This window comes from Mesorhizobium salmacidum (SeqCode) (assembly GCF_037179605.1).
In the GTDB taxonomy this organism is placed as follows: domain Bacteria; phylum Pseudomonadota; class Alphaproteobacteria; order Rhizobiales; family Rhizobiaceae; genus Mesorhizobium; species Mesorhizobium salmacidum.
Map to the genome: position 1 here is coordinate 171,075 of NZ_JAPYKS010000007.1, position 56,389 is coordinate 227,463.

The 56,389-nt window shown below is 63.1% G+C and carries 52 protein-coding genes, 1 pseudogene and 1 riboswitch; of the genes and pseudogenes, 24 read left to right on the forward strand and 29 right to left on the reverse strand.

What is annotated here, in order from left to right; all coding sequences use genetic code 11:
- Positions 1-43: 43 nt before the first annotated feature.
- Complete coding sequence (locus O7A60_RS11960; protein WP_337106553.1) at positions 44-457, reverse strand: hypothetical protein; 414 nt, start codon at positions 455-457, stop codon at positions 44-46.
- A 255-nt stretch (positions 458-712) separates the two neighbouring features.
- Between O7A60_RS11960 and O7A60_RS11965 the strand changes: the two genes are divergently transcribed.
- Entirely contained in the window at positions 713-1,726 is a 1,014-nt protein-coding gene (locus O7A60_RS11965; RefSeq protein WP_348625742.1) for a GlxA family transcriptional regulator, read from the forward strand.
- Between the two features lie 39 nt (positions 1,727-1,765).
- On the opposite strand, the gene O7A60_RS11970 is transcribed toward O7A60_RS11965, so the two are convergent.
- The 7 genes from O7A60_RS11970 to O7A60_RS12000 all read right to left on the reverse strand — a co-directional run bounded on the left by O7A60_RS11970 (position 1,766) and on the right by O7A60_RS12000 (position 11,136).
- The gene (locus tag O7A60_RS11970) at positions 1,766-2,551 is read right to left on the reverse strand and encodes an ABC transporter ATP-binding protein (RefSeq protein WP_140502631.1); all 786 of its coding nucleotides are present in this window, start codon (positions 2,549-2,551) and stop codon (positions 1,766-1,768) included.
- Positions 2,548-3,321, reverse strand: a complete 774-nt coding sequence (locus tag O7A60_RS11975; protein WP_337106434.1) for an ABC transporter permease — start codon at positions 3,319-3,321, stop codon at positions 2,548-2,550. Before O7A60_RS11975 ends, O7A60_RS11970 begins: the two co-directional genes overlap by 4 nt.
- Before the next feature lie 68 nt (positions 3,322-3,389).
- Complete coding sequence (locus tag O7A60_RS11980; protein WP_027145880.1) at positions 3,390-4,340, reverse strand: ABC transporter substrate-binding protein; 951 nt, start codon at positions 4,338-4,340, stop codon at positions 3,390-3,392.
- 112 nt (positions 4,341-4,452) lie between these two features.
- Entirely contained in the window at positions 4,453-5,301 is an 849-nt protein-coding gene (locus tag O7A60_RS11985; RefSeq protein WP_337106435.1) for a DUF1194 domain-containing protein, read from the reverse strand.
- Positions 5,302-5,391: 90 nt separating this feature from the next.
- Positions 5,392-7,953, reverse strand: coding sequence for a GcvT family protein (locus O7A60_RS11990; protein WP_337106436.1), 2,562 nt, complete (start codon positions 7,951-7,953; stop codon positions 5,392-5,394).
- Positions 7,954-8,235: 282 nt separating this feature from the next.
- Positions 8,236-8,499 carry a hypothetical protein gene (locus O7A60_RS11995; protein ID WP_027145877.1) on the reverse strand — a complete coding sequence of 88 codons (264 nt, stop codon included), beginning with the start codon at positions 8,497-8,499 and terminating at the stop codon, positions 8,236-8,238.
- A 147-nt stretch (positions 8,500-8,646) separates the two neighbouring features.
- On the reverse strand, positions 8,647-11,136 hold the full coding sequence (locus O7A60_RS12000) for a mechanosensitive ion channel family protein (RefSeq protein WP_337106438.1): 2,490 nt from the start codon (positions 11,134-11,136) through the stop codon (positions 8,647-8,649).
- A gap of 197 nt (positions 11,137-11,333) precedes the next feature.
- Between O7A60_RS12000 and O7A60_RS12005 the strand changes: the two genes are divergently transcribed.
- The 5 genes from O7A60_RS12005 (at position 11,334) to O7A60_RS12025 (ending at position 18,075) form a co-directional block, all read left to right on the forward strand.
- Positions 11,334-12,593, forward strand: coding sequence for a sarcosine oxidase subunit beta (locus tag O7A60_RS12005; protein ID WP_140718090.1), 1,260 nt, complete (start codon positions 11,334-11,336; stop codon positions 12,591-12,593).
- A gap of 9 nt (positions 12,594-12,602) precedes the next feature.
- Positions 12,603-12,899 (forward strand): sarcosine oxidase subunit delta, encoded by a 297-nt coding sequence (locus O7A60_RS12010; RefSeq protein WP_027145874.1) that lies wholly within the window; start codon positions 12,603-12,605, stop codon positions 12,897-12,899.
- Positions 12,896-15,889 (forward strand): sarcosine oxidase subunit alpha, encoded by a 2,994-nt coding sequence (locus O7A60_RS12015; RefSeq protein WP_337106439.1) that lies wholly within the window; start codon positions 12,896-12,898, stop codon positions 15,887-15,889. The genes O7A60_RS12010 and O7A60_RS12015 overlap by 4 nt, the downstream gene beginning before the upstream one ends.
- On the forward strand, positions 15,882-16,469 hold the full coding sequence (locus O7A60_RS12020; RefSeq protein WP_337106440.1) for a sarcosine oxidase subunit gamma: 588 nt from the start codon (positions 15,882-15,884) through the stop codon (positions 16,467-16,469). Before O7A60_RS12015 ends, O7A60_RS12020 begins: the two co-directional genes overlap by 8 nt.
- Before the next feature lie 163 nt (positions 16,470-16,632).
- The gene (locus O7A60_RS12025) at positions 16,633-18,075 is read left to right on the forward strand and encodes an MFS transporter (RefSeq protein WP_027145871.1); all 1,443 of its coding nucleotides are present in this window, start codon (positions 16,633-16,635) and stop codon (positions 18,073-18,075) included.
- 21 nt (positions 18,076-18,096) lie between these two features.
- Here the strand turns inward: O7A60_RS12025 and O7A60_RS12030 are convergent, their stop codons facing one another.
- Positions 18,097-18,801 (reverse strand): nitroreductase, encoded by a 705-nt coding sequence (locus O7A60_RS12030; RefSeq protein WP_337106441.1) that lies wholly within the window; start codon positions 18,799-18,801, stop codon positions 18,097-18,099.
- Positions 18,802-18,972: 171 nt separating this feature from the next.
- Here O7A60_RS12030 and O7A60_RS12035 point away from each other — a divergent pair, with 171 nt between their 5' ends.
- The 5 genes from O7A60_RS12035 to O7A60_RS12055 all read left to right on the forward strand — a co-directional run bounded on the left by O7A60_RS12035 (position 18,973) and on the right by O7A60_RS12055 (position 26,634).
- Positions 18,973-19,569 (forward strand): helix-turn-helix domain-containing protein, encoded by a 597-nt coding sequence (locus tag O7A60_RS12035; RefSeq protein WP_415926818.1) that lies wholly within the window; start codon positions 18,973-18,975, stop codon positions 19,567-19,569.
- 88 nt (positions 19,570-19,657) lie between these two features.
- A complete protein-coding gene (locus O7A60_RS12040; protein WP_337106444.1) occupies positions 19,658-22,111 on the forward strand; it encodes a GcvT family protein in 2,454 nt (817 codons plus the stop codon).
- Complete coding sequence (locus O7A60_RS12045; protein WP_337106445.1) at positions 22,108-23,013, forward strand: homocysteine S-methyltransferase family protein; 906 nt, start codon at positions 22,108-22,110, stop codon at positions 23,011-23,013. The genes O7A60_RS12040 and O7A60_RS12045 overlap by 4 nt, the downstream gene beginning before the upstream one ends.
- Positions 23,006-24,187 (forward strand): pyridoxal phosphate-dependent aminotransferase, encoded by a 1,182-nt coding sequence (locus O7A60_RS12050; protein ID WP_337106446.1) that lies wholly within the window; start codon positions 23,006-23,008, stop codon positions 24,185-24,187. The genes O7A60_RS12045 and O7A60_RS12050 overlap by 8 nt, the downstream gene beginning before the upstream one ends.
- A complete protein-coding gene (locus O7A60_RS12055) occupies positions 24,184-26,634 on the forward strand; it encodes a GcvT family protein (protein WP_337106447.1) in 2,451 nt (816 codons plus the stop codon). The genes O7A60_RS12050 and O7A60_RS12055 overlap by 4 nt, the downstream gene beginning before the upstream one ends.
- A gap of 87 nt (positions 26,635-26,721) precedes the next feature.
- On the opposite strand, the gene O7A60_RS12060 is transcribed toward O7A60_RS12055, so the two are convergent.
- From O7A60_RS12060 to O7A60_RS12090, 7 genes are all read right to left on the reverse strand, one after another.
- Positions 26,722-27,309 carry an NAD(P)H-dependent oxidoreductase gene (locus O7A60_RS12060; protein ID WP_027146490.1) on the reverse strand — a complete coding sequence of 196 codons (588 nt, stop codon included), beginning with the start codon at positions 27,307-27,309 and terminating at the stop codon, positions 26,722-26,724.
- The gene (locus tag O7A60_RS12065) at positions 27,309-27,890 is read right to left on the reverse strand and encodes an NAD(P)H-dependent oxidoreductase (RefSeq protein ID WP_337106448.1); all 582 of its coding nucleotides are present in this window, start codon (positions 27,888-27,890) and stop codon (positions 27,309-27,311) included. The genes O7A60_RS12060 and O7A60_RS12065 overlap by 1 nt, the downstream gene beginning before the upstream one ends.
- Positions 27,891-28,098: 208 nt before the next feature.
- On the reverse strand, positions 28,099-29,502 hold the full coding sequence (locus O7A60_RS12070) for an FAD-binding oxidoreductase (RefSeq protein WP_337106548.1): 1,404 nt from the start codon (positions 29,500-29,502) through the stop codon (positions 28,099-28,101).
- On the reverse strand, positions 29,502-30,806 hold the full coding sequence (locus tag O7A60_RS12075) for a cytosine deaminase (protein WP_337106449.1): 1,305 nt from the start codon (positions 30,804-30,806) through the stop codon (positions 29,502-29,504). The genes O7A60_RS12070 and O7A60_RS12075 overlap by 1 nt, the downstream gene beginning before the upstream one ends.
- A 4-nt stretch (positions 30,807-30,810) precedes the next feature.
- The gene (locus O7A60_RS12080) at positions 30,811-31,659 is read right to left on the reverse strand and encodes an ABC transporter permease (RefSeq protein WP_337106450.1); all 849 of its coding nucleotides are present in this window, start codon (positions 31,657-31,659) and stop codon (positions 30,811-30,813) included.
- Positions 31,646-32,470, reverse strand: coding sequence for an ABC transporter ATP-binding protein (locus O7A60_RS12085; RefSeq protein ID WP_337106451.1), 825 nt, complete (start codon positions 32,468-32,470; stop codon positions 31,646-31,648). Before O7A60_RS12085 ends, O7A60_RS12080 begins: the two co-directional genes overlap by 14 nt.
- Positions 32,471-32,481: 11 nt before the next feature.
- Entirely contained in the window at positions 32,482-33,486 is a 1,005-nt protein-coding gene (locus O7A60_RS12090) for an ABC transporter substrate-binding protein (protein ID WP_140718065.1), read from the reverse strand.
- Positions 33,487-33,753: 267 nt separating this feature from the next.
- On the opposite strand from O7A60_RS12090, the gene O7A60_RS12095 reads away from it, so the two are divergent.
- Together O7A60_RS12095 and O7A60_RS12100 are read left to right on the forward strand one after the other, a co-directional pair.
- Complete coding sequence (locus O7A60_RS12095; RefSeq protein ID WP_337106453.1) at positions 33,754-34,137, forward strand: RidA family protein; 384 nt, start codon at positions 33,754-33,756, stop codon at positions 34,135-34,137.
- 55 nt (positions 34,138-34,192) lie between these two features.
- Positions 34,193-34,996: a creatininase family protein gene (locus O7A60_RS12100; RefSeq protein ID WP_337106454.1), complete on the forward strand. Its 804-nt coding sequence runs from the start codon at positions 34,193-34,195 to the stop codon at positions 34,994-34,996.
- A gap of 4 nt (positions 34,997-35,000) precedes the next feature.
- On the opposite strand, the gene O7A60_RS12105 is transcribed toward O7A60_RS12100, so the two are convergent.
- Together O7A60_RS12105 and cobD are read right to left on the reverse strand one after the other, a co-directional pair.
- Complete coding sequence (locus tag O7A60_RS12105; protein WP_140718059.1) at positions 35,001-35,510, reverse strand: tyrosine phosphatase family protein; 510 nt, start codon at positions 35,508-35,510, stop codon at positions 35,001-35,003.
- Complete coding sequence (cobD, locus tag O7A60_RS12110) at positions 35,507-36,553, reverse strand: threonine-phosphate decarboxylase CobD (RefSeq protein WP_337106455.1); 1,047 nt, start codon at positions 36,551-36,553, stop codon at positions 35,507-35,509. Before cobD ends, O7A60_RS12105 begins: the two co-directional genes overlap by 4 nt.
- On the opposite strand from cobD, the gene cbiB reads away from it, so the two are divergent.
- Positions 36,552-37,526 carry an adenosylcobinamide-phosphate synthase CbiB gene (gene cbiB / locus O7A60_RS12115; protein ID WP_337106456.1) on the forward strand — a complete coding sequence of 325 codons (975 nt, stop codon included), beginning with the start codon at positions 36,552-36,554 and terminating at the stop codon, positions 37,524-37,526. The genes cobD and cbiB overlap by 2 nt on opposite strands.
- Here cbiB and cobO read toward each other — a convergent pair.
- Genes cobO through O7A60_RS12135 form a run of 4 tightly spaced genes read right to left on the reverse strand, consistent with a single transcriptional unit; the run spans position 37,523 to position 39,645 of the window.
- A complete protein-coding gene (gene cobO, locus O7A60_RS12120) occupies positions 37,523-38,137 on the reverse strand; it encodes a cob(I)yrinic acid a,c-diamide adenosyltransferase (protein ID WP_337106457.1) in 615 nt (204 codons plus the stop codon). The two genes, cbiB and cobO, sit on opposite strands and share 4 nt — an antisense overlap.
- Position 38,138: 1 nt before the next feature.
- Positions 38,139-38,654, reverse strand: coding sequence for a bifunctional adenosylcobinamide kinase/adenosylcobinamide-phosphate guanylyltransferase (gene cobU / locus O7A60_RS12125; protein WP_337106458.1), 516 nt, complete (start codon positions 38,652-38,654; stop codon positions 38,139-38,141).
- Positions 38,647-39,450, reverse strand: a complete 804-nt coding sequence (locus tag O7A60_RS12130) for a CbtA family protein (RefSeq protein WP_337106459.1) — start codon at positions 39,448-39,450, stop codon at positions 38,647-38,649. Before O7A60_RS12130 ends, cobU begins: the two co-directional genes overlap by 8 nt.
- A 15-nt stretch (positions 39,451-39,465) precedes the next feature.
- Positions 39,466-39,645, reverse strand: coding sequence for a CbtB domain-containing protein (locus O7A60_RS12135; RefSeq protein WP_140502595.1), 180 nt, complete (start codon positions 39,643-39,645; stop codon positions 39,466-39,468).
- A gap of 36 nt (positions 39,646-39,681) precedes the next feature.
- Positions 39,682-39,880, reverse strand: a riboswitch (cobalamin riboswitch).
- 137 nt (positions 39,881-40,017) lie between these two features.
- Here O7A60_RS12135 and O7A60_RS12140 point away from each other — a divergent pair.
- Entirely contained in the window at positions 40,018-41,205 is a 1,188-nt protein-coding gene (locus O7A60_RS12140; RefSeq protein ID WP_337106461.1) for an aromatic ring-hydroxylating oxygenase subunit alpha, read from the forward strand.
- On the opposite strand, the gene O7A60_RS12145 is transcribed toward O7A60_RS12140, so the two are convergent.
- Positions 41,192-42,391, reverse strand: a complete 1,200-nt coding sequence (locus tag O7A60_RS12145) for an MFS transporter (protein WP_140751889.1) — start codon at positions 42,389-42,391, stop codon at positions 41,192-41,194. The genes O7A60_RS12140 and O7A60_RS12145 overlap by 14 nt on opposite strands.
- Before the next feature lie 236 nt (positions 42,392-42,627).
- Between O7A60_RS12145 and O7A60_RS12150 the strand changes: the two genes are divergently transcribed.
- On the forward strand, positions 42,628-43,626 hold the full coding sequence (locus tag O7A60_RS12150) for a heparan-alpha-glucosaminide N-acetyltransferase (protein ID WP_337106462.1): 999 nt from the start codon (positions 42,628-42,630) through the stop codon (positions 43,624-43,626).
- A complete protein-coding gene (locus tag O7A60_RS12155; RefSeq protein ID WP_337106463.1) occupies positions 43,623-44,093 on the forward strand; it encodes a methyltransferase family protein in 471 nt (156 codons plus the stop codon). Before O7A60_RS12150 ends, O7A60_RS12155 begins: the two co-directional genes overlap by 4 nt.
- 93 nt (positions 44,094-44,186) lie before the next feature.
- On the opposite strand, the gene O7A60_RS12160 is transcribed toward O7A60_RS12155, so the two are convergent.
- Both O7A60_RS12160 and mgtE read right to left on the reverse strand, forming a co-directional pair.
- The gene (locus tag O7A60_RS12160; RefSeq protein WP_337106464.1) at positions 44,187-44,573 is read right to left on the reverse strand and encodes a MerR family transcriptional regulator; all 387 of its coding nucleotides are present in this window, start codon (positions 44,571-44,573) and stop codon (positions 44,187-44,189) included.
- A gap of 139 nt (positions 44,574-44,712) precedes the next feature.
- A complete protein-coding gene (gene mgtE, locus O7A60_RS12165; protein ID WP_337106466.1) occupies positions 44,713-46,131 on the reverse strand; it encodes a magnesium transporter in 1,419 nt (472 codons plus the stop codon).
- Positions 46,132-46,505: 374 nt separating this feature from the next.
- On the opposite strand from mgtE, the gene O7A60_RS12170 reads away from it, so the two are divergent.
- The 5 genes from O7A60_RS12170 to sucD all read left to right on the forward strand — a co-directional run bounded on the left by O7A60_RS12170 (position 46,506) and on the right by sucD (position 51,600).
- Positions 46,506-47,174, forward strand: a complete 669-nt coding sequence (locus O7A60_RS12170; protein ID WP_337106467.1) for a response regulator transcription factor — start codon at positions 46,506-46,508, stop codon at positions 47,172-47,174.
- A gap of 123 nt (positions 47,175-47,297) precedes the next feature.
- Positions 47,298-48,488 carry an aminotransferase class V-fold PLP-dependent enzyme gene (locus O7A60_RS12175; RefSeq protein ID WP_337106468.1) on the forward strand — a complete coding sequence of 397 codons (1,191 nt, stop codon included), beginning with the start codon at positions 47,298-47,300 and terminating at the stop codon, positions 48,486-48,488.
- A gap of 11 nt (positions 48,489-48,499) precedes the next feature.
- Entirely contained in the window at positions 48,500-49,450 is a 951-nt protein-coding gene (locus tag O7A60_RS12180; RefSeq protein ID WP_337106469.1) for an HpcH/HpaI aldolase/citrate lyase family protein, read from the forward strand.
- A gap of 51 nt (positions 49,451-49,501) precedes the next feature.
- Complete coding sequence (locus O7A60_RS12185) at positions 49,502-50,686, forward strand: malate--CoA ligase subunit beta (protein ID WP_337106470.1); 1,185 nt, start codon at positions 49,502-49,504, stop codon at positions 50,684-50,686.
- Positions 50,687-50,700: 14 nt separating this feature from the next.
- Entirely contained in the window at positions 50,701-51,600 is a 900-nt protein-coding gene (gene sucD / locus O7A60_RS12190) for a succinate--CoA ligase subunit alpha (RefSeq protein WP_337106472.1), read from the forward strand.
- 49 nt (positions 51,601-51,649) lie between these two features.
- Here the strand turns inward: sucD and O7A60_RS12195 are convergent.
- Positions 51,650-51,888 (reverse strand): annotated as a pseudogene (locus O7A60_RS12195) (glutathione S-transferase N-terminal domain-containing protein); the annotation flags it as partial.
- Positions 51,889-52,512: a TetR/AcrR family transcriptional regulator gene (locus O7A60_RS12200; protein ID WP_337106473.1), complete on the reverse strand. Its 624-nt coding sequence runs from the start codon at positions 52,510-52,512 to the stop codon at positions 51,889-51,891.
- Between the two features lie 223 nt (positions 52,513-52,735).
- Between O7A60_RS12200 and O7A60_RS12205 the strand changes: the two genes are divergently transcribed.
- Positions 52,736-53,488: an SDR family oxidoreductase gene (locus O7A60_RS12205; protein WP_337106474.1), complete on the forward strand. Its 753-nt coding sequence runs from the start codon at positions 52,736-52,738 to the stop codon at positions 53,486-53,488.
- 238 nt (positions 53,489-53,726) lie between these two features.
- Here O7A60_RS12205 and O7A60_RS12210 read toward each other — a convergent pair whose 3' ends face one another.
- Positions 53,727-54,113: a limonene-1,2-epoxide hydrolase family protein gene (locus tag O7A60_RS12210; protein WP_337106475.1), complete on the reverse strand. Its 387-nt coding sequence runs from the start codon at positions 54,111-54,113 to the stop codon at positions 53,727-53,729.
- 62 nt (positions 54,114-54,175) lie between these two features.
- Positions 54,176-55,138, reverse strand: coding sequence for an aldo/keto reductase (locus O7A60_RS12215; protein ID WP_337106476.1), 963 nt, complete (start codon positions 55,136-55,138; stop codon positions 54,176-54,178).
- Positions 55,139-55,271: 133 nt separating this feature from the next.
- Between O7A60_RS12215 and O7A60_RS12220 the strand changes: the two genes are divergently transcribed.
- A complete protein-coding gene (locus O7A60_RS12220) occupies positions 55,272-56,153 on the forward strand; it encodes an AraC family transcriptional regulator (protein WP_337106477.1) in 882 nt (293 codons plus the stop codon).
- Positions 56,154-56,389: the final 236 nt, after the last annotated feature.

The window sequence follows — 56,389 nt, forward strand, 5'->3', positions numbered from 1 at the left end:
CCGCCCGGCAGGCCTTCTCTATTTTATTTGTATTCAAACGAATTCAGCAGCCATGCTGCCGCTGCATGGCGCATATGAGCAAGCCGCATAGCAGCTCGTTTTTGAAGCCAACCAACTGTAAATATTGGTAAATATTGGGCACAACACCTGCAACCTGCCCAAATCTGTCGCAATCGGTGTCGCTTTTCATATCAAGCGCTTCGCTTTTGCGATTCAGTTTCTGCTTACACAAGCCTATATCCCCGTCAGCAAACGAGCTGCCCCACTCCATCAAGCGAAGGCGACCCGTCTGAGCAACCGATTGGAGATGATCATGAAGCTTTTTGCCCGCCTCTTCGCCCGCCGCGAAATGAACCTGACCACCGCTCTCGAGCGTCAGCGCCTCGCCAACACCATGCCTGGCCAGACCGGGGCCATGGCTGCGGCGCGTCTCGGCTTCGTCGCCTGATACCTCCACAGCCGCGCTCCCTGCCACGGCTTCAGAGTTGACAGCCGCCGCTTCGGTTCCGCCGAGGCGGCGTTTATCTGTTGCGCTTCCATCACCTTTTCACAACCTGACGGTGGCCTGGTTTGAGCAGCACCGCGCTGTGATTGCCCATTTGCGACCCATGTCGCAAATTTAATCTTGCCAAAGCCGCCTAGCCGATTGACAGGAATGGTTTTTCCTGATGACGCTATGCTATTCGCGACATCCTGTTCGCGTCATGGCCAGATGAGGTTCCCCGTGAACGCCGTCAAGCATCCGATCAAGCGGTCGTTTGTGTTCTTCCTTGTTCCCGATTTCACCATGATCGCTTTTGCGACCGCGCTGGACCCGTTGCGCTCCGCCAATCGGATGCTCGGCTACGAGGCCTATCGCTGGCGCCTTGCCAGCATTGACGGCAAGCCGGTGCGCGCCTCCAACGGCGTGGAGTGTGCGGTCAACACCTCGCTGGAGGAGGAACGCAAGAAGATGGCCGGGCCGGACCGCCCGAACATGGCCATCGTCTGCAGCGGCACCAATGTCGAGCGCTATCAGAACAAGTCGGCTTTTGCTTGGCTGCGCGAGGAATATAACCGCGGCGTCGCCGTCGGCGGTCTGTGCACCGGTGCGCATATTCTGGCCGCCGCCGGGCTGTTGTCGAACAAGCGCTGCGCCATCCATTGGGAAAACCTGCCGGGCTTTTCCGAGGCCTTCCCGAAGGCCAATGTCTTTGCCGACCTGTTCGAGATCGACCAGAACATCTACACCTGCGCCGGCGGCACCGCCGCGCTCGACATGATGCTGAAGCTGATCGGTGACGATTTCGACGAGAACCTCGTCAACCGCGTGTGCGAGCAGGTGCTGACCGACCGTGTGCGCAGCCCGACCGACCGCCAGCGCCTGCCGCTGCGCGCCCGCCTTGGCGTGCAGAACTCGAAAGTGCTGACCATCATCGAACTGATGGAGGCCAATTTGTCCGAGCCGCTGTCGCTGATCGAGATCGCCGACCATGTCGACCTGTCGCGCCGCCAGATCGAGCGCCTGTTCCGCACCGAGATGGGCCGCTCCCCAGCCCGCTACTATCTCGAAATCCGCCTCGACCGCGCCCGGCATCTCTTGATTCAGTCGTCGCTCCCGGTGGTCGAGGTGGCGGTCGCCTGCGGCTTCGTCTCGGCCTCGCATTTCTCGAAATGCTACCGCGAGCTCTACGCCCGCTCGCCGCAGCAGGAGCGCGTAGACCGCAAGCAGTTGCTGGCGGCCTGACCCCAAAACCATACGCGCAGACGACCGAGCCGTGAGCGGTTAGTGCACCTCTGCGGTCCGCATCGCCTCGACGCGGATGTCCTCGGTCAGCCGTGCCTTCAACGCCGAGAATTCCGGACTGGTCTTCAGCGTGTAGTGGCGCGGATGCGGCAGGTCGATGGCGACATCCGACTTGATACGGCCGGGCCGCGCCGTCATCACGATAACCCGCGAGGCCATGAAGATCGCCTCCTCGATGTCGTGGGTGACGAACAGCACCGTTTTCTTGCGCCGTTCCCATATGCCGAGCAGCAATTCCTGCATCAGCCCGCGTGTCTGGTTGTCGAGGGCTCCGAACGGCTCGTCCAGCAGCAGGATTTCCGGATCGTTGGCCAGCGCCCGCGCTATCGCCGTGCGCTGCTGCATACCGCCGGAAAGCTGCTTCGGCCAATGATTCTCGAACCCCTTCAGCCCGACGAGATCGACATAGGAGGCAACGATCCCGTCCCTCTCCTCCTCGGCCATGCCGCGTTCGCGCAGGCCGAAAGCGATGTTTTCGGCGACCGTCAGCCAGGGGAAAAGCGTGTAGGACTGGAAGACCATGCCGCGGTCCGGCCCGGGTCTCGTCACCGCCTTGCCGTCGAGCAGAACGCGACCTTCGCTTGGCGCTTCCAGGCCGGCGACGATCCTCAACAGCGTCGACTTTCCGCAACCGGACGGCCCCAGGATGGTGATGAAATCATTTGCCGCGACCGCGAGATCCACCGGCATCAGCGCCCTGACCGGCTCTCCGCCGCGCACGCCGGCAAAGGTGCGCGCAACGCCCTCGATGAGAAGCTTGCTCACGCCAGGCTCCATGGAAAGAGCCAGCGGTTGAACGCCTTGAAAGCAAAATCGGACAACAGCCCAATCAGGCCGATGACGATGATGCCGAAGATGATCTGCCCTGTCGCCAGCCGCGACTGGCTGTTGATGATCATATAGCCGATGCCCGAGGACGAGCCGATCAGTTCGGCAACGATGACATAGGTCCAGGCCCAGCCGAGCACCAGCCGCAGCGTCTCGGCAATCTCGGGCGCGTTGGCCGGCATGATGACCCGCCTGACGATGCCATTGTTGGTCGAGCCCAGCGTATAGGCGGCCTCGACCAGGTCGCGCCGTGTGGAACCGACCTTGACCGCAATGATCAGGATGACCTGGAACACCGAGCCGACGAAGATGACGAGCAGCTTTTCCAGCTCGCCAATGCCGGCCCACAGGATGAGCAGCGGAATGAAAGCCGAGGCCGGCAGGTAGCGGGCGAAGGAGACGAAGGGTTCCAGACACGCTTCCACCGGCTTCCAGGCGCCCATGGCGATGCCGAGCGGCACGGCGACGACCGAGGCCAGCACAAAGCCGCCGAAGACCCGCCAGATGGTGATCAGTATGTCGAGCCAGAAACGGTCCTCGACCAGCAGCCGCCAGCCGTCCCGCAGCATCGACAGCGGGTCGGCGAGGAAGATGCGGTTGACGTGGCCGCCAAGTGTGATCCAGGCCCAGAAGGCCACGAACAGCACGAAGAAGGAAATACCGAGCACTGTTCGCAGGCTCGGTGAGACAGGATGCAAGGGGCGCATCTTCATCCTTTGTCAGCGGGAAAGTGGCGGCGCACTGCGCCGCCGCACGGTATCCAAGGGTTGAACCGTCAATTCGCCACGGCGCTGGTGTCGGCCAGCGTGGCGACGTCGGGCGCCTCCTTGATCAGCCCCATCTGCAGCAGCAGGTCGCCGGCGGTCTTGGAAAAGTCCTGGAATTCCTTGGTGAAGAACTGCTTGTTCGCGGCCTTGTCGGCCCATTTCAGGTACTTCGCCGAATCCTCGAATTCCTTGGCAGACTGTTTCACGTCGGCGCCCATGATCTCGTAGGATTTCTGCGGATCCTTCTTGATCATGTCGAGAGCGTCGAAATAGCTGTCGGCAAGCGCCTTGGCGGCGTCGGGATTAGCCTTGAGGAATTCGGGCGTGCAGCCGACCGTGTCGAGAACCATCGGATAGTCGAGCGTGGTCGCCAGGATATGACCCTGGTCGGCCTTATCGCGCACGGCCGAGATGAAGGGCTCGTAGGTGACGGCCGCGTCATTCTGGCCGGCGAGGAAGGCTTGCGCCGCCGCGTCAGGCTCGAGATTGACGACGGTCACGTCCTTGGTCGACATGCCGTTCTTGTTCAGCACCCAGGCCAGCATGAAATAGGGCGACGTTCCCGGCGCGGAGGACGCTACATTCTTGCCCTTGAGATCGGCGACGGTCTTGATGTCGTTGCGCACGACGATGCCGTCGGCGCCATAGGATTTGTCGAGCTGGAAGATTTGCTTGGTGGTCACCCCGCTGGCGTTCCAGACCAGCCAGGTCTCGACCGTGGTGGCGGCGCATTGCAGGTCGCCGCTGGCGATGGCGAGCGGCCGGCTGGCCTGCGGCACCTTCTTCAAGGTCACGTCGAGGCCATGCTTCTCGAACAGCCCTGCCTGCTTGGCGAGTGTCAGCGGCGCGAATCCGGTCCAGCCGCTGATGCCGATGGTGAGTGACGTGGCGGCCAGCGCCGGCGCGGTCAACCCCGCGGCAAGCGTCAAAGTCGCGGCAAAGACGGTTATCCTGTTCATGTCAGTTCCCCTTTTGTTTTTCTGGGGAAATTGTTCACAGAGGCCGATGGCTTGTCAATCAACAGGAACGTGTTTGCGCACAAAGCAGCCGGCAACCCGGTTTGGAATTGCTCTACCTGCTGTCGGGCATCCAGTTGCGGTTGCGCCACATTTTCTCGCCGACCTGGCAGTCGGCGGCGGGCTTGTCCTGCGCCAGCTCCACTGGCGGATGGTCCGCCTCCTCCGCCACCCAATAGGGTGACGCCGGACCGGCAAGCTCAAGCACAAGCTTGCGGCGGATGGCTTCGGGAAATTGTGTCCAGTCATTGACCGGGATCATGAAGGCACCGGCGCCGCCGATGACGCAGTCGCTGTAGTAGCGGTCGAGATCGTTCACGTCGTAGACGCCGGAAAAGCCGCCCCGGGTCATCAGCGGCAGGCCGTTGATGACGATGCCTTGGCTGACCACCCCGTCGCGGACGAGATTGACCGGCGCGCCCTGGTTGTTTGGCCCGTCGCCCGAAATGTCGATGACGCGCTTGGTTCCCTGGTAGCCGCTTTCGGCGAAAAGGTCGCTGCCGAACTCCAATGCACCGGAGATCGAGGTGCGCCGTGCGCTGTTGGGCGGCTGGGCCGACAATTGCGCCACCACCCGCTCGGCGTCGGCGCGGCTTGCGATCACCGTCCACGGTACGATGACGTGTTGCCAGCCGGTGCCGGCCCATTCGACATAGGTGACGGCGATCTTGCCATAGACGCCATCGGCGATCGCCTGCAGCACATTGTCATGCGTCAGCGCCGCCGCGTAGCCATGGCGCTGGATCTCAAGTTCCTCCGCCGACATCGACAGCGAAACGTCCACCGCCAGCACCAGCTCGACATCGACCGGCTCGTCGGCGTGGGATCTCGGCGCCAGCCAGAGCGTCAGCGCCAGTGCGGCAGTGGCCGAAAGCAGATGTCTCGCGCAGGGCAAACCAGACATTGCGCAAGGTTAAACCAGAATCGCCCACCGAAAAAGAGAAAAGCCCGGCCGTGGCCGCGCTGATCCAATAGCGAGCCCGGCCGCGGGCGATCAGCTCCGCGGCTTGAGATTCTCCGAGTCGTAAAGCGGCTTGTAGCCAACACTGGCGACTTCGACCGGATAAGTCTCGCCGAAATACTCGACCTTGAGCTTGCGGCCCTCCTGGGCATAGGCCCAGGGCAGATAGGCGAGCGCGATGTTCTTGCCGATGGTCGGGCCATAGGCGACCGATGTTGTGAAGGAGCGGCGGCCGAGTTCGTCGACCAGTGTTTCCCCGCTTTCGGGGTCCATCACCGGCATGATGCCGACGGGGTAACGGGCAACACCCTTGGAGTCCGTATTCTCGGTCATCACCAGCGTGCACAGCATGGCGGGCTGGTGCGCGCGTTCGCGATACTCCACATGCTTAGCCTTGCCGCAGAAATCGTTCTCCTTGACCTTCGGCCGGGCAAGATCGGCCTCGAGCAGATTATACTCGGTCAAGAGGTCGGCGTTCTGCAGCCGCAGGCTCTTCTCCATGCGGCGCGTATTGGCGTAGGTCTCGACGCCGAATGGCATGACGCCTGTCGAGCGCAGCGCGTCCCAGACGGCCAGACCGTCCTCGTAGCGCATATGCAGTTCCCAGCCCTGCTCGCCGACATAGGAGATGCGGAACGCGGTGACGTCCTTGCCGCCGATCCTGACCGGCTTGATCGCCGCGAATGGAAAATTCTCCGGCGAAAGCCCATCCGGGTTCTCGACCACCTTTTGCAAGGTCGCCCGCGCGTTCGGCCCCCAGATGCCGATGGTGACGTACTTCTCGGTCACGTCGGTGATGGTGACGTCGAAACCTTTGTCCTGAGCCGTGCGGCGCATGTACTGGAAGTCGCGCGGGCCGGCGTCGGCGCCGTCGATCAGCCGGCAGCGGTCGGCCATGCGGATCACGGTGAAGTCGGCGCGCACCATGCCTTCCTCATCGAGGAAGTGGGTGTAGATGCCCTTGCCGATGTTGTTGTCGCCGCCGATCTTGGCCGCGCACAGCCATTCCAGCAGCGCGACATGGTCGGGTCCTTCGATATCATACATGGAGAAGTGCGAGAGGTTGACGATGCCGCAATCCTCGCTCATCGCCAGATGCTCGGCGTTGGAGACGCGCCAGAAATGGCGGTTGTCCCATTCGTTCTCGCGCACCGGCACCCGGTTTCCATACTTCTCAAGCAGATGCTCGTTGGCGGCATAGCCGTGGGCGCGCTCCCAGCCGCCGAGTTCCATGAAATAGCCGCCGAGTTCCTTCTCGCGCTCCCAGAACGGCGAGCGCCTGACGTTGCGGGCCTTGGAGAAGGGTTCGCGCGGATGCACAGCCGGATTGTAGACCTTCATCGCCGTCTCGGTGCAGCGATCCCAGATGAACTGTTCCTTGGTCTGGTGCGGATAGAAGCGCGCATAGTCGATTGCGTGGTGGTCGATCTCGGTGCGGCCGTCGGTCATCCAGTCGGCGATCAGCTTGCCCATGCCCGGGCCGTCCTTGACCCAGATGGCGACGGCATACCAAAGCCCCCTCACCTTCTGGCTTTCGCCCATGGATGGGCCGCCATCGGCCGTCACCTGCAGCAGGCCATTGAACGAATGGCTTTCGTTATAGCCGAGTTCACCCAGGATCGGCGTCAGTTCCATGGCGCGTTCGAGCGGCGCCAGGATCTGCTCCATGTCGAGATCGCGCTGCGACGGCGACAGCCGCGCCTGGTCCTTCTCCAGCAGATCGCGCGGGTGGCAGAGGCGCGGATTGGTCTCTTCGTAATAGCCCCATTCGATCTGGCCGCCCTCGGCGGTCTTCGGATCGCCGGTGTCACGCATATAGGCCGAGTTGCCCTGGTCGCGCAGCAGCGGCCAGCCGATCTCCTTGCCGGTGCCGGCGAACTCGGCGTACGGGCCAAAGAAGGTCAGCGGATGGTCGATCGGCATGACAGGCAGGTCCTCGCCGACCATCTCGGCGATCAGCCGGCCCCAGATGCCGGCGCAGACGATGACGTAGTCGGCCTCGATCGTGCCGCGGTCCGTCACCACGGCACTGATGCGGCCATCCTTGACGACAAGCGACTTCGCCGGCGTGTTGGCGAAGGATTTGAGCTTGCCGGACGCTTCGGCCTGGTCGACCAGCTTGCCGGCAACGGTCTGCGAGCGCGGAATGACGAGACCGGCGTCCGGATCCCACAGGCCGCCCTGCACCAGGTCCTGTTCGATCAGCGGGAATTTTTCCTTGATCTCGGCGGGCTCGATCAAACGGGCGCGCGTGCCGAAAGCCTTGGCTGAGGCGATCTTGCGCTTGATCTCGTCCATGCGGCCGTCGTCGCCGACACGGGCGACCTCAAGGCCGCCGACGCGCGCGTAATGGCCCATCTTCTCGTAGAAATCGATGGAATAGAGCGTCGTCCAGCAGGACAGAAAATCATGGCTCGTGGTGTAACAGAAGTCGGACGCATGCGCGGTCGAGCCGATATCGGTCGGGATGCCCGACTTGTCGATGCCGACTATGTCGTCCCAGCCGCGTTCGATCAGATGATGGGCGATCGATGCGCCGACAATGCCGCCGAGGCCAATGATGACGACCTTCGCCTTTTTCGGAAACTCTGCCATTGCCCGCGACTCCAGAATGCTGTTGCGGGCGGCGTCGGCGCCCGCTTGATCGGCGCACAATATGCAGGCGACGGGCACGGCGCTACCGCCTGTTTGCGACACGCCAAAGATGCGGCGCGACCCTTCCCAAATCAGGGAAAACAGCTACCCATCAGGCAAACGCCTCGGCCTGGAAGCCAAGCTGAAAACGGCGGGCGGGATTTTCAGCGTCATTGTTAGACAGCTACCGGAAATGATAAAAGGCCGAGCAAACGCCCGGCCTTTCCAATCATGCCACCGAGATTACTTGATGCGGGCGACACCGCCGGAAATCTCAACGGTTTCCGAACCGGTCAGGGCTTCGAGGTCGCCATTGGGCAAGGTGACGAAGCAACCGTTCTGGCAGAACTCGACGGTTTCGCCGCCGGCCAGCGCAAGCTCGGTCTTGCTGCCGCCCTCGGTCACGACCAGCGTGCGCGTCTCGGCGTCCTTGTTGACCGCGCTTGCGGCATGGGCCGAGCCGCTCACGGCGAGCAAAGCCACGGCGGCGACGAGAGACTTCCACATTTGCAATATCGGTGTTCCCACCGCCTCTGTTGCATTTCACAAGGCATTTTCGCCTTTGCATGGAGCTTATATGAGATGGAAGCTGAACCGCAACTGAATGCCGCATTCATGCCGCAATTGGTCTTGGCGACGTGCAACGCCTCCAATCTAATCCGGATCGGGCTTGCGTGTCTTGCGGCCTGATTTGGCCTGACGCTTCGCCTCGGCCTCGGCTTGCGCCTTGGCCTCTTGCTGTTCGGCGAAATCGGCCTCGATCTTGTCGTCATCGGTCGGCCATGCCACGTGCTTCTTGGCCTCGACGACCGCGCGAGGCGTTGAAGGGATTTCGATGTGCTGGTCGTCGAATTTCTCCAGCACGGTGAAGCGGACGTCGTTCTGCACGATGTTGCCGTTCATCACATCGGCCAGGAACAGACGAATCTCGAATTCGAGCGCGGCGGGTCCGAAATTGGAAAACAGCACGAACGGCTCGGGGTTCTTCAGCACCAGCGGATGGCTGCGCGCGATCTCCAGCAGGACGGCGTGGACATGCTTGACGTCGCTGCCATAGGCGACGCCGACCTTGATGTCGATGCGGCCGAGCTTGTTGCGGTGCGTCCAGTTGCCGACGGCATTGTTGATCAGGTTCGAATTGGGCAGGATCACCGACTGCCGCTGGAAAGTCTCGATCTCGGTGGCACGCACGCTGATCTTCTTGACCGTGCCGCTGACGTCGCCGGCCACGATCCAGTCGCCGACCTTGAACGGCCGCTCGGCCAAGAGGATCAGGCCGGAGACGAAATTGGACACCACATTCTGCAGGCCAAAGCCGATACCGAGGGAGAGAGCTCCGGCGACCAGTGCCAGGCTGGAGAGATCGATGCCGGCCGCCGAAATACCGACCAGCGCCGCAAGAGCAACGCCGGCATAGCCGACCGCCAGCCGGATCGAGTTGCGCACCCCTGTATCGACCTTGCCACGCGCCATGACCGAGCCGTCGAGCCAGCCCTGGAACCAGCGCGTCAGGAAATAGCCGATGACGAAGACGACGATGCCCGACAGGATGCCGGTGACCGAAATCGTGACCGAACCGATATTGATCCCGGTTGCGAGCTTGTACGCCCACGCTTCGATATCGCCAGGCTGGAAGCCCCACATCAAAAGGATCAGCGGCAGGAACACCAGCACGATCATCACGTTGATGGCGATGCTGACGACAAGGCCGAGCTGGTCAAGCGCGGTGTCCTCGTAGCTGGACTTGGCCGACAGCCAGCGCCCGACCGACGTGTTGGCGAAAGCGTCCTCCTCGCCGATCGCCTGCGCCGACAGGAAGCCGATATAGGCTGTTATCAGCGCCGTGCCGGTGACCACGACCTGTTGTGAGACGAACAGCGCAAGGCCGATATAACCGAGCAGCGCCGCGACGATGGTGAACAGGCCAAGGGCGAGCGATGTATAGCGCAGCCATGCCGGCCATGGTCGCCAGCTTCCGTCACGCGCCCTGAACGGCCTCAGCATCGCCATCAGCATCAGGATGACGCCGACGGTTATGGCGGCTCCGAAGCTGCGGGCGATGGTCAGCGACAGCGGCGAGCCCATCTTGTCGTTGACGATCGACAGGAAATAGTTTGCGCCAATGACCACGGCCATGGCGGTCGCTAGCCGCACCAGCCAGCGCGCCGGGCCGGTTTCGACGGGAATGAGCCGCCAGTTCGGTAGGCGCGGCTCGAGCGCAGCATTGGTCAGCCGATTGACGCAAAACACCACACCGATGACGGCCGCCAGCGCATTCAGGAAGAGCCCGATATCGCCGCGCAAAACATTATAATAGTTGAAGAAGAAGATCGTCGAGCCGAGAAAGGCGGCAACCGCCACCGTCGGCAGCAAGGTCGACCAGAACGCCACCGAAAGACGGCTGAGATAGGACGGGTCCTCATTGCTGGAGTCGGCCTCGAACACCCGCCCGAACAGGCGCCGCCCGCCGACCAGCAGCACCAGCGCAAGGCCGAGCGCCACGAAGGTTGCCGCCAGGATGGCTTGGAACTTGAACTTGATGGCGAAGCTCAGCCAGGACGACACCGCCTTGTAGAAATTGCCGAACTCGTCGCGCGCATCGGAAAACACCTGCGGGCTCAAGGCGTCCGAGAGTACGTAGCGCTTGGTCAACAGATTCCGGAACAGCGCGCTGCGCATGTTGCCGATCTTGTCGATCAGCCCGCTGATGCGGATCGACAAGGTCTGAGCTTGTGCGATGACCGCGTTGATCTCCGCCTTTTCGGACGTCAGCGCCTGGCGCTCGCCGCTGACGATGTCGGGCTCCGCCGGTTGGCCCGCGGCAGGCGGCGGCCCGAGCTGTTCGAGCCGGCTGTTGATTTCGCCCAGGCGCGTGCGGAACGCCAGCGCGCTGGTCAGCGATTGCCGCGACAATTCCTCGAGCTGCAGGCGGATATCGACGAGGGTGCTGTCGTCCTCGCCATCCTGCTGTGTCTGCTTCTCGAAATTGTCGGCCTTGGTCGTCAGGCCCTGGATGATCTTTTGCTGGTCGGCGACCAGTCCGGCGGGCGCCTGGCCAACGCCTTGCGCCGCCGCCTCGAACGACAGCGGCGCCGCAACGACAAGCGCCAGGACCAGAATGAGGCGAAGCAATCGAAAAAACATGATGGATCGGCGACTCGCGGGCGGCAAAGGCATTCAAAAGCCTGTCCTTGATAAAGACGGCCATATCATGGGGCAAGTCACCGCGACGATCGCACTCATCAAGCGTCGGTCAGTCGAAAGGCGATGGCGCAATATTGGCTTTCTATCAGCCCCCTGCTCTATAGTCTGCCGCATCGCCCGCAACGGACACCTTACACATGGCAGAGTATTCAGCCCTTTCGCTGCTCGCGAACGCGTTCAAGGGAAACAAGGACTGGAAGCCGGCCTGGCGCAAGCCGGATCCGAAGGCATCCTACGACGTCATCATCATCGGCGGCGGCGGTCACGGCCTGGCGACCGCCTACTATCTAGCCAAGGAACACGGCATCACCAATGTCGCGGTGCTGGAGAAAGGCTGGCTGGGCTCCGGCAATGTCGGCCGCAACACGACGGCCGTTCGCTCGAACTATCTCCTGCCCGCCAATACCCGCTTCTACGAACATTCGATGAAGCTGTGGGAGAACCTGTCGCACGAACTCAATTACAATGTTATGTTCTCGCAGCGCGGCTGCCTGAACCTGGCGCACACGCCGGCTCAGTTCGACGACTACGCAAGACGCGGCAACGCCATGCGCCATCTCGGCGTCGATGCGGAACTGATGACGCCAGCCGAGATCAAGCGCCTGATCCCGGCGCTCGATATCTCCAATGATGCACGCTTTCCGGTGGTTGGCGGCCTGATGCAGCGGCGCGCCGGCACCGCCCGGCACGATGCGGTCGCCTGGGGCTATGCACGCGGCGCCGACCGGCGCGGCGTCGACATCGTCGAGAATTGCGAGGTCACCGGCTTCCTGCGCGACGGCGACCGCATCACCGGCGTTACCACATCGCGCGGCGATGTCAGGGCCAAGAAGGTAGCGGTCGCGGTGGCCGGCAGCACCGGCCGCGTCATGCAACTGGCCGGCGTCGAGACAATGCCGATCGAGAGCCATGTGCTGCAGGCCTTCGTCACCGAATCGCTGAAACCCTTCATCGACACGGTCGTGACGTTCGGCATGGGCCATTTCTACATGTCGCAGTCCGACAAGGGCGGCCTTGTCTATGGCGGCGACATCGACGGCTACAACAGCTACGCCCAGCGCGGCAACCTGCCCATCGTCGACGAAGTGATGAGCGAGATGCTGGCGCTTTTCCCGGGCCTAGCGCGTGTGCGCATGCTGCGCTCCTGGGGCGGCGTCTGCGACATGTCGATGGACGGTTCGCCGATCATCACCATCGGGCCCCTGCCCGGCATGTATCTCAATTGCGGCTGGTGCTATGGCGGCTTCAAGGCGACGCCCGCTTCCGGGTGGTGCTTTGCCTGGACCATCGCCAAGGACCAGCCGCACGATTTCAACGCCCCTTTCACGCTGGACCGATTTCATCGCGGCCTGGTGATCGACGACAAGGGCCAGGGCGCGAACCCGCGGCTTCATTAGGAACATTCCGTGCTGATCACTTGCCCCTATTGCGGCCCGCGCGACGTCATCGAGTTCACCTATCAGGGTGACGGCAACCGCGAACGTCCCGACCCTGCCTCACAGAATTTCGAGGCCTGGAACGCGTACGTCTACGACCGGCTGAACCCGGCCGGCGACCACAACGAGATCTGGCAGCATTCCGGCGGCTGCCGGGCTCACCTGAGGGTCGTGCGCAACACGCTGACGCATGAGATTTCCAGTGTCGCCTTCGTGCGTGGCGATCACAGCTCGGCCGCGCGCCGCAAGGCGGAGGACAAGCCATGAGCCCGCGCCGCACCGTCACCGGCGGCCGTATAGACCGGTTGAAGACGATCCGCTTCACGTTCGACGGCGTTGCCTATACCGGGCATGGCGGCGACACGCTGGCGTCCGCGCTGCTGGCCAATGGCGTCACCCTTTTCGGGCGTTCTTTCAAATATCATCGCCCACGCGGCCTGCTGAGCGCAGGCGTCGAGGAGCCCAACGCGCTGGTAACGGTGCTGAAGGGCGAGGTGCGGGAACCCAACATTCCTGCGACCATGGTCGAGATCCATGACGGGCTGATTGCCGTCAGCCAGAACCGTTTCCCCTCGCTCACCTGGGATATCCATGCCGTCAACCAGCTCGGTGGCAAGCTGCTGTCGGCCGGCTTCTACTACAAGACCTTCATGGGGCCGGTTATCGGCCCGCTGAAAGGCACGCGCTTCTGGATGTTCTGCGAGCATTTCATCCGCCGCGCCGCCGGCCTCGGCAGCGCCGGATCGGCAAAGGACCCGGCCCGCTACGAGCGCATGAACGCCTTTTGCGACGTGCTTGTGGTCGGCTCCGGCCCAGCCGGCCTGATGGCCGCCAAGGCCGCCGCGGACCAAGGCGCCCGCGTCATGCTGGCCGATCTCGAGCCGCGTTTCGGCGGTTCGGCCAACTGGTCCGGCGAAACCATCGATGGCGCACCCGCGGCTGATTGGGTGCACCGCACCGTCGCTCAGCTCGAGGCGCGCGACAACGTCCGGCTTCTGCCGCGCACCACGGTCTGGGGCTACTACGACAACAACACGCTTGCCGCGCTCGAGCGGGTCAGCGACCACAAGGCACAGCCCGCCAAGGGTGAGCCGCGCCATCGCTACTGGGCGATCCGCGCGGGGTCCGTCGTGCTGGCTACCGGCGCCTTCGAAAGGCCGCTGGTGTTTCCCGGCAATGACCGGCCCGGCGTGATGCTGGCGCATGCGGCGGAGCGCTACGCCAATGAATTCGGCGTGCTGCCGGGGCAGCGGGTCGTGGTGTTCACCAATAATGACAGCGCCTACCGGTCGGCGCTGGCGCTGAAGCAGGCAGGTGCGGCGATCGTCGCCATCGTCGACGTGCGCCCGCAACCGTCCGCCGAGATGAGCGCCCTGGCCGGCGAAGCCGAGGCGGAATTGCTTTCCGGGCATGCGGTGGTCGCCACGGAAGGCGGCAAGTCGTTGTCCGGCCTCAAGGTCCAGCGTTTCGACATGGTCGCCGGTGCGCTGAGCGGCGATGCGCGCAGCGTCCATGCCGATTGCCTGCTGATGTCGGGCGGCTGGTCGCCGACCATCCATCTGGCCAGCCAGGCCGGCGCCAAGGCGGAATGGAACGCCGCCCGGCAGGCCTTCCTGCCGCCCAAGCCGACGCAAAACTGGATCGGCGCGGGCGCCTTCACCGGCAGCTTTTCGACGGTCGAGGCGATCGCCGAAGGGCGCGCCGCAGGCATTGCCGCGGCTGGCGGAACCGCCGCGCCGGTAGCATTGCCCGTTGTCGAGGCAACCCCTGGAGATCCAGATCCCGCGCCCGTGTTCGAAATCAAGGGCAGCGGCAAGAGCTTTGTCGACTTCCAGCACGACGTCACGGCGGAGGATGTCCGCCTGGCGCATCGCGAAGGTTTCGTCTCTGTCGAGCACCTGAAGCGCTACACCACGCTCGGCATGGCCACCGACCAGGGCAAGAGCTCCAACGTCCCCGGCCTTGCCATCATGGCGGAAGCGCTCGGCAAGCCAATCCCGGAAGTCGGCACGACGCGCTTCCGGCCACCCTTCGCACCGGTGTCGATCGGCTCGCTGGCAGCCGAGCGCTTCGGCGACCTCAAGCCCGAACGGCTGACGCCGATGCATGACTGGCATGTCGCCAATGGCGCGACCATGTATTCGGCCGGCCTCTGGTACCGGCCGATGATCTACGGGCTTTCAGGCGAAACCATCGAACAGGCCTACGTGCGCGAAGCCAAGGCGACGCGCGAAAGTGCGGGCATCGTCGATGTCTCGACGCTCGGCAAGATCGCCGTGCAGGGCCCCGACGCGGCCGCGTTCCTCGACCGCGTCTACACCAACATGTTCTCGACCCTCGCGGTCGGCAAGGCGCGCTACGGTCTGATGCTGCGCGAGGACGGTTTTGCTTTCGACGACGGCACCACCTGGCGGCTCGGCGAACAGGATTTCCTGATGACCACCACCACGGCCAATGCCGGCAAGGTGATGCAGCATCTGGAATATTTCCTCGACGTGATCTGGCCGGAACTCAAGGTCCATATCACCTCCGTGACCGACGAATGGGCGGGAGCCGCGATCGGCGGGCCGAAAGCGAGGCAGATCCTGGCCGCCTGTGTCTCCGGCACTGCTGTCGACAATGCGACGCTGCCCTTCATGGGCATCGTGCACGGCGAGATTTCAGGTGTGCCGGTGATGATTTGCCGGCTATCCTTCTCCGGTGAAATGGCCTTCGAGGTCTATTCCGGCGCCGGCCACGGCACCCATGTCTGGGAAGCGTTGGTCGAGGCCGGCAAGCCATTCGGGCTGGTCACCTACGGGCTCGAGGCGCTGGGCACGATGCGCATCGAGAAGGGCCATGTCACCGGCGCCGAGATCGACGGCCGCACCACGGCGCGCGACCTGCATCTCGACTGGATGCTGTCGAAGAAGAAGCCCTTCATCGGCTCGGCGATGATGGACCGGGAAGGTCTCGTTGCGTCCGAGCGGCTGGAACTGGTCGGCCTGATCGCGCTCGATAACCGGCCGCTCAATGGCGGCGCGCACATTGTTGAGGAGGTCGACGAAGCCAATCCGCACGGCTCGGTCGGGCACATTACCGCCTGCTGCTATTCGCCGGCGCTCGGCAAGCATATCGCGCTGGCGCTGGTCAAGGGCGGCAAGGCCAGGCACGGCACGCGCGTCCATGTCTCCGATCCCTTGCGCAACCGCTTCGGGCCCGTGGAGATCGTCTCCAACCACTTCTACGATCCGGAAGGGACCCGCATGCATGGCTGAGCGTCAATCGCCCCTCGAGCCGGAGTTCCATGTCGGCTCGCACGGCAATTTCGAACATGGCGTCGAGATACTGCTCACCGAAACCCGGCCGGGCTCGATCGTGCAACTCGCGGCATGGCCGGGCGAAGAGAAGAAACTGGTCGCGGCCATCCGCGGCGTCACCGGGCTTGCGCTCCCCGATGGCGCCGGCGGCGGCTTGAGCGACGGCGTGAAATCGGTGTTCGGCTTCGCACCGGGAAAATTCACGGTGACCGATGAGGCCGAAGGACTGGCCGCGACCTTGGCCAAAGCGGTGACGCCGGCCATCGGCACGGTGACGGACCTGTCGCATGGCCGCACCGCCATTCGCCTTGCCGGGCCGAAAGCCGAATGGGTGCTGTCGAAATTCTTCGCCATCGACTTCGCCCTGCCCGCCTTTCCGGTCGGCGCCGGCCGCTCGACAACGCATCACGATGTCTTCGCCCAGATCCAGCGCACCGGCACCGACCAGTTCGACATCTATGTCTTCCGCTCCTTCGCGCGCTCGTTCTGGAAGGCGCTCTGCCACGCCAGTGAGGAAGTTGGCTATGAGGTGCAGTAGGCGGTGTTGCCTTAGAGCCGCTACCTCTGGCCTCAACGCCGGCTGGTTCTGCCGCTAGAGAATCCCGCCGCGGGCGCCCATGATGGAAAACGTGGCCCGTTCAACCGGTCCAACGAGATGAAAATCCCGTCTCAGGGTCGGCATATTTGGTTCGAACATCCCCATGACCGCTGAACTATCCGCCGGCGCCACCGATCGCGCCGATGTGTCGGCCAGAGCCTTGCTCCTGCTGCCGCTGACCGTTGCCTGCGGCGTGTTCATGACCAGCCTCGACCAGAATGTCGTGGTGACGGCGCTGCCGGGCATCAGCGAAAGCCTTGGCCGTCCGCCAAGCCAGCTCGGCCTGCTGATCACCGTCTACGTCGCCAGCCTGATCATCTCGATGCCGCTCGGCGGCTGGGCCGCCGACCGTTTCGGCCTGCGCAATGTCTATTGCTTTGCCTTGCTGGTGTTTGCCGCTTCATCGGCCCTGTGCGGGCTGTCGAACGACATCTGGATGCTGGTCGGCGCCCGCGCGCTGCAGGGCTTCGGTGGCGCTCTGATGGGCACGCTCGGCCAGGTCGTGATCCTGTCGACCTTCCCGCGCAGCCGGACCTTGAAGATCAACATGTATATCTCACTGGCCGGGCAGTCCGGGCCGCTGGTCGGTCCGCTCGTCGGCGGCGCATTGACCACCTACATCTCCTGGCGCTGGATCTTCTTCATCAACGTGCCGTTCGCGCTCGCGGCGGCTATTCTTGCCGCCTCACTGTTTCCGACAATGACCAAGCCGGTGCGCACGCGGTTCGATTTTCCAGGCTTTGTGCTGGTCGGCGGCGGCATGGTCCTGCTGGTCTTCGGCATGGACTCCCTCGCGGCGAAAGACGCCGCCGGCAGCATGATCGCCGCCGAGCTTGCTCTGGCGCTCATCATCCTGACGGCCGCCTCCTTCTACTGCCTGCGTGTGCGCAATCCTCTGCTCGATCTCAAGCTCCTGCGCATCCGCACCTTCCGCATCTCCTTCCTTACCGGCGGCGGGCTCGACACGATCGGTCTCAGCTCCGTCGTCTTCCTGCTGCCGCTGATGTTCCAGCTCGGCTTCGGCATGAGCGCGGTGCAGGCGGGATCGCTGACCTTCGTGGCGGCGGTCGGTTCGGTGGGTATGCGTGTCTTCATGCCACGCGTCCTCAACCGTTTCGGTTTTCGCCGCGTGCTGGTCTTCAACACACCCGTTGTTGCCGCAATGGTCGCGGGCTTCGCCTTGATGCAAGCAACGACTCCGGTCTGGATCACGCTCACCTATATCTTCGTCTTTGGCGTCTTTCGCTCGGTGCAATGGGCTTCGACCGGCAACCTCGCCTATTCCGACATCGCGCCCGAACAACTCGCCCGCTTCAGTGCGCTCTACTATATCCTCTGGCAGCTGGCGGTCGCGATCAGCGTCGGCCTGGCGGCTGCGATGCTGTCGTTTCTCGCAGGCGGCGGGCCGGCCGCCGCCAGCGATTTCCGGATCCTGTTCGTGATCGAGGGCATCATCACGCTCTGCGCGCTGCTCGCCTATCTCAAGCTGACGCCGCAGGACGGCGCCCATGTCAGCGGCCACGGCGCGCACATGAATACGGAATAGCGGGGCTGCGGCGGACGAAACCTATTCGCTGAACGTCACCCATTCCTCGAGCGGCTCACGGTCGGTGCGGAAAGCGTTCTCGGGCTTGGACGTGTCTTCATAGCCGAGCGCCATGCCGCAGACGACGATCTCCTCGTCGGGAATGTCGAGCACCGGCCGGATCTGCCGGTGATAGGGCGCGAACGCCGCTTGCGGACAGCTATGCAGACCCCTGCCCCGCGCCGCGACCATGATGTTCTGCAGGAACATGCCGTAGTCGATCCACGAACCCTGGTTGAGCCGGCGGTCGATGGTGAAGATCATGCCGACCGGCGCGTCGAAGAAGACGAAGTTGCGGTCGTGCTGGGCGCGCATCTTGTCGACTTCCCGGCGGCCTATGCCGAGCGCGCCGTAGAGGCCGAACCCGTTGGCACGGCGGCGGGTGAGATAAGGCTCGAAGAACTGGGTGGGATAATAGCGGTATTCGTCCCATTCGGCTTTTTCCGCGCGGATGCCGGAATTCATGATGGCATCCGTGATCCGTTGCTTGGTCCCGCCCTTGGTGACATAGACCCGCCAGGGCTGCATGTTGGTGCCGGAGGGAGCCCGCGCCGCAACAGTCAGTATGTCTCGGATCGTCTCGTCGTCGACCATGTCGGGCAGAAATGCGCGCACCGAACGGCGCGACATGATCGCATCGTCGACGATCTCGGCATCAACCGCGATTCGAGCCTTCTTTTCCAGCATGGGCCGTCCCTTAGCCATTATGTCGATCGGACGTCCCCACTCGCCGCTCGCGGCGGAGCCTTTGCATGAACCGTCAAAATCCTGCAAGCAAATCTTGAGCATTGGTGAAAATCTACTTGATTTTTTCATGAGCTTCATTTCTCATGAAATTCGACTGCGATTTTTCATGAAGTGAGCGATTTGGCCTCCCCTACCGCACGAACATTACAGGGAGCTGACGAACGCGTCCTGGCCGGCGATATCAGGGCCTTGCGCCGGTTGCGCGGGCTGACGCTGGCCGAGATCGCGCTGAAACTCGGCCGGTCGGTCGGCTGGGTCAGCCAGGTCGAGCGCGGCCTGTCGACGCCATCGCTCAGTGACCTCAGGGCCTTCGCCGAGTTGTTCGGCGTGCCGATTAGCCTGTTCTTCAGCCATGACGTGCCCGTGGAAAGCGAGCGCGGCGTGGTGGTGCGCGCCGGCAAGCGTCGCACGCTTGGCACCAGCGAATCCGGCCTGGTGGAGGAGCTTCTGTCACCGGACCTCGGTGGTAGCTTCGAGATGGTGCGGTCGGTCTTCGCGCCGGGCGCGGAGTTGAAGAGCGAGGCCCGCCGGCCGACCGAGGAGGCCGGATACATCGCGTCCGGGCAGTTCGACATCGAAATAGCCGGGGTCTGGCACAGGCTTGGCGAAGGCGACTCCTTCCGCTTCGAAGGCAAGCCTTACCGCTGGCGCAATCCGGGTAGCGAGCCGGCGGTCGTCATCTGGGTGGTTTCGCCACCGGTCTATTGAGTGCATGTCGCCCAAACCGTGGAGCGGTTTTGGCGACATGCATCAAACAAAAATAAAGCGCGGCGCGCTTGAAGATTGGGAGAAGAACATGGCGGGTTTGCCGAGCACGGCGCGCGTGGTGATCATCGGAGGTGGCGTTGTCGGCACCTCCTCGCTCTATCATCTGGCCAAGGCCGGCTGGACCGACTGCGTACTCCTGGAAAAGAACGAGCTGACCTCGGGCTCGACCTGGCATGCTGCCGGCAATGTGCCGACCTTCTCCTCCTCCTGGTCGCTGATGAACATGCAGCGCTATTCGACCGAGCTCTATCGTGGGCTCGCCGACGCGGTCGACTATCCCATGAACTACCATGTCACCGGCTCGCTCAGGCTCGCCCACTCCAACGAGCGCATGCAGGAATTCCAGCGCGCCAAGGGCATGGGCCGCCACCAGGGCATGGACATAGACGTGGTCGGGCTCGACGAGATCAAGCGCCGCTACCCCTTCCTCGAAACGCACGAGTTGAAAGGCGCGCTCTACGATCCGAGCGACGGCGACATCGACCCGGCACAGTTGACGCAGGCGCTGGCCAAAGGCGCGCGCGACATGGGCGCCAGGATCATCCGCTTCTGCCCCGTCAGCGGCGTACGACGCGAGAAGGACGAATGGGTGGTCGTAACAGCGCAAGGCGAGATCCGCTGCGAGATCGTCGTCAATGCAGCCGGCTACCGCGCCGCCGAAGTCGGCAAGATGTTTGGCCGCGACGTGCCGATGATGGTGATGAGCCACCAGTACATACTGTTCGAGGAAATCCCCGAACTCGCCGCCTGGTCGAAGGAACAGGGCAAGAAGCTGCCGCTGCTGCGCGACGTCGACACCTCATACTATTTGCGCCAGGAAAAGGCCGGCATGAATCTTGGCCCCTATGAGCGCAATTGCCGCGCGCATTGGGCCACCCACAACGACCCCATGCCGGAGGACTTTTCCTTCCAGCTCTTCCCCGACGATCTCGACCGGCTGGAGCATTACCTGGCCGACGCGGTCGCCCGCGTGCCGATCCTGGGCACCGCGGGACTCTCCAAGGTCATCAACGGCCCAATCCCTTATGCGCCGGACGGCAATCCGCTGATCGGTCCGATGCCGGGCGTTCCCAACGCCTTCGAGGCTTGCGTCTTCACCTTCGGCATCGCCCAGGGCGGCGGTGCCGGCAAGGTGCTGGCCGAATGGGTGACGCAAGGCCGGACCGAATGGGACATGTGGTCGTGCGATCCGCGCCGCTTCACCTCCTTTGCTTCCGCGCCGGACTATTGCGTGGCCAAGGGCATGGAAATCTATGGTAACGAATATGCCATCCAGTTCCCGCGTCACGCCTGGCCGGAAGGGCGTGACAGAAAATTGTCGCCGATCCACGATCGCATCAAGGCGTTCGGCGCCCGCTTCGATGCCTATAATGGCTGGGAGCGCGCTATCTGGTATGCGCAGGACGGCGACGACGTCTCCGAGGAAGCCACGTTGACCTTCCGCCGCGACGGACCCTGGCAGCATCGCGTCCGTGAAGAGTGCCTGGCCGTGCGTGACGCCGCGGGCATCCTCGACCTGCCCGGCTTCTCGCGCTTCAACCTCGAGGGCCCAGGTGCCGCCGAGTGGTTGAGCCGGCAAGTGACCGGCCTGGTGCCGAAGCCTGGCCGTATCGGCCTCGTCTATTTCTCCGACGACAAGGGCCGCATCGTCACCGAAATGTCGGTGGTACGCCATGGCGAGGAATCCATGACGCTGATCACCGCGGCGGTGGCGCAGTGGCATGACTTCGAATGGCTGAAATCGCACATGCCCGGGGATGCGGCGTTCAAGCTGATTGACCGGACGGAGGAATTCTCCACGCAGATCCTGGCCGGTCCCAATTCGCGAAAAATCCTTGCCGATGTCTGTGATGCCGACCTGACCCTGCCATGGCTGACCCATCAGGAGACCAGGATTGCCGGCCGCTGGGCCAAGCTGGTCCGTGTCTCCTTCGCCGGCGAGCTCGGCTGGGAGATCCACACCAGGGTCGACGACACCGCCGCTATCTTCGATGCGATCTGCGCCGCCGGGCAGAATCATGGGTTGAAGCCGTTCGGCATGTACGCGCTGGATTCGCTGCGTCTGGAAAAGGGCTACCGCACCTGGAAGGGCGACCTGTCGACGGACTACTCGCTCCTGCAGGGCGGGCTGGAGCGTTTCGTCAAATGGGAAAAGCCCGACTTCCGTGGCAAGTCGGCGCTCCAGAACGAGAAACAGCAAGGCGTGAAGAAACGCTTCGTCACGCTGGTGGTCGAAAATCCCGGCGATTGCGACGCGCCTTACATGTCGACGCTCTGGCATGACGGCCAGATCGTCGGCGAGACGACATCGGGGGGCTGGGGCCATCGCGTCGACAAGTCGATCGCGCTCGGCATGCTGCGCGCCGACCTGACCGAACCCGGCACCGCCGTCGAGGTCGACATCTTCGGCGATCGCTTCAAGGCAGTCGTGCAGCAGGACGAGCCCTTGTGGGATCCTAGGAACGAAAGGCTGCGGGCATGAAGAACGTTATCCTCACCGATGGCGGCATGGGTCAGGAGCTGGTGCGGCGCAGCAAGTCCGAGCCGACGCCGCTGTGGTCGGCCAGGGTGCTGATAGACGAACCGGACCTTGTGCGCGGCCTGCATGCCGAATTCATCCGCGCCGGCGCCCGTGTCATCACCATAAACACCTATTCGGCTACGCCCGAACGCTTGGCGCGCGAAGGCGCGGAAGACTTGTTCAAGCCATTGCAGAAGCGTGGCATCGAGCTGGCCAGGCATGCGCGCGACGAGGCGGGCGATGCGGCCATCGCCGGCTGCCTGTCGCCGCTTTTCGGCAGTTACGCGCCGGCGCTGACCATCTCCTACCAGGACACGCTCGACATCTACCGCCGTATCGTCGCCGAGCAGGCGGACGGCATCGACCTGTTCCTGTGCGAGACCATGGCGTCATCGGAGGAAGCGCGGGCCGCGGTCACCGCAGCATCGGAAAGCGGCAAGCCTGTCTGGGTGTCATGGACACTGGCCGATCACGGCACGCCACGCTTGCGCAGTGGCGAGACGATTGCGTCGGCGGCGGAGGCGCTTGGCGATCTGCCGGTGGCGGCGCGGCTGCTCAACTGCTGCCGCCCGGAAGCGATCGCGGCGGCCTTGCCGGAACTGATCGAGCTGGGCGGCCCAGTCGGCGCCTATGCCAATGGCTTCACCTCCACCGAAGCGCTCAAGCATGGCGGCACGGTGGATGTACTGCATGCCCGCCACGACCTCGGTCCGGACGCTTATGCCGAACAGGCTGTCGGCTGGGTGGAAGCGGGTGCGGACATCGTCGGCGGTTGCTGCGAGGTCGGTCCTGCCCATATCGCCGCCTTGCGCGACCGGCTGCAACGGAACGGCTACGCGATCTCGGGAGTCTCACATGCCTAGACCATCATCGCGCATTGCCGGCATCGTGCCATCGGGCAAGGACGGCTGGGAGGTTCATTTCGCCGCCTGGAACCGCAAGGAAGCCGGCGAGGACATCATCATGCTGTCGGCCGGCGACCACGATTTCGACACGCCTTCGGAAACGATCGAAGCTTGTGTGGTAGCAGTCCGTGGCAGCAACCATCACTACACGCCGCTGCCTGGCCTGCCACGCCTGCGCAAGGCGATGGCGGCGGCCTCCAGCGCCTGCACCGGCGTCGAGACGATGCCGGAAGAGGTCATCGCCACGCCAGGCGGCCAGGCCGCACTTTACGCGGCCGTGCAGGCTGTTCTCGACCCGGGCGACCACGCCATCGTCGTCGCCCCCTATTATGCCACCTATCCCAACACCTTCAGTGCGGCGGGTGCCAGTTTCACCGTAGTCGAGACACCGGCCGAGGATGGTTTCCAACCCCGCGCGGACATGGTCCGCGCGGCACTCAAGCCCAACACGCGCGCCATATTGATCAACACGCCGAATAACCCGACCGGTGCGGTCTATTCGCGCGAGCGGCTGGAACAATTGGCCGAGGTTTGCCGCGAGCACGACCTGTGGCTGCTGTCCGACGAGGTCTACTGGACGCTGGGCGGCGGCGAGCACATCTCGCCGCGCTCGCTGCCAGGCATGGCCGAGCGCACGCTGGTCATCAATTCCATGTCCAAGAGCCACGGCATGACCGGCTGGCGCATGGGCTGGCTGACCGGTCCTGAGAAAATGATCACATTGCTGATCAACCTCAATCTGGTGACGACCTACGGCTTGCCCGCCTTCATCTCGATCGCTTGCACCGAGGCGCTGGAGCAGAACTATGGCGTCAAGGACATCGCCGAACGCTACGCGGCACGCCGCACCGTCCTGCTCGATGCGGTGCGCGGCATGAACGATGTCACCGTGCGCGGTTCCGAAGGCGGCATGTATGTCATGCTCGACATATCCGATGTCGAACCCGACGACGAGAAATTCGCCTTCGCCTTCCTCGACAAGGAGAAGGTCGGCGTCATGCCGGGCTCGAGTTTCGGCGAAGCCGCAGCTGGCCATATCAGAATCAGCCTGTGCCAGCCCGAACCCGTGCTCAGGGAAGCAGCCGCCCGGCTGCGCCGTTTCGTTTCCAGCTACCGCCGTGAGGCCGCATGACCGCCAGGACCCTTCCCACCAAAGCGCGGGCCGTCATCATCGGCGGCGGCGTCTCCGGCTGTTCGGTCGCCTACCATCTGGCCAAGCTCGGCTGGACCGACATCGTGCTTTTGGAACGCAAGCAGCTGACCTCGGGCACGACATGGCATGCCGCCGGGCTGATCGGACAGTTGCGCGGCTCGCAGAACATGACCCGGCTGGCGAAATATTCGGCCGATCTCTATGTCAAGCTGGAAGCCGAGACCGAGGTCGGCACCGGCATGCGCCAGGTCGGCTCGATCACCGTGGCGCTGACCGAAGAGCGCAAGCACGAGATCTACAGGCAGGCGTCGCTCGCCCGCGCCTTCGATGTCGACGTGCGTGAGATTTCTCCCAACGAAGTCAAAGAGATGTACCCGCATCTCAACGTCTCCGACGTGGTCGGCGCCGTGCATCTGCCGCTCGACGGCCAGTGCGACCCCGCCAACATCGCCATGGCATTGGCCAAGGGTGCGCGTCAGCGCGGCGCCACCATCGCCGAGAATGTGAAGGTCACAAAGGTCCATACGAAAAATGGCCGCGTCTCCGGCGTGTCCTGGGCGCAAGGCGAAGACCAGGGCACGATCGAAACCGACATCGTCGTCAACTGCGCCGGCATGTGGGCGCGCGACCTCGGCGCCCGGAACGGCGTGAACATCCCGCTGCACGCCTGCGAGCACTTTTATCTCGTCACCGAGCCGATCCCCGGCCTCGGCCGGCTGCCGGTGCTGCGCGTGCCGGACGAGTGCGCCTACTACAAGGAAGACGCCGGCAAGATGATGCTCGGCGCCTTCGAACCGGTGGCAAAGCCATGGGGCATGGAGGGCATTCGCGAGGATTTCTGCTTCGATCAGTTGCCCGAGGATATGGACCATTTCGAGCCGATCCTCGAAATGGGCGTCAACCGCATGCCGATGCTGGCCACCGCCGGCATCCACACTTTCTTCAACGGCCCTGAAAGCTTCACTCCCGACGACCGCTACTATCTCGGCGAGGCGCCGGAGCTGCGCGGCTACTGGATGGCAACCGGCTACAATTCCATCGGCATCGTCTCGTCCGGCGGCGCCGGCATGGCGCTGGCGCAGTGGATCAACGATGGCGAAGCGCCGTTCGACCTCTGGGAAGTCGACATCCGCCGCACCCAGCCGTTTCAGAAGAACCGCCGCTATCTCAAGGAGCGCGTTTCCGAAACGCTCGGCCTGCTCTATGCCGACCATTTCCCCTACCGCCAGATGGCGACATCGCGTGGTGTGCGCCGCTCGCCCCTGCATGAGCATCTGAAGGCGCGTGGCGCCGTGTTCGGCGAAGTCGCCGGCTGGGAGCGCGCCAACTGGTTCGCGCGCGAAGGACAGGAACGCGAATATCGCTATTCCTGGAAGCGGCAGAACTGGTTCGACAACCAGCGCGAGGAACATCTGGCCGTCCGCAATAAGGTCGGCCTGTTCGACATGACCTCGTTCGGCAAGATCCGCGTCGAGGGCAGCGATGCCTGCGCCTTCCTGCAAAGGCTCTGCGCCAACGACATGGACATGGCGCCGGGCAAGATCGTCTATACCCAGATGCTCAACCAGCGCGGCGGGATCGAGAGCGACCTCACCGTGTCGCGGCTTTCGGAGACGGCCTATTTCCTCGTCGTGCCGGGCGCCACGCTGCAGCGCGACCTCGCCTGGCTGCGCCGGCATGCCGGCGAGCAGTTCGTGGTCATCACCGATGTTACCGCCGCCGAAAGCGTGCTTTGCCTGATGGGCCCGGATGCGCGAAAACTGATCCAGAAGGTCAGCCCCAACGACTTCTCCAACGAGAACAATCCGTTCGGCACCTTCCAGGAGATCGAAATCGGCATGGGCCTCGCCCGGGCGCATCGCGTCACCTATGTCGGCGAACTCGGCTGGGAGCTTTATGTCTCGAGCGACCAGGCCGCCCATGTCTTCGAGGCGATCGACGATGCCGGCGCGGATGTCGGGCTGAAGCTGTGCGGGTTGCACACGCTGGATTCCTGCCGCATCGAAAAAGCTTTCCGCCATTTCGGCCATGACATCACCGATGAAGACAACGTGCTGGAGGCGGGCCTCGGCTTCGCGGTGAAGACGGCCAAGGGCGATTTCATCGGCCGAGATGCCGTGCTGAAGAAGAAGGAAGCCGGACTGGACCGCCGTCTGGTCCAGTTCCGCCTGAAGGATACGCAGCCGCTGCTCTTCCATAACGAGGCGATCCTGCGCGACGGCAAGATCGTCGGTCCGATCACCTCCGGCAACTATGGCCACCATCTCGGCGGGGCGATCGGGCTGGGCTATGTGCCTTGCCAGGGCGAGAGCGAGGCAGATGTGCTGGCCTCGACCTACGAAATCGAAATCGCCGGCGAGCGGTTTGCGGCGGAGGCATCGCTGAAGCCGATGTATGATCCGAAGGCGGAACGAACAAAGATGTAGCGCCTCTTCCTTCTCCCCTTGTGGGAGATCCGACCTCGCTTCGCGAGGCCACCTTCTCCCACAAGAAGGGGAGAAGGGAAGTCCCGCTTAAAACCGCTCCAGCTTCGCCCGCACCTTCACCAGAAACGCCGCCCTCGTCGCCGGCGTCGAGGCATCCATCAAATAATGCGCCAGAAAGAACGTCTTGCAGCGTCTGGCGCATAGCGCCCGCATGCCGCGCAGCAAGGTCTTGCGTCCGGGTTGGCCGACGACGACGCTCCACCAGGTCGGCGCACCACAGGTGGTGATGACGCCGACTTTGGTCACATGCGTCATCAGCGACTTGATCCCTCCCTTGCCAGCCGGCAGCTTGAAAGCAATGTCGGTCGCCCACACCCGGTCGAGCCAGCCCTTCAACATCGCCGGCAGCCCGTACCACCAGGTCGGATAGACGAACAGGATCGCCTCGGCCCAGTTGAGCAGTTCGAAATGCGGCTTCAGCGCCGGATCCCGCGGCGCCTGATCGTTGTAGGAACGCCGCTCCTCGCAGCTCATCACCGGATCGAACTTTTCCGCATAAAGGTCGAGCAGCCGCACGTCCCAGCCCCGCCGCGTCAGCACATCCACGGCGGTATCGCGGACCGCGGCGCAAAAACTCTCCGGCACCGGATGGCAGTAGACGACGAGAACCCGCATCAGAATGCATCCACGCTGGCCGCGACCTTCGCCATGAAGGACTTCCGCGTCTCGTCGGTCGACAGGTTCATCGAATAGTGGGCGAGATAGGAGACCGGAGCGCCGGGCTTGATCGTGGCGCGCAGCATGCGCTTCACAACCTTGCGCGGCGGGTCACCCATCAGCATGGCGCGAAATCGGCTGCCGCCATAGGTAGTGACAGCCGTCAGCTTCCGGATGTTGTGTAGCGTCGGCAGCACTTTGCCATCGACAAGCTTGAACGACACGCCGGGCAGGAAGACGCGGTCGAAAAACCCTTTCAGGATCGCCGGATAGCCGTAATTCCATACCGGAAACGACAGCACCAGAGCCTCGGCTGCCTGTAGCCTCTGAATGTAGCCGGTAACCGCATCGCCTGGTCCACGCTGGTCGTGATAGCCGAGCCGCTCGGCCCGCGTCAGCCGCGGGTCGAAGTCCTCGGCATAGAGGTCGCAGTCATCGACCGTATGGCCCGCCGCCGTCAGCCGCTCGACGATCATCCGGTGCAGGCCGGCATTGAAGCTGGTCTCGACCGGATGGGCGTAGAGGACGAGGATGTTCATGGGAGGACATCCCGCAGGTCAGCGCGAGGCGCCCCGCTCTGCCCTGCCGGGCATCTCCCGCTCAAGGGGGGAGATTGGCGGTTTCGACGTCCCCAATCCGTTGCGGCGTTGGCAATTGGCGAAAGCCCAGGCGACATCCAATTTCCCTCGAGGGGGAGATGGCCGGCAGGCCGGAGGGGGGTGGCTTGGCGCCAACGCTTCATCGTTATCAGCCTGCCTTTTGCAGCCCCTTGAACAGAAAAGTCCGGCCCGAACGATAATCATAGTCCGGGTTTTCCCAGGCGATCATCTTGCCAGGGTTGAGCAGGCCTTGCGGGTCGGTCTCACGCTTGAAGGCGAGTTGCACCGCGTCCGTCTGCTTCATGCCGCCCTCTTCCAGCGTGTAGCGGTGCGGGTTGAAGATCGGGCAGCCATTGTCCTCGTACAGGCGGATGATCTCGTTGAGCCGCGCCTCGGTGGTGAAGTTGACCAGTGGCAGGCCAAAGCAGGTGATGTTGCCGTCCAGCCGCACGAATTCGAGATGCGAGAACACCTCGCCGGGAAACATCGCATCCGTTTTCTCGACCAGCGCCAGCTGGTTGGGAAAGGGATAGAGCGACTGCAGATAGGTAATCGCGGGGTCGACGCGCAGCGCCCTGAGCGTGGTGTGGTTCCAGGCCAGTTCATAGGCCGGCGGCAAGCCCTTTTTCTCCTCCGGCGCGGCAAGGGCGGCGTTGAAGATCACTTCGCCCCCAGCGCGGCGCGTAAAGGCAAGGAAGGCGTCCAGCCCATGCTGCGCCACCATGACGACGCAGATGCTTTGGCCTTCCCTGAAAAATTTCTGGTGCCGCTTGAAGTAAAGCTGCGGAACGGGTGCTGCGATCGGCGTGATCAGCTTGGTCAGGATGCCATCCTGGCAGGCCAGCGCATTGCCATAGCGGGCCGCATCCATGAAAGCGTCGAAGCCGACGATGACGTCGATCCACTCATAGGCTGCCGTCAGCGGCATCTCGACCTCTGATATGATGCCATTGGTGCCATAGGCATGGGTCACCTTGTGCAGGTCTTCGCCTGTCAGTTCGAGCACCCTCGGCTCGGCCTCCATCGTCACCACGCGCAAGCGCAGCACATTGCCGAAATCGCGCAATCCGCCGAAATTGATCGAGCCGACGCCGCCAGAACCGCCGGCGATGAAGCCGCCGATCGAAGCGGTGTTGTAGGTGGAGGGCGACAGCCTGAGCTCCTGTCCGGAATGTGCCCGTGTCGCCTTGTCGATGTCGGCCAGGATCGCGCCGGGTCCGGTCACCACGCGGCCTGGGCCGATCGACTTGATCTCATTCATCTCCGCAAGATTGAGCACCACGCCTCCCGACAGGGGCATCGCCTGGCCGTAATTGCCGGTGCCGCTGCCGCGCGGCGTCACCGGCACGCCATGGCGGTGACAGGCGGCAAGCACGCGGATCAGCTCGGCTTCGGTCTTCGGCGTCACGATCAGGTCGCCGGTGACATGGTCGAGCTGCTGTTTCAGAACCGGGCTGTACCAGTAGAAGTCGCGGCTCTTCTGCTGGACGATGGCCGGATTGTCGTCGAGCTTCATCCCGTCGAGATCGCGTTTCAGCGCCGAAACATCCATCATTCCACCATCAACTCGTCGAGTTCGGCATAGTCGGGCAATTGCCGGTCGATCGCGCGTCCGGCGCGCACGACGATGCGATCCGATTCGGGCCGCGACAGCAATTCCGTCCAGCTCCGACCTTTGAACAGCACGAAGTCGGCATCGCCTCCGGCGGCAAGCGTGCCGAAGCCATCGAGCCGCATCACCTTGGCCGGCGTCGCGGTGACCGCCTGCGGCCAGTCGGCGACCGGATGATCGAAATGCAGGATACGTGTCGCCATGCGGTAGACCTCCAGCATGTCGAGATCGCCATAGGCATAGAAGGGATCGCGCGTGTTGTCTGAAGCGACGGCCACCGGAATGCCCCTCGCCTTCATCTCATGCAGCAGCGTCACGCCACGCCAGCGCGGTGTGGTTTGATCAGCGCGACGATCTTGCAAATAGAGATTGCACATCGGCAGCGACACGATTGCGAGCCCGGCCTTCGCCACCTTGTCCAGCGTGTCCAGCACCTCGAGATCCGGCTGCCGCGCCAGCGAGCAGCAATGGCCGACGAGGATTTTTCCCTCGAAGCCGTTCCACAGTGCCGCCTCGGCGATCTTCTTCAGCGAGATTGCGGCGACATCGTCGGTCTCGTCGGCATGGAAATCGAGATCGAGCCCATGCTTGATCGCTTGCGCGAAAACGTGGTCGAGCAGCTCTTCCAGGTCTGGCACCATATAGGTGACGACGCCAAGCACGCCCTTGGCGGCGGCCACGCGTTTCGCCAGCCTGTCGAACCATTTTTTGTCGCGCACGCCCTCGATGCCGAGCAGGCAGGCACCCTGCAATTCGATGCGACCACGCCATGCCTCGCGCATCGTCTCGAACACCGGCCAGGAGATTTCCTCCTGCGGCGCGGCGCTGTCGATATGAGTTCTGAGCGCCCGGGTGCCATGCGCGTAGGCCGAGCGCAGCGAGAAATCCATGCGGCGCGCCACATCCTCGGCGCTCCAGCGGGCAGTGCGGTCGGCGCCCGTAGCGTTCAGAGCGCCCATGAACGTACCGTCGGGATTGGGCTTTCGCGGCCAGATATGGCCCTTGTCGATATGCGTGTGGCAGTCGACGAAACACGGCAGCACGACACGGCCGCCAAGGTCGATGGCGCCGGCCGATACCTTCGATGCGGCATGCGCAGCGGCGATGCTGGAAATCTTGCCGCCCGCGACGGTGATGTCGGTCAGCGCAAAACCATCTCTGTCGAAAGCCGCGGCAAGGCCCGGCGTCAGCGACGCGTGAAGCCGGACATTGGCGAGGTGATAGGGACCGGAGGTTGGTATCAAGGCACTAACGCTCCTGCTTCAGTGCGCTCTCGTGCCAGCGCCGCAGAATGAGATGCGAAATCAGCGACAGTACGAGGAAGATCAGGATGCCGGTAAGTGAAATCAAAAATAGCGCCGCGAAAAGCCTGGGTGCATTCAGCCGGTAGCCGGCCTCGATAATGCGCGAGGCGAGCCCCGACGACTGGCCGGTGGCGCCGGCGACGAACTCGGCCACCACGGCGCCGATCAGGGACAGGCCGCCAGCGATCTTCAGCCCGCCGAGGAAATACGGCATCGCCGCCGGCAGTCTGAGATAGCGCAGCTGCTGCCACCGCGTCGCGCCGTTGAGCTTGAACAGGTCGCGCAGATTGCGGTCGACCGAGTTCAGGCCAAGCGTGGTGTTGGACAGGATCGGGAAGAAGGCGACGATCCAGGCGCACAGCAGAAGCTTGGTCGTCTGATTGTCGACATAAATGTTGATCAGCGGAAAGATTGCCACGATCGGCGTCACCTGCAGCACGATGGCGAACGGGAAGAACGACATCTCCACCCACTTCGACTGCGCGAACAAGACCGCCAGGCCGACGCCGCCGACAACCGCGAGGAGCAGGCTGAGGAAGGTGATGCGCAAGGTGACCAGCAGTGCGGAAAACAGCAGGCCGGCATCGTTGTAGAGCGTTGTCAGCACCACGCCGGGGCGCGGCAGGATGTATTGCGGAATCTCGTTCCACACGCAGATACGATCCCACAGCCAGATCGCCAGGACCATGATTGCCAGCGGCAGCACCCAGCGGCCGATTCGCTCCAGCCGCTCCTGGCACACGCGCCGCGCTTCCTCGGGGTCGAGTTTCAACGTGCCGTCAATGACCGTCATGATGCGAGCCCGCAGTTGAATTGATGGCATTGACCAGCACATCCGAGGCCTGCCGGCAAAGGGCCGCATAATCCGGCGAGGTGCGAAACGCCTCGTCGCGCGGATAGGATGCCTTGATGGCGAGTTCGTCGAACACCCTGCCCGGCCGAGCCGCCATGACGACGACGCGGTTGGACAGAAACACGCTTTCGAACACACTGTGGGTGACGAAGACGACGGTGAAGCGTTCGTCCTGCCACAGTTCCAGCAGGTCGTTGTTGAGCTTGAAGCGGGTGATCTCGTCGAGCGCGGCGAACGGCTCGTCCATCAACAGCACGCGCGGCTTGGTCACCATGGCGCGCGCGATCGAGACGCGCATCTTCATGCCGCCCGACAGTTCGCGCGGCACGGCGTCTTCGAAACCGGTCAGGTGCACACGCGCCAGCATCTCCGTTATCGCTGGAGCTGCCTTGGCGCGGGAAATGCCTTTCAGCCTGAGCGGCAGCCAGACATTGTCGAAGACGCTGGCCCAGGGCAGCAGCGTCGGCTCCTGAAAGACGAAGCCGATATTCGCGCGGTCGAGCGAACCGCCGCCACGCCAGTCGAGCACACCTGATGTCGGCGTCGACAGGCCGGCAATCAGCCGCAGCGCCGTCGACTTGCCGCAGCCCGATGGTCCGAGCAGGCTCAGGAAATCGCCTTCCCGTATCGTCAGGTCGACATCGCTGAGCGCCGTCACGCCATTGGAAAAGACCTTGCCGACGCCACGCAGCGCCAGCAAGATCGGAGCCATGTCCGAGGCGGGCGTTTGCGCCACCTTTTCCCGCATCATGCCGAGCCGGCCTATTTCTTCAGCTCGAGCCCGACGCCCTTGTTGACGAAGGCCAGCGTGTAGGCCTTCGTGATGTCGATGCCTGCAGGCGTGACCTTGGCCTTGACCATCTTGTCGTAGAAACTCTTGATCCGCGCATCGGTCATGGCGCCGATGCCGAGCTTCTCGGTGTCACCGGAATCGGCAAGGCCGAACTTCTTCATCTGGTCGATCGAGAAAGCGATCTGCTCGTCGCTCATGTCAGGATTGTCTTTCTTGATCAGATCGTTGGCGGCCTTGTTGTCGCCGTAGAGGTACTTGTACCAGCCCTTGGCCGAGCCATCGACGAAGCATTGGACCACCTCGGGCTTCTTGTCGATCGTGTCCTGCATCACCTCGATCGTGGTCGAATAGGTATCCCAACCATAGTCGGCGAGCAGGAACTGGTTCGGCACGAAGCCGCCTTCCTTCTTGACCGCGAACGGCTCCGAAGTGACGTAGCCCTGCTGGATCGACTTCTTGTTGGCGAGGAAAGGAGCGGTGTTGTAGGTGTAGGGCGCGCGCTTTGAAGCGTCGAAACCGAGTTCGATGACCATCCACTGGAAGAAGGTCTGCGCACCTTCATCGCCCAGAATGTACTGCTCGGCGTTCTTCAGGTCTTCCCATTTGTCGAGCCCCTCACCGGGGTGGGACATGATGACCTGCGGATCCTTCTGGAAATCGGCGGCCACGACACGCATCGGAATGCCCTGCTGGACGGCATCGAAGGCCGACAGCAAATTGCCACCCATGTAGAAATCGATCTTGCCGGCAAGGAGCATCGGCCGGCCGCTGACCTGCGGGCCGCCCTGCATGATGGTGACATCGAGGCCGCAGGCGGCATAGGTGCCATCCGCCACGGCCTGGTAATAGCCGCCATGTTCCGGCTCGGCGAGCCAGTTGGTGCCGAAAGTCACTTTTTCATTCGCCGCCGCGCCCAATGTGCTGGCCGCAAGGAGAGCCACCACCGCGACCGAAATCTTCTGTTTCACGTACATTGACCACCACCCTTTATTTGCACCAGCGCGCTACGCGCCGTGCTTGACACCAAAGATTCAAGAAGCAAGACACATGCCACCGGCGTCGCGCGCCGGGACCCGCCCGCCTGCACCACAGCCATCTGCGAAAGCCGGAAAGGTCGTGCTGCACCGAAGGGCATCGTGCCTATTTTTTGAACGCCTGTCCACAATCGCACCGGCGACATGCACCGCATCTTGATGGTGCAATGCATCCGGCCTTAGGCTGGCGATATCCAGGAGATTGCCATGTTCAAGTTCCTCACCCCGAAGTCGATCAAGCCGCCCTTTGCCCGTTACAGCCACGGCGTCGAGGTGCCGGCCGGCAAGCGGCTGGTGCTGTGCTCCGGTCAGGTCGCCATCACGGCGGACGACCAGATACCGGACGACGCCGGCGCGCAGGCCGAACTCTGCTTCAGGAACATCGCGGCGATCCTGAGCGAGGCCGGGCTGGGGCTTGGCGACATCGTGCGCATCAATGCCTATGTCACCGACCGCGCGCATCTGCGGCCCTATATGGAGGTCCGCGACCGGCTGTTTTCGAGCCCGGCGCCGGCCTCGACGCTGATGATCGTTTCCGGCTTTGCCCGGCCCGAATTCAAGGTCGAGGTCGAGGCGATCGCGGCCGGGTGATCGACAGGCCGGGCACACCGCGCTAGGTCTGCCCTGATCATTTGAAAGGCGTGACATGACCGTAGCAAAAAGACGCGTCTGGTGGGGCGATTACCGGACAACCGAGTATGCCTCGATCGATCCCGAGACGACGATCGCGGTGCTGCCGGTCGCGGCGATCGAGCAGCATGGGCCGCATCTGCCCGTCTCGACCGACACTTCGATCATGAACGGCATGCTCGACACGGTGATCACACGCCTGCCCGAGGACCTCGATATCCGCATCCTGCCGGTCCAGGCGGTGGGCAAGTCGAACGAGCATCTGCACGCGCCGGGCACATTGACCCTGCCGGCAACGACGCTGATCGAGGCGTGGACCGAGCTTGGCCTGTCGATAGCGCGCGCCGGCGTGCGCAAGCTCGTCGTCGTCAATTCCCATGGCGGCAATGAAGAGATCATGGGTATCGTCACGCGCGAACTGCGCGTGCGCGAAAAGATGCTGGCGGTGAAGACCAGTTGGCAGCGCTTTGGCCGTCCGGCCGGCATGTACACCGAACTTGAGGACCGCCACGGCATCCATGGGGGCGATGTCGAGACTTCGCTGATGCTGCATTTCCGGCCGGATCTCGTCGACATCGGCAAGGCCGACAATTTCGTTTCCAACGTCGCCGACGCCGAGAAGGAATTCGCGCTTCTGCGCCAGACCGGCACGCATGCCTTCGCCTGGATCGCCAGCGATCTCAACCCGAACGGCGTGGTCGGTGACGCCAGCATTGCAACGGCAGAGAAAGGCCGATTGACGGCGGAACATCAAGCCGATGGCTTCATCAGCCTGCTGCGCGATGTGCGCAAGGCCAAGCTCGCCGAGTGGCTGAAGTAGCCGCCTAAATATCGATCTTGAGTGCGAACGGCGTGCCTTCGAAGGCGTCGGCGCCGCGCCCGATCGCTTCGATCGCCTCGATCATGCGGCCATTGCGCTCGAGCAGCGTATCGGCCACAGCGATCAGCCGTGGATTGGGCGTCGCCGAAGGCGACAGCGCGCGCAGCGTCTGCGCCAGTTCCACCTCGTCGCGTTTCGGCGCCAAAGCCGCTGCGATGATATAGGCCGAGGCGGTTGAGCGGCTGATGCCGGCATAGCAGTGCACGATCATCGGCTTTGCGCGGTCCCAGCGGCGCGCGAAATCGAGCAGGTCGCGCACATGCTCCTCGCCCGGCATGGTCATCCCCTCCTGCGCCACGGCGATGTCGTGCATGACCAGATGCAGATGGTTTTCCCGGGGGATCGAGGCTGGTCGAATTACGTCCGTTCCGGCGGCAAGCAGCGACAGCATGCGGTCGGCGCCGGTCCTGGCAACGGTTTCCTCGATCTTCGCCAGCGAGCAGACATGGATCATTGTTTCGAACCTTTCGACCGATCCTCGCGCCGTGACGCCCATTCGGCAAGGGCGGATTCAAGCCTGCGCCATTCCTCCTCGTTTGCCGGCAGGCCGGCGCGCAGGGCATTCGGCCGGTCGGAGAAATGCCGGAGCAGGATGCCACTCTCGCCAAGCGCGGAAAACAGGCCGCCGACATCGGGCAGACTGAGATAGCGGAACAATATGGTGCCGCCCGCGACGCGAACGCCGAACCGGCCAAACAGCGCATCAACCCGCACCACCTCATCCGCCAGCGACGCCCGCATCGCATCTTGCCAGTCGAGATCGGCGAGCGCGCGGATGCCGTATTCCAGCGCCGGTCCGGCGACGGCCCACGGCCCGAACTGCATGTGCAACCGTTCAGCCGTCGGCGCATCGGCAAGTGCGAACCCAAGCCGCAGGCCGGCCAAACCAAAGAACTTGCCAAAGGAACGCAGCACGACAATGCCGGCCTGGCCGACGTCGGCGGCGAGGCTGTGTTCGCGTGGACCGACATCCATGAACGCCTCGTCGACGACCAGCAGCCCGCCCTTGGCGCGAAGTCCGGCAGCCAGCACCAGCAGCCGGTCGCGCTCGATGATGCGCCCATCCGGATTGTTCGGATTGACGATGATGGCGAGGTCAGCGTCCGCCAACGCCGCGAAATCGCTGACCTCGACCACCTCATGCCCGGCAATCGCCGCCGCCCGGGCGTGTTCGGCATAGGTCGGCCCCAGCACCATCGCCTTGCCGGGCTTCACCAGCGAGGCCACGCGCGGCAGCAGGATTTGGGTCCCGGGCGCCGCCACGACGTTTCCAGCGGAAGGCGCGCCATAGGTGTTGGCCGCGATCTCTATCAGTTCGCGCCCACGCGCGGCCTCCGGCAACCGCCACAGGGAGGTGGCGGGCAGGTCGAAAAGCGGGTAGGAGTGCGGATTGATACCGGTCGAGAGGTCGACGAAAGGCAGCACGGCATTGGGGAAAAGCGCCCTTGCCCGGCCAAGACTTCCACCATGGTCCACCGCTCCTTCAAGAAGCTTCATGTCAGTCCTGATCGCTTTCCTGTCATTGGTTGTCGAATTCGTCCTTGGTTATCCCGACTGGCTGTTTCGCGCCATCGGCCATCCGGTGACGTGGTTCGGCAGGCTGATATCCTTTCTCGACTTGAGGCTCAACCGCGCCACTGATCCCGACGCACTGCGTCGTCAACGTGGTGTCCAGGCGCTTTTGGTCATCGTGCTGGTGCCGGCGCTGACAGGTCTTTGCGTGCAGCTCGTTCTACTCTGGTTCGTCCCCTTGGGATGGATCATTGCCGTCCTTCTGGCAACATCGCTTCTGTCGCAGAAGAGCCTGCATGAACATGTCGAAGCCGTCGCCGACGCGCTCGACAGTGGAGGCCTCGACATGGGCCGCGCCGCCGTCTCGCGGATCGTCGGCCGCGATCCCGAAACGCTGGACCGGGCAGGCGTCTGCCGTGCGGCGATCGAAAGCCTGGCGGAGAATTTTTCCGATGGCATCGTCGCCCCCGCCTTCTGGACCGGCGTTGGCGGGCTGGCCGGCGGCGCCGCCTACAAGGCGGCCAACACCGCCGATTCGATGATCGGCCACCACACCCCGCGCCACGAGGCGTTCGGCTGGGCGGCGGCGCGCTTCGACGATTGGATCAACCTGCCGGCATCGCGGCTGACGGCGCTGCTGATCGTGCTCGCTTCCTTCTTGGTCGAGGGCGCCGACCCCCACTGCGGCTGGCAAGCGGTACGGCGCGACGCGAAAAAACACCGCTCGCCCAATGCCGGCTGGCCCGAAGCGGCCATGGCCGGCGCGCTTGGGCTCGCGCTTGCCGGACCACGCAGCTATGGCGGTGTCATGGTCGACGACATTTTCATGGGCGAAGGCGGCCGCAGCGATGTCGACAGCGGCGATATAAGGCGCGCGCTGCAACTCTACCGTGTCGCTGATTTCCTGCTGATGGGCTTGTTCGGCCTGGTCGCGGTGATCGCTGTTCTGGTTTTCTAAAACTCGATGCCCTGCTGAGCTTTCACGCCCGCCGAGAAATGATGCTTGGTGACGCCCATCTCGGTGACCAGATCGGCAGCCTCGACCAGCGCTGGCTTGGCGTTTCGGCCGGTGATGACGACATGCAGGCCCTCGCGCCGGCCCTTCAGCGCCGCAACCACCTTGTCGAGATCGAGATAGTCGTAGCGCAACGCAATGTTGAGCTCGTCGAGCACGACAAGGTTGATCGAGGGATCGTCGATCAATTCCAGCGCCTTGGCCCAGGCGGCTTCGGCGGCGGCGATGTCGCGCTTCAGGTCCTGCGTCTCCCAGGTGAAACCCTCGCCCATCGCATGCCAGACGACGCGGTCGCCGAAGGCGGCAAACGCATCCTTCTCGCCGGTCTGCCATTTGCCCTTGATGAATTGCACGACGCCGACGCGCTTGCCGTGGCCGAGCATCCGCAGCGCCAGCCCGAAGGCGGCCGTGGTCTTGCCCTTGCCGGGACCGGTGTTGACGATCAGCAGCCCCTTCTCGACCGTCTTGCTCGCAACCTCGGCGTCCTGCACCGCCTTGCGCTTGGCCATCTTGGCGCGATGGCGTTCTTCATCCTTGTCGTCGATGTCAGTCATTTCACTTCACCTTGAGCGGTAGCCCCGCCACCATCAGCAGCACCGTGTCGGCAACCGCGGCGACCCGCTGGTTGAGCCGGCCGGCGTCGTCGCGAAAACGCCGCGCCAGCGCATTGTCGGGCACGATGCCTTGCCCGACCTCGTTCGACACCACGAACCACGGCCCGCGCGGCCGCGACAGCACGTCGGCCAGCCGTCGGCACTCCGCCTCGACGTCGTGATCGGCCAGCATGTGATTGGTCAACCAAAGCGTCAGGCAGTCGACAAGCACCGGCCGATCATCCGGCAAGGCCTCCAGCGCTTCGGCAAGGTCGAGCGGCGCGTCGATGGTCGACCAGCCCTCACCGCGCCGCGAGCGGTGCACCGCGATGCGCTCGCGCATCTCATCGTCATAGGTTTGCGCCGTGGCGACATACGCCCATGGCGGGGGCAATGCCGTCGCCAATGTTTCGGCGTGCGCGCTCTTTCCGGAGCGCGCGCCGCCGATGATGAAAGTCAGCTTGCCGCGATCAGGCAAAGCTGTCGCGCAAGCTGGTCGCCGTGCCGGTGAAGCGTCTACGCACCACGCCCACGACCGCGCCGAGCACCAGCCAGAACACCAGATTGGTCACCGTCACCGCCACCACGAACTGATGGTGTAGGCCTTCCGGGATAGGCGTCTCGAAACTGTCGGGCTGCGGCGCGCCTATGACATGCGGGGCGACGATCAGCAAGACGGCCAGGATGGTCAATGGCAGCGATCTGCGAAACACGATCAGGCCAAGGCCGATGGCGGTCGCCGCGGCCGTTGCCGTCCACCAGATCTGGCGCGCAAGCAGATCGGCCGCCGGCATCGCCGGCAGTTCCGGCTGCAGGCCGAGGCCTGGTGCCAGCGTGAACACGGCAAAGCCGGCCAGCCCCCAGAACACGCCCTTGCGCCAATTGCCGACGCCGCCGGCAAACTCGGAAACCGCGACCAGGACCAGCGCGAAGCCGATGCCGGTGACGATATTGGCAACCACGCTGAAGGCAAAACGCTCGACACCGTCGGCCGGCGCCCAGCCTTCATCTTCCTCCGCCGGTGCCTTGACTTCGGCGGGTGCTGGCGCGGCAGAACTCATCGCATTCCCAGCGGGCGCGACCGTGCTCACCGCATCGTTGCTCGCTGCTGGTGCAGCCGCGTGGTCATGGTGATGGCCGCCGCCGGCCTGTTCGTAGACTTCCGCCTTGAGGATCAGCGGCACTGTCGCATAGGCCTGCAGGCAGGCGAGAACGACACCGGCCACGAGCCCCGCGACCGCCGCGACGAACACGACGTTGCGAAACAGATTCATGATGTCAGATCCTCGTTAGTGGCAGGGAAACGCCATCGAGTGGCGATAGTCGTGGGCGGCATTGTGGACCGCATCGATATGCGAGAAACCGACAAAGCCGACGACGAACATGCCGAGCAGCGCCGCGAGCGCGAGCTGCATGAAGCGCGACTGCGAGGAGACGGAGGCGCCGAGGGAGACGGAAGCGGTAGTCATGTCTTGTCCTTTCGCCCTCCACCCGAGGGCATCGAAGTCAGTTTCCTGTCGCCGGCAGGTCTCCTGGCTCGCGGATAAGCGCCCTTCCCCACCTTCCCGAAGGAAAACCTTCAGTGGCATATGGAGAGGACTACCGCACACAGTTGCGGGGGCAGCCACGGCATTGGACAGGAATTCCTGTCCGCACCGCATTCCCTCTTGGCTCCAAAAAGGAACCGACGACGTTGGTGACTATAGGGAAATTCGCCGCGCGCGGCAAACCAAATTCCGACAGCCGCCAGCGCAGGAGCGTCGTATCGGCAAGGCCGCTCCCCTCCTGATTGACAAACTTCATGGCCGGGTGTCGGCTGCCAACCTGACAGGAAGCCAGCCATGCAGCGTGATGCCAGCGAGCGCGAGCCCTATAGCGGCCTGACCCGAACCGAGCCGACGCTGCCCTCATCGGCCTATTGGGACCAGGAGAACTATCAGTGTGATCTCGAAGCCATCTGGTACAGAAATTGGCTGCTCGTCTGCCGCGAGGCCGACCTTGCCCAGCCTTTGGCATTCCGCACCTTCCGCGTCGGTACGCAGGAAATCCTTGTGCTGCGCGACGACGCCGGCGAGTTGCGTGCCTTCCACAACACGTGCCGGCATCGCGGCTCGCAGCTTTGCCAGGAAAGCGAAGGACGCCTGAAGGCGCGGCTGATCACCTGCCCGTATCATGCCTGGTCCTATTCGCTGCGTGGCGATCTGGTGCGTGTACCGTCGAAATCGCTGCCTGACGGCTTCGACAAGGCCGACCACCCGCTTTACCGCGTTGCACTCTCGGTGTGGCGGGGCTTCGTCTTCGTCAATCTTGCTGAAGATGCCGCCGGCTCAGCGCAGTCATCCTTCGACCCGGCCTCCGGCGACCTCGGCAACTGGCCGCTGGACACGCTGGTGTCAGGCCATGTGCTGCGCAAGGTGATGAACTGCAACTGGAAGATTTTCTGGGAAAACTTCAACGAGTGCCTGCACTGCCCGGGCGTCCACAAGGACCTGTCGCGGCTGGTGCCGATCTATGGCCGCGGCCTGATGAGCCGGCATGACGATCCCGAATGGACGCGCCATGCCGACAATGATGCGCCGGAATTCTCCGGCGGCCTGCGCGCCGGGGCTGAAACATGGTCGCGTGATGGGCAGACGCATGGGCCGGTTTTCCCCGGCTTGACGCAGGCTGAACGCGCCGCCGGCCAGACCTACGCCACCAGCCTGCCCTCGATGTTCATCGTCGGCCATGTCGACTATGTCAGGACCGTGCGGCTGGTGCCGCTCGGTCCCGAACAGACCGAATTGACCGCCGAATGGCTGTTCGCGCCCGAGGCGCTCGCCGCCACCGATATCGACAACATCGTCGCCTTCGGCACACAGGTGCTGGAGGAGGATGCCGCGATCTGCGAGGTCAACCAGAAGGGCCTGCGCTCGATGCGTCATACAGCCGGCGTGCTGATGCCCGAGGAATATGAGCTGCACCGCTTCCAAAATTGGGTGCGCTCGCGCCATGCTGAGCTTTCGCTCTGTTTTTTTAGAGGGATTTAGGCAGGTAGCGCCAGGTCATGAGGCCACAAAACGCCGCCAGCAGGCCGAGCGTGACGAACACCGATCCCAATCCGAAGAAGGCCAGCACCACCGAATAGACCAGCGGCGGCGTCAATTCGGAAAAGTCGAGATAGGTGCGGTAGACCGCCGCCATCTGCGCGCGTTCATAGGAGCGCACCGAACGCATGAAGGCGGTCGAGCCTAGCGCGTCGAGCGCGATGGTGAAGAAGGCGCCGCACAACAGGAAGGCGCCGGTCAGCAACGGCTCTGCCGCTCCGACCGTGCCCGCCGCCAGCAGCGACGCCGACATGGCGAAATAGGCAAACGTCATGGTGCGTCGGCCGCCAAAGCGTTTTCCTGCCTTGCCCCAGAAGATCGCCATGAACAGCAGCGCATTGCCGGCCGAGACCAGCAGGCCGCCCGCCAGTTCACCCTCGCCGGTGATCACCATGAACAGCGGTCCATAGACGAAGAACGTCGTCCAGAAGCAGGACCGGCCGAAGGCGATCAGCCAGGCGAGCCTGAGCCTTGGCTGCGCCACGAAGCGGCCGATGTTGGCGAGCGGATTTGCGGGCCGCGTCTTGCCCGGGCGGATCGACGGGTTGTCGCCCAGCCGGTAGGTCCAGAACAGCGCCAGCAAAGCCATGGCGAAAACCGCCACCGCGCCATGCGCGGCATAGATGCCGAAATGCGCATAAAGGAAAATGCCAAGCGTCGGCCCGCCCGTCCAGGCAACCATCGACCACGCCATGCGCAGCGATTCGGCCTGCATGAAGTCGGTCTTGCGGATGTGGTCCATGATGTAGAGGTTGAGTGTGATCGACAGCGCACTGGCGCCCATGACGCGGCACAGCATGCCGGCGAGTTGTCCAGCGAGCGTGTGGGTGACGAAGAACAGCGAGCCGATGGCGAGCAGGCAGGCGCCTGCCGTGTAGACCCAGCGCCGTGCGAAGCGGCGGATCAGCATCGGCATGAACAAGGTCACCGACAGGCCGAGCATGGATACGACAGTGTAGAGGATCGAGACGATCTGCTCGTTGTGGAGTATCTCGTAGGCCTGGATCGGGATGACGCTCGACACCATGGCGCGGGCGAAGGACTCGACCGCGTAGAGCGAGGCGAAGGTGCGCGCATCCGCGGCCTTGAGGGCCGGAAGCCAGATCGGATGGCGCACATGCGTGGACATTGCTTCCCCAAAGCAGAATCGCGGCGTCAAATCTGCCGTGGACATTTCAGGCCCATTAAGAGGAAACCGACGCACAGCCGGCGAAAAGCGAAGCCGGCCAACGGCTTTCCCGCGCTGGCCCAATTCGGCGGCTGGCGCGTGCTCCGCCACGCGGTCCAGGCCAAGGCGACCGGTCTTCTTCTATCTGGTGCAACCGTGATAGTCGTCTTGGAGGGGCTGAATCAGATCGCGAGACCATGAGCATCCACACGCCGACCGCACCCGTTCCGGAGCCATCGAAGCGCATCGTTGCCATCGATATTTTGCGCGGCATCGCGCTGATCGCGATGGCAAGCTACCATTTCACCTGGGACCTGGAATTCTTCGGTTACACCGACCCCGGTCTCACCGCCTTCGGCTGGTGGAAGATCTACGCCCGCTGCATTGCCTCGACCTTCCTGTTCCTTGTCGGCGTCAGCCTCTATCTCGCCCATGGCCGACAGATCCGCTGGAACTCCTTCTGGAAACGGTTCGCCATGGTCGCCGGTGCGGCGGTCGCCATCTCGGTCGTCACCCGCATCGCCACGCCTGACGGATTCATTTTTTTCGGCATCCTGCATGAGATCGCGCTCGCCAGCCTGCTTGGCCTCGCCTTCCTGGGCCTGCCGGCGCTGCTGACGCTTGTCGTCGCCGCGCTGGTCATCGCGGCGCCAGTCTACCTGCGCTTCCAGGCCCTCGATCACCCCTGGCTGTGGTGGATCGGCCTTTCCGCCGTCAATCCGCGCTCCAACGACTACGTGCCGCTGTTCCCCTGGTTCGGCGCGGTGCTTCTCGGCCTCGGAGTGGCGAAACTCGCTTCCGCTTCCGGCATGCGGGCACGCCTGGCGAGCCTCGTGCCCGGCCGCTGGGCCAATCCACTGGTCTTCATCGGCCGCCACAGCCTGGCCTTTTACCTGATCCACCAGCCGCTGCTGATCGGTAGCGTCTGGCTGTTCTCGCAACTGATGCCGGCGCAAGTCGAGCCCCCGCAGGTCAATTTCCTGAAAACCTGCCAGCGCTCGTGCGAGCAGATGCGCAACGCAACCTTCTGTTCGAGCTATTGCGGCTGCATGCTCGATACGCTGCAAGGCGAAGGATCACTTGATCGGCTCTTCAACAACGACCAGACTGCGGACTTCAGGGCGCATCTGTCCGATCTTGCCGCAACGTGCACCGCCAAGACGGACGACAAGATGACCGAGGGAGGGACACAATGACCGAGCCGAAGCCTGGAGTGATACCGTGGCCGCCGGTGATCTACGCTGCCGCAATCGCCATCAGCATCATCCTCGGCATGCTCTATCCCTTGCCCTGGATCGGAGACCTCCTGGGCGACATTCTGTTCGCCGCCGGTTGGGTGGCGTTGTTCGCCGTCGCCGTACTCTGGTTCACCGCGATCCGCACCATGATGCGGGCCAGGACAACGCTCAATCCCAACGCCGTGCCCGATCATCTCGTCACGACCGGCCCCTTCGGCGTCACCCGCAACCCGATGTACCTAGCCAACACGCTGCTGTTGATCGGCGTTGCCTTCGTCTCGGGCATCGCCTGGTTTTTCCTGCTTGCCTTCGTCGCCGCCTTCGTCACCCAGAAGGTCGCGATCGAGGGCGAGGAAAAGATATTGGCGGCGAAATTCGGCAAGAAATACCGCGACTATGCCAAGCGGGTGCGGCGCTGGATCTGAGCCAGCGTTAAAGTTGCCAATCTTCCCCCTTGTGGGGGAGATGTCCGGTAGGACAGAGGGGGGCGCTGTCCCACCAACATCTCGAAATTTCGGCTAGGTGTTGACCCCGAGTTCGACCAGCCGCTCGACACAAGACTCCTCGGCCTGATCGAGTTCGGCCAGCGTCTCCTCGATGTCGCGGCGCTTTTGCCTGAGGTCCTCGCGCTTTTCCTCGATGCGCTTGATCATCAGCTTGAGCTGCCCGACCTCGCCCGGCGGCTCCTTGTACATCTGGATGATCTCGCGGATCTCGTTGATCGAGAAGCCGAGCCGTTTTCCGCGCATGATCTGCCGGATGAGGTGACGATCGGAAGGGCGAAACAGCCGCGTACGGCCGCGCCGCACCGGCTGCACCAGTCCCTCGTCTTCGTAAAAACGCAGCGTCCGCGTCGACACGTCGAATTCGCGGGTCAGTTCGGTGATCGAATAATATTCCCGCATTGTCACTCCATGCCGGAATTCCGGGTGATCGCCATGCGGCGTCGCCCATCTGTCCCGAACCAAACCCTTGCCCGCCGGAATCGACGCGGCACCCCGCACGAGCCTCGCACGGCATTTACGTAAAAGTCAATTAAGACGCTTACCGGACGCCGAACCACCAGGTCGCGAGGCCGAGGAAGGCAAAGAATCCAACGACATCGGTAACGGTGGTAACGAAAACCGCCGAAGCGACCGCGGGATCGACCTTGAACCGGTCGAGCAGCAACGGGATCAGGATGCCGGCAAGGGCCGCCACGAACATGTTGATGATCATCGCCGCCGCGATGATGCCGCCCAGATTGGGGTCATGGAACCAGACAGCCGCGACGATGCCGATCAGGATGGCGAAGACGATACCGTTGATGAAGCCGACACCCATTTCGCGGCGAATGATGCGGCCGGCATTGTAGATGTCGAGATCCCTGGTCGCCAGCGCCCGCACGGTGACGGTCATGGTCTGCGAACCGGCATTGCCGCCCATGCCGGCCACGATCGGCATCAGCACGGCGAGGGCGACGATGTGCTCGATCGTGCGATCGAACAGGCCGATCACCGATGCCGCCAAAAATGCCGTCAGCAGATTGACGAGCAGCCAGGGAACGCGCGAGCGCGAGGTCGCCAGAATGCTGTCGGAGAGCTCCTCGTCGCCGACGCCGCCCATGCGCAGCAGGTCCTCCTCCGCTTCCTGCTGGATGACGTCGACGACGTCGTCGATGGTCAGCACGCCGACCAGCCGCTCGTTCTCGTCGACGACGGCGGCCGACAGAAGGTCGTATTGTTCGAATTCCCGCGCCGCCTCTTCCTGGTCCATGGTGGCCGGGATGGCGTGCCGCGTCTCATGCATGACTTCCTCGACCTTGACCGCGCGCTTGGTGCGCAGGATCTGGTCGAGATCGATGGCGCCCAACAGCTTGAAGGTCGGATCGATGACGAAGATCTGGCTGAAGCGGTCGGGAAGGTCCTTGTCCTCGCGCATATAGTCGATGGTCTGGCCGACGGTCCAGAAAGGCGGCACCGCGACGAATTCGGTCTGCATACGCCGCCCGGCGGTCTCTTCCGGGTAGTCGAGCGAACGGCGCAGCCTGATCCGCTCGGTGAACGGCAGCTGCGACAGGATCTCGTCCTGGTCTTCCGGCTCCAGGTCTTCGAGGATGTAGACCGCATCGTCGGAATCGAGTGCCTGCACGGCTTGCGCGATCTGCGCATTGGGCAGGTTATCGACGATATCCATGCGGATCGCCTCGTCGACTTCGGTCAGCGCGGAAAAATCGAAGTCGGCGCCCAGCAGCTCGACCAGCGCGCGCCGCTGTTCGGGGTGCAGCGCCTCGATGAGGTCGCCAAGTTCCGACTGATGCAGGTCGTCGACTTGGCGCTTGAGGGTCAGCGTATCGCGATCGGCGATCGCCGCACCAATCTGGGCAAGGAAGGACGATAGGACGGCACCGTCCTCACCATAGATATCAGCGTGGTGCTCGTCGGCGGCCCTGGCGCCGGTCGTCCGTTCGTCCTGGCCTTCCACCAGCGCCTCCCGCCATCAGAATCCGGAAAAGTGCAAATCAGGTCTAGACCATGAGTCCGCAAAGTGGAAACCGGTTTTCGGTCCGGTGCCCATACAAAAGTGACGGCGAACCCGGAACGCTTTAACTTCGCAACATGTTCTTCCAACGCACGGGAATTTCAGGCCAAACATATGCTTGCCCGCTCACCGATGCCGAGTTGTCGTGCCCGCGAACTGTCGATTTCATCAAAAGCAGGCCACGCTTCGGTTTCCTGCGGCGCGACAGCCGATGTCGCTGGGGAAAGAGCACCCCCGCGCCATTGGAGCAGAATTGTCATGATGCAGGTCCAGGCATCGGCTGGACCCGCCAGACCGCAACAAAAAAGCGGAAGCCCTTGAAGATCAGGTCACGGACAGAGAACAAGGCAATCGAAGAGCGGCGCGTTCGCGTGGTCGTGGCCGAACGCAATCCGCTCGTCATATCGGCTCTGCGTGAAATGCTGAACTGCGACGGGCGCTTCGAACTTTTGGCCTCGGTACAAAGCGGCAGGCATTTCCTGGAGCTTGCGGCGGTACAGGAGTTCGATGTCGCCGTGATCGGCTGGAAGCTCTCCGACATGGACGGGGCGGACGTCCTGGCCGAGGTCCAGGGCCGCAAGCTCAACATCCGCATCGCGGTCTTCTCAAATGACCATGACATCGGCATCCTGAAACAGTGTGTGCGCCTCGGCGCGCAAGGCTACTGCTTCCAGTTCGACGATCCCGCCATCATTTTCGACACGATCCTGGCTGTCGCGCACGGCCGCATCTGCATCCCCTATATCGACATCAACAAGGTCAACGACACGCCTCTGTCCCGGCTTACCGTGCGCGAGCGTGAACTGCTGGCGGTACTGTCAGATGGCTGGACCAATTTGCAGATCGCGACCCGGACCGGGATCTCCGAGAATACGGTGAAGTACCATCTCAAGAATCTCTACGACAAGCTGGACGTCCGCAACCGCGCCATGGCGGTCGCGCTCTATTCACGAGAGAGGCGCAGCCAGAAGCAGCCTTTCGGGTAGGGCAACCGGGTAGGCCATACCCACCCGCACGCGGCAGGTTCTTACCCGCCAAGGTATTGTTGACATCAGCCGTCGAAACGAAACTCCCCACCACCGCTTTGCTGGATCAGGAGGAGTTCGCACATGGCCGGTTTCACCCATCTTTTCATTCCCGGGCCGACCAATATCCCCGAACAGGTGCGGCAGGCGATGAACCTGCCGATGGAGGACATGCGCGCGGCCACCTTCCCCGACCTCACCCTGCCCCTGTTCGAAGACATCAAAAGCGTCTTCAAGAACGAGACCGGCCGCGTCTTCATCTATCCGTCCTCCGGCACCGGTGCCTGGGAAGCGGCGATGACCAATGTGCTCAGCCCCGGCGACCGCGTTTTGATGTCTCGCTTCGGCCAGTTCTCCCATCTGTGGGTCGACATGGCCGAGCGGCTCGGCTTCGAGGTCGACGTGATCGACTGCGAATGGGGAACCGGCGTTCCGCTGGACCTCTATGCCGAGCGGCTGAAGGCGGACAAGACGCACCGCATCAAGGCGATCTTCTGCACCCAGAACGAGACGGCGACCGGCGTCACCAGCGACGTCGCCGGCTGCCGCGCAGCGCTCGACGATGCGAACCACCCTGCCCTGCTTTTCGTCGACGGCGTCTCGTCGATCGGCTCGATCGACTTTCGCCAGGAAGAATGGGGTGTCGACTGCGCCGTCAGCGGCTCGCAGAAAGGCTTCATGCTGCCGGCCGGCCTCGGCTTCCTGTCGGTCAGCAAGAAGGCGCTCGTGGCTTCCAGAACCGCCACCCACCAGCGCTGCTTCTTCGCCTTCGAGGACATGATCCGCGCGAACGATGCCGGCTATTTTCCCTACACGCCGGCAACACAGCTGCTGCGCGGCCTGCGCGCCTCGCTCGACCTGATCGAGGACGAAGGGCTCGACGCCATCTTCGCCCGTCACCATCGTCTCGCCGAAGGCGTGCGCAAGGCGGTCGATGCCTGGGGCCTGAAGCTCTGTGCCAAGGCGCCGAAATGGCATTCGGACACGGTCAGCGCCATCCTCGTGCCTGACGGCATCGACAGCGGCGACGTCGTCAAGCGCGCCTACCAGGCCTACCAGACGTCGCTCGGCGGCGGCCTCAACAAGGTGTTCGGCAAAGTTTTCCGCATTGGCCATCTCGGCTGGCTGAACGAGGTGATGGTGCTGGCCTCGCTGTCTTCAGCTGAAATGGCGCTGCTCGATTGCGGCGTCCGGCTGGCGCCGGGCTCCGGCGTCGGCGCCGCCATCCAGCATTTCCGCTCCTCGGCGGCAATGCCGGTCGCCGAAGCCGCCTGAGGGGAGAGAAGATGAGCCACACCATCAACCACCTCAAGAAACTCAGGCTCCAGCGCAGCGAGCTGGCGGTTCCCGGCTCCAGCCCGGAGATGATCGACAAGGCGGCCAACAGCGCCGCCGACTTCGTCTTCCTCGACATCGAGGACGCTGTCGCCCCGCCCGACAAGGAACGCGCCCGCAAGAACATCATCCAGGCGCTCAACGACATCGACTGGCGCGCCAAGGGCAAGACCGTATCGGTGCGTATCAACGGCCTCGACACCCATTACATGTATCGCGACGTCGTCGACGTGATGGAACAGGCCGGCGACCGGCTGGACACCATCCTGGTGCCGAAGGTCGGCGTGCCGGCCGACCTCTACATGGTCGAGGCCATGGTCAACCAGATCGAGATGGCCAAGGGATTCAAGACCCCGGTCGGCCTGGAAGCGCTGATCGAAACCGCGCTCGGCATGGCCAATGTCGAGGCCATTGCCGCCACTCCTGGCCGGCTGGAGGCGATGCATTTCGGCGTTGCGGACTATGCCGCCAGCAACAAGGCGCGGACCGTCAACATCGGCGGCCTCAATCCCGACTATCCCGGCGACCAGTGGCATTTCGCGCTGTCGCGCATGACTGTCGCCTGCCGCGCCTATGGGTTGCGCGCCATCGACGGGCCGTTCGGCGATTTCTCCGATCCGGAAGGCTACAAGGCGGCCGCCAGGCGCGCCGCCGCACTCGGTATCGAAGGCAAATGGGCGATCCATCCCTCGCAGATTGCCTTGGCCAACGAGGTGTTCTCGCCGCCGGAGAAGGAAGTCACGCGCGCCCGCCGCATCCTCGAAGTGCTGAAAGAGGCCGAGGCGCAGGGCAAGGGTGCTGCCGCGCTCGACGGCAAGATGATCGACGCCGCATCGGAACGCATGGCACGCAACGTGCTGGTGGTTAATGACGCCATCGAGCGCGCCGGCCAGCTTAACTAGCCAACGAGAACCGCGCGTCGCGGCACTTCGACGATTTGGGGAGGAGAAAAAATGGACATCCACGAATATCAGGCCAAGGAACTGCTCGCCCGGCATGGAGTGCATGTGCCGCGCGCCGGCCTGGCTTATAGTCCCGAACAGGCGACCTACCGGGCGCGCGAGATCGGCGGCGGCAAATGGGTGCTGAAGGCGCAGGTTCATTCCGGTGCCCGTGGCAAGGCCGGTGGCATCAAGCTTTGCGCCAATGACGAGGAGATCTCGAGCGCCGCCGAAGCCATGCTCGGGCGCAAGCTGGTGACCCACCAGACCGGCCCGCGCGGCAAGCTGATCTCGCGCCTCTATCTGGAGGAAGCCGTCGACATCGCGCAGGAGCTCTATCTCGGCTTCGTGCTCGACCGCAAGGAAGAGCGCGTCATGATCGTGGCCTCGGCCGCCGGCGGCATGGAGATCGAGGAGATCGCCGAAAGAGCGCCGGATTCCATCATCCGCGCCACCGTCGATCCGGGCGTCGGCATGCAGCGCTTCCAGGCGCGCGAGATCGCCTTCGGGCTCGGGCTGGAGGACAGCCTGATCGGCAAGGCGACCGAGACCATCTTCAGCTGCTACCAGGTGTTCCGCGACTACGACGCCTCGATGCTGGAGATCAATCCGCTGGTGGTGACCCGCGACGGCAGCCTGGTCGCCCTCGACGCCAAGATGTCGTTCGACGAGAACGCGCTGTTCCGGCGGCCGGAAATCTCCGAATTGCGCGACAAGAGCCAGGAAGACCCGCGCGAAACCTTCGCCAGCGACCGAGGCCTCTCCTATGTCGGCCTCGACGGCAATATCGGCTGCATCATCAACGGCGCAGGGCTCGCCATGGCGACCATGGACATGATCAAGATCGCCGGCGGCGAGCCGGCGAACTTCCTCGACATAGGCGGCGGCGCTTCGCCCGAGCGTGTGGCGAAATCCTTCCGCGCCGTGCTCGGCGACAAGAATGTCGAAACCATCCTGGTCAACATCTTTGCCGGCATCAACCGTTGCGACTGGGTTGCCGAAGGCGTCATCAAGGCGATCCGCGAGGTAGGCGTCAACGTGCCGCTGGTGGTGCGGCTGTCCGGCACCAGGGCCGAGGAAGGGCGCAAGATCCTGGCCGATTCCGGCGAGGCGGTGATCGTCGCCGACACGCTGGCCGAAGCCGCCGAAAAAGCCGTCGCCGCCTGGCGCGCGGCCACCAAGAAAAAAGCAGCCTGAGGGAGGACGGAAAAATGGCAATCCTGCTCAACCGCAGCACGCGCGTCATCGTGCAAGGTTTCACCGGGAAGATCGGCAGCTTCCATGCCGAGGACATCAAACGCTACGGCACCAAGCTGGTCGGCGGCGTCACCCCCGGCAAGGGCGGCCAGACGCATCTCGGCCTGCCGATCTTCAACACCGTCAAGGGCGCGGTGCGCGAAACCCGCGCCGAGGCGAGCATCGTCTTCGTGCCGCCGCCCTTTGCCGCCGATTCGATCATGGAGGCGGCGGATGCGGGGATAAAGCTCTGCGTCTGCATCACCGACGGCATCCCCTCGCAGGACATGATGCAGGTCAAGCGCTACATGCGCCGCTACCGCTTCGAGGACCGCATGCGGCTGGTCGGTCCGAACTGCGCCGGCATCATCACGCCGGGACAGGCGCTGATGGGCATCATGCCCGGCTCGATCTACCTTCCCGGCCGCGTCGGCATCGTCGGCCGCTCGGGCACGCTGGGCTACGAGGCCGCCTCGCAGATGAAGGCGCTCGGCATCGGCGTCTCGACCAGCGTCGGCATCGGCGGCGATCCGATCAACGGCTCTTCCTTCAAGGACATTCTGAAGCTGTTCGAGCAGGACGACGAAACCGACGCCGTGGTGATGATCGGCGAGATCGGCGGACCGCAGGAAGCCGAAGCCGCGATCTGGGCGCGCGACAATATGAGAAAGCCGCTGATCGCCTACATTGCAGGGCTTTCCGCGCCAAAAGGCCGCCGCATGGGCCATGCCGGCGCCATCATCTCGGCCTTCGGCGAGTCCGCGCAGGAGAAGGTCGAGATCCTGAAAGAGGCCGGCGTCATCATCGTGCCGACGCCGTCGTCCTTCGGCGATGTGGTGGCCGATACGCTGGAGCGGACGAAGAAGGCTGCATAACCTTCACCAACAAGCGGCCGCGGCCGTTGCCGAGCACGAGGCGGCGCGACTGGAATGCGTGGAGCACGGGCACCTCGCCGGTCGGCGACATGGCCAAAAACCAATCCGGCTTATTGGCGAGGTCGACCTCAATCCGCTTAATCGGCACGCCCTTTCATTAAGAGCGATCGCGGCTCGTTGCACAAACGGACATAATGGATTGCTGACGAGGGTGAGGGAGAATTCAGTCCCAGGGTTTGCTCCAGATGAAGGTACTTTGGTGGGTTTGACGGCTGCGTTCGCAGGCATTCAAGCGAGTTTGGCGCCATAGCGCGCCAGGAAGGTGGCGACAGCTTCGTCAATGATGACTGACAAGTCTTCGTCGGTGCCGCCACAGCCCGGCGCCATCAGTTCAGGCCAGAACGCCTGCCCGGCGATCGTGGCCAGGAAAGCCTGAGCAGCGAGCTTGGCGTCGGGTACGATGAGGTTTCCGGCCTGCGTCTCTTCAATCACATAGGCGCTCAGCCGATCGAGATAAGGCTCGAATCCGCGGCCGAACAGCATCTGCCCCAAATCGGGAAAGCGCAGGCTTTCAGCGATGATAAGCCTGAAAATGGCGACCATTCTGGGCTGGCGCATCCGGTCGGCATAGTCACGCCCGATCTTGCGCAGGCTTGCGTTCGGATCGCCGACGAGAACATCCGCGTGGCAACCGCTTTCCAATGTCCAGAATTCCTCAACGATCGCTTCAAAGAGCGAAGCCTTGGTTGGATAGCGCCTGAACAATGTGGCGGTCGACACGTCAGCAAGTTTTGCAATCTGCTGAAGTGATGTTGCTCCGTAGCCTTGTTCGAAGAAGAGCTTGGTGGCCGCCGCCACAGAAGCGACGCGCTTCTCCTCCTTGACCCGATCTTGATATGTCTCGCCTGTCATCGCCGTTTCCTGAGGCCCTTGCGCCTTCTTTGTGGGTGTAGGTCCACCAGATAAGCACAAGCTGGCCAACAATCAAGGTAAGTGGCTTAACTTGACATCAAATTTGCGCATCTATATGGGAACTAAGTGACTTAACTCACCACCAGGAGATCCACTGGATCGGTCGCGAGTTGAAAGTCAATTGCCAGCTTCATCGAGTCAAATTGCAAGGAATGGAAATCACATGAATCGCCTCGACGGAAAACGGACGCTTATCACTGGCGGCACTTCGGGCATTGGCCTGGAGACAGCCAAGCAATTTTTGACCGAGGGCGCGCGCGTCATGGTTACTGGCAATAATCCTGACTCTATCGAAAGAGCAAAGGCCGAACTGGGTTCGAATGTTCCTGTGCTGCGGGCCGATAGCTCGGATGTCAACGCGCAAAGGAAACTTGCCGAGTCGGTCAAGGAGCATTACGGCCAGTTGGACGTGGCCTTCCTCAATGCCGGCGTTTCGGTCTGGCAGCCGATCGAGGACTGGACAGAAGAAGCCTTCGATCAGTCTTTCGCCATAAACGTGAAGGGCCCCTATTTCCTGGTGCAGTCGCTGCTGCCCGTCTTCGCAAATCCGGCCTCGGTGGTGTTCAACACCTCGATCAACGCTCATGTTGGCGCCGCCCGGTCATCGGTCTATGCCGCCACAAAGGCGGCGTTTCTCAACCTATCCAAGACGCTCTCCAGCGAACTCATGGATCGCGGCATTCGCGTCAATGCAGTAAGCCCCGGCCCGGTCGAGACGCCGCTTTACGACAAGCTCGGCATTCCGGACGCCTATCGCGCACAGGTCAACAAGGATATCGCAGGGTCCATCCCCGTCGGCCGTTTTGGCACACCGCAAGAGGTCGCCAAGGCCGTCATCTATCTCGCCTCTGATGAATCGGCGTGGACCATCGGCTCGGAAATGATTGTCGATGGCGGTCGGATGCTGAACGGCTGACCGAAGGCGCCGCATCGCTGCCTTGATAACTGCTAATTGCGAGCTGAGTGGCACTGTCACTCAGCTCGCAAGGAGGCGATACCATGGGAAAGTGTCACGACATGATCCTTTTTCGTATGAGCTAAGGAGGCGTCCTGCGCACCGCTTTCGACATCGGGAGGTCGGGCGGGCGTTCACCGATGATGATGAAAGCGGCCATGGCGTCCGCCCCGGCGATGCGGTGGGAATGATCGACCCGTCATCCCGCGGCGAGTTTTGAGACCGCGTTGATGTCGAAGTAGTCGCGCCAAGCGACAATGTGATCGCCTTCGATTTCGTAGATTCCCATCAGGGTCATCCTTCCGATCTCGCTGCCGTCAGCGCGTTCAAACCGGTCCAGCCGCTCTGTCAGCACGCGGTTCCCGTCTGCGGCAATGGCGAGCATGTCGATGTGAACGGTAGCGATCCTCATGGATTTCTCGAGCTCGTTGATCATCCCGATCGCTTCTTCAATGCCGGTGGTGGCGGAAATGCCGACGTTGACCCACAGCGTCTTAGGTGTGAACCACCGCCGTACAGCGGGCCTACCGCGATCCTCGGAATAGGCAGCGCAGAAATCAGTCACGACCTCAATAGGTCTCGTCATGTTAGAATTCCTTCGTTGATATGGTTGGGGGGCGACAGCCCCCAGTCCACCCTTGAAATAGACTAGATCCAGGTCGGCGTGAATTCAGCGGCATAGCGCTCGCCGAAGCCGCCGCCTGGAAGGATATCCTTGATCCTGGCCAGGTCTTCCGCGGACAGCACCAGATCGGCCGCTCCGACGTTTTCAGCCACACGTTCCTGTCGACGCGAGCCTGGGATCGGCACGATGTCGTCGCCCTGAGCCAAAAGCCAGGCCAGTGCCAGCTGTGACACGCTGGCCCCTTTGGTTCTGGCCAGCTCCGTCAACTGACGCACCGCTTCGAGGTTCTTCTCGAAATTGCCGGGCTGCCAGCGTGGATCGCCTCGGCGCATGTCGCTTTCCTCGTACTCAGCGGCGGGTTTGACCGCTCCAGTCAGAAAGCCACGGCCGAGCGGTGAGTACGGGACGAAGCCTATGCCAAGCTCCCTCAAGGTCGGGAACAGGACTTCGACATCGCGCTCGAACACTGAATATTCGGTCTGCAGCATTGCGACTTCCTGCACGGCGTGGGCCTTGCGGATCGTCTGGGCGCCTGCTTCGCTCAGCCCGAAATACTTGACCTTTCCCTCAGCGATCAGATCCTTGACCGTACCCGCGACATCCTCAATCGGCACGTTTGGATCGACGCGGTGCTGATAGAGGACGTCGATATGGTCGACGCCGAGATAGCGCAGGCTGTTCTCGGTGACTTCGCGAATGTGCTCCGGACGGCTGTCGGAACCCCAGGAGGGGGTGAACCCAAACTTGGTCGCCAAGACGACCTTATCGCGGAAGCCCTTGACGGCGCGGCCGATGAACTTCTCGTTTTCTCCCCAGCCATAGAGCTCGGCGGTGTCGAAAAAGGTCACGCCCAGGTCATAGGCGCGGCGGATCGTTTGGAACCCGGCCTGCTCATCGGCGGCACCATAGGCCAGGTGAAAACCCATGGCGCCGTATCCGATGGCGGAGACTTCCGGGCCGTTAGTGCCCAATTTGCGTTTTTGCATGTTTTGTATCCTTCCGTGGTACGGGAGGAATGTGGGTCAGTCGGCAGGCTAGTGCGATGCCTGATGGTCCTGATTGATTGCCTGATCCTGCCGGCAGGTTGATTTTTTCAGGTAACTGGCACCTGATGAGACCATGGAAAAACTCGACGAACTCCGATCCTTGGCTATCCGTCATGCCGGAGCCCAACACCCCGGTATGCCGCGGCTGAGTGTCCACAGCATTGCTGAACCGACAGAAATGACTGCTCTGGTTTATGATCCGATGGCCTTCATCGTACTTCAGGGAGCCAAGCGTACGATCATCGGGGATAAGGTGTTCGAATACGGCCCGGGTCAGACCATGGTCGTTGCCGCCGAAATCACGGCCATGGGCCAGATCCTCGAGGCGTCGGTGGACAGCCCGTTCCTGGCGATAAACCTCAATCTCGATCCTGCTGTAATAACGAACGTGGTGCTCTATCTGTCCCAGACGCCCGAGCTGCAGATGCAGCCCGGATTCGGTTTCAGCATGGCCAATTCCGAGTTGATAGGCGCCTGGCAAAGGTTGCTGGAAATGTATGAGCGCCCGAAGGAGATTCCCGTGATGGGGCTCCATTTGGAGCATGAACTGATGTTTCGGCTGATGCTGGGCCCGCACGCGGAGATGCTGCGCCAGATTGCCGGAGTCGACTCCCGGCTGTCCCACATCCGACAGGCCATGGCCTGGATTCGCGAGCACTACACGGAGCACCTCAGCGTTGAGGACATGGCCGCCGTAGCCGGCATGAGCGAGTCCGTATTTCACCGCCGCTTCAAGGCCGTGACAGCTCTAAGCCCACTGCAGTATCAAAAGCATATCCGACTGCAAGAAGCCCGCCGCCGCCTGGTTGCTAGGCAGGGTGATGCTGCCTCTGCCGGTTTTGCGGTGGGCTACAAGAGTACCTCTCAGTTCAGCCGTGAGTACAGACGCCTTTTTGGCGAGCCGCCGCGACGGGATGCTGATATGGTGCAAACGATCGTCGAAACTGCCGTCTGAAAGGTGAAGGGCAAGTGCGTAGGAGCAAAGGCGACGTGCACTACGCCGTGGCGACCTGACGCGGCGTGTCAAAGGCTGACGCGGTTTTCAATCTTCGTTGTTCGGGCTGAACACCTGCAAACCATCCTATTTGTACGCCTTTGACGCCGATCGCCGCACGCATGGCTGAGAGGTCTTTCGAACGCAGCGTCGCTAGACTATGTGTCGCTCATAAGTAACCACAGGAGAAATCGAAC

Coding starts and splice junctions, on each gene's coding strand:
- O7A60_RS11965 (WP_348625742.1), top strand. CDS start 713: ATGAGGTTCCCCGTGAACGCCGTCAAGCATCCGATCAAGCGGTCGTTT.
- O7A60_RS11985 (WP_337106435.1), bottom strand. CDS start 5,301: ATGTCTGGTTTGCCCTGCGCGAGACATCTGCTTTCGGCCACTGCCGCA.
- O7A60_RS12215 (WP_337106476.1), bottom strand. CDS start 55,138: ATGCAAAAACGCAAATTGGGCACTAACGGCCCGGAAGTCTCCGCCATC.
- O7A60_RS11980 (WP_027145880.1), bottom strand. CDS start 4,340: ATGAACAGGATAACCGTCTTTGCCGCGACTTTGACGCTTGCCGCGGGG.
- O7A60_RS12030 (WP_337106441.1), bottom strand. CDS start 18,801: ATGCTGGAAAAGAAGGCTCGAATCGCGGTTGATGCCGAGATCGTCGAC.
- O7A60_RS12155 (WP_337106463.1), top strand. CDS start 43,623: ATGACCGAGCCGAAGCCTGGAGTGATACCGTGGCCGCCGGTGATCTAC.
- O7A60_RS11975 (WP_337106434.1), bottom strand. CDS start 3,321: ATGCGCCCCTTGCATCCTGTCTCACCGAGCCTGCGAACAGTGCTCGGT.
- cbiB (WP_337106456.1), top strand. CDS start 36,552: ATGTCAGTCCTGATCGCTTTCCTGTCATTGGTTGTCGAATTCGTCCTT.
- O7A60_RS12050 (WP_337106446.1), top strand. CDS start 23,006: ATGCCTAGACCATCATCGCGCATTGCCGGCATCGTGCCATCGGGCAAG.
- O7A60_RS12070 (WP_337106548.1), bottom strand. CDS start 29,502: ATGGATGTTTCGGCGCTGAAACGCGATCTCGACGGGATGAAGCTCGAC.
- O7A60_RS12160 (WP_337106464.1), bottom strand. CDS start 44,573: ATGCGGGAATATTATTCGATCACCGAACTGACCCGCGAATTCGACGTG.
- O7A60_RS12055 (WP_337106447.1), top strand. CDS start 24,184: ATGACCGCCAGGACCCTTCCCACCAAAGCGCGGGCCGTCATCATCGGC.
- O7A60_RS12085 (WP_337106451.1), bottom strand. CDS start 32,470: ATGATGCGGGAAAAGGTGGCGCAAACGCCCGCCTCGGACATGGCTCCG.
- O7A60_RS12220 (WP_337106477.1), top strand. CDS start 55,272: ATGGAAAAACTCGACGAACTCCGATCCTTGGCTATCCGTCATGCCGGA.
- O7A60_RS12145 (WP_140751889.1), bottom strand. CDS start 42,391: ATGTCCACGCATGTGCGCCATCCGATCTGGCTTCCGGCCCTCAAGGCC.
- O7A60_RS12090 (WP_140718065.1), bottom strand. CDS start 33,486: ATGTACGTGAAACAGAAGATTTCGGTCGCGGTGGTGGCTCTCCTTGCG.
- O7A60_RS12045 (WP_337106445.1), top strand. CDS start 22,108: ATGAAGAACGTTATCCTCACCGATGGCGGCATGGGTCAGGAGCTGGTG.
- O7A60_RS12060 (WP_027146490.1), bottom strand. CDS start 27,309: ATGCGGGTTCTCGTCGTCTACTGCCATCCGGTGCCGGAGAGTTTTTGC.
- O7A60_RS12080 (WP_337106450.1), bottom strand. CDS start 31,659: ATGACGGTCATTGACGGCACGTTGAAACTCGACCCCGAGGAAGCGCGG.
- O7A60_RS12185 (WP_337106470.1), top strand. CDS start 49,502: ATGGACATCCACGAATATCAGGCCAAGGAACTGCTCGCCCGGCATGGA.
- O7A60_RS12065 (WP_337106448.1), bottom strand. CDS start 27,890: ATGAACATCCTCGTCCTCTACGCCCATCCGGTCGAGACCAGCTTCAAT.
- O7A60_RS12135 (WP_140502595.1), bottom strand. CDS start 39,645: ATGACTACCGCTTCCGTCTCCCTCGGCGCCTCCGTCTCCTCGCAGTCG.
- O7A60_RS12175 (WP_337106468.1), top strand. CDS start 47,298: ATGGCCGGTTTCACCCATCTTTTCATTCCCGGGCCGACCAATATCCCC.
- O7A60_RS12025 (WP_027145871.1), top strand. CDS start 16,633: ATGACCGCTGAACTATCCGCCGGCGCCACCGATCGCGCCGATGTGTCG.
- O7A60_RS12205 (WP_337106474.1), top strand. CDS start 52,736: ATGAATCGCCTCGACGGAAAACGGACGCTTATCACTGGCGGCACTTCG.
- O7A60_RS12180 (WP_337106469.1), top strand. CDS start 48,500: ATGAGCCACACCATCAACCACCTCAAGAAACTCAGGCTCCAGCGCAGC.
- O7A60_RS12200 (WP_337106473.1), bottom strand. CDS start 52,512: ATGACAGGCGAGACATATCAAGATCGGGTCAAGGAGGAGAAGCGCGTC.
- O7A60_RS12040 (WP_337106444.1), top strand. CDS start 19,658: ATGGCGGGTTTGCCGAGCACGGCGCGCGTGGTGATCATCGGAGGTGGC.
- O7A60_RS12150 (WP_337106462.1), top strand. CDS start 42,628: ATGAGCATCCACACGCCGACCGCACCCGTTCCGGAGCCATCGAAGCGC.
- O7A60_RS11990 (WP_337106436.1), bottom strand. CDS start 7,953: ATGGCAGAGTTTCCGAAAAAGGCGAAGGTCGTCATCATTGGCCTCGGC.
- O7A60_RS12015 (WP_337106439.1), top strand. CDS start 12,896: ATGAGCCCGCGCCGCACCGTCACCGGCGGCCGTATAGACCGGTTGAAG.
- O7A60_RS12130 (WP_337106459.1), bottom strand. CDS start 39,450: ATGAATCTGTTTCGCAACGTCGTGTTCGTCGCGGCGGTCGCGGGGCTC.
- cobD (WP_337106455.1), bottom strand. CDS start 36,553: ATGAAGCTTCTTGAAGGAGCGGTGGACCATGGTGGAAGTCTTGGCCGG.
- sucD (WP_337106472.1), top strand. CDS start 50,701: ATGGCAATCCTGCTCAACCGCAGCACGCGCGTCATCGTGCAAGGTTTC.
- O7A60_RS12210 (WP_337106475.1), bottom strand. CDS start 54,113: ATGACGAGACCTATTGAGGTCGTGACTGATTTCTGCGCTGCCTATTCC.
- O7A60_RS12100 (WP_337106454.1), top strand. CDS start 34,193: ATGACCGTAGCAAAAAGACGCGTCTGGTGGGGCGATTACCGGACAACC.
- O7A60_RS12140 (WP_337106461.1), top strand. CDS start 40,018: ATGCAGCGTGATGCCAGCGAGCGCGAGCCCTATAGCGGCCTGACCCGA.
- O7A60_RS12005 (WP_140718090.1), top strand. CDS start 11,334: ATGGCAGAGTATTCAGCCCTTTCGCTGCTCGCGAACGCGTTCAAGGGA.
- O7A60_RS12095 (WP_337106453.1), top strand. CDS start 33,754: ATGTTCAAGTTCCTCACCCCGAAGTCGATCAAGCCGCCCTTTGCCCGT.
- O7A60_RS12000 (WP_337106438.1), bottom strand. CDS start 11,136: ATGTTTTTTCGATTGCTTCGCCTCATTCTGGTCCTGGCGCTTGTCGTT.
- cobO (WP_337106457.1), bottom strand. CDS start 38,137: ATGACTGACATCGACGACAAGGATGAAGAACGCCATCGCGCCAAGATG.
- O7A60_RS12105 (WP_140718059.1), bottom strand. CDS start 35,510: ATGATCCATGTCTGCTCGCTGGCGAAGATCGAGGAAACCGTTGCCAGG.
- O7A60_RS11995 (WP_027145877.1), bottom strand. CDS start 8,499: ATGTGGAAGTCTCTCGTCGCCGCCGTGGCTTTGCTCGCCGTGAGCGGC.
- O7A60_RS12020 (WP_337106440.1), top strand. CDS start 15,882: ATGGCTGAGCGTCAATCGCCCCTCGAGCCGGAGTTCCATGTCGGCTCG.